We start from the raw sequence: 57671 nt of genomic DNA on the forward strand, positions 1-57671 counted from the left end.
AGCGGCCGTCGGCCTCGACGCCGTGGCCGACGACCTGCACCCGGCAGTGCTCACAGATGGGCGCCATGCGGTGGATGGCGCATTCGAAGCTGTCGAAGACGTGCACCGCACCCTGGGCGTGCACTTCAAAGCTCATGACGTAGTCGTTTCCGCACACTTCACATCGGGCCATGGGGCACAGATTGCGCGGCGCGGGCGCGGTGGGCAACAGGTGGCCGGGCGCGTCGCCGCCGCGCCACTCGATCAGCCGTGTACCCCCGGCGCCGGGGTCACCGCCTTGAGGAGCTCCGCGAAGCGCCGCTCGTCGATGACGGGGGTGCCGAACGCGCGGGCCTTGGCGGCCTTGCTCGTCGGGGAGTCCGGGTCGTTGGTGACGAGCAGGCTGGTGACACGGCTGACGCTGGACGCGACATGCAGCCCGGCGTCGGTCGCGCGGTCCTCCAGCAGTTCGCGGTCGATCCCGGTGTCACCGGAGAACGCCACCCGCATCCCCTGCACGAGCGGGCCCTCGGGCGCCATCCGGCCCGGGTTGGGGTACGGGCAGGACGGCCGCTTGCGCGCCGGGCGCCAGCTGCTGGGGCGGTAGGAGCCGTACGAACCGGCGGCCGGCGCGGGGCGGGCCGCCGGCACGCTGCCCTCGGTCCATTCGGTGAGCGGCCGGCAGGCGTGCAGCGGCAGCGGCAGCCCGGCCGCGGCCGCCAGGTGCAGGCTGGGGCGGAACGCCTCGGCGAGCACCCGGGCGTCGTCCAGGGCGTGGTGGGCGCGCTGCTGGACGACGCCGTAGTGCGCGGCGAGCGACTCCAGCTTGTGGTTGGCCAGCGGCAGCCGGAGCTCCTTGGCCAGCACGATCGTGCACAGCCGCTGCTCGACCGGGGCGGTGGACTTCGCCCGCGCGTACTCACGGGCCAGCATCGACCAGTCGAAGACCGCGTTGTGCGCGACGAGCACCCGGCCGGCCAGCCGCTCGGCGAGCTCGGCGGCGATCTCCGGGAAGAGCGGGGCGTCGGCGAGCATCGCGCTGGTCAGTCCGTGGATCCACACCGGGCCCGGATCGCGCAGCGGGTTGACCGGTGAGTACCAGTGGTCCTGGACCTCGCCCCGGGAGTCCAGCCGGTAGACGGCGGCGGACACTATCCGGTCGTCGCGGCCGAGACCGGTGGTCTCGACGTCGACCACGGCATATCCGTCCGGGTAGGCGGCGGGCCACGGGGACGGGGAGGCGGTCGGCTCGGTGCGGTTGTCCAGCATGGTCATTGAGAATAAGGGGCGCCGCTGACACTCAGACACACAGCAGGGAGCCGACCAGGGCGCGCGTGGTGGTGGTGAAGAGGCGTTCGGGGTCGGGCGGGGCGGCCAGCGCGCGGGCCAGCGCCGGGTCGTGGCCGGCCGCGGCGGTGTCCCACAAGTCCTGTTCGGCGGGGCTCTGGGCGGGGGAACGTTCGCGGTTGCGTTCGACCAGGACGAAGCCGATGACGTGGAACTCGATGGCGCGCAGCGCCTCGGCGGCCCGTGCCCCGCGCAGCCCCGCGTCGTGCAGCTCATGGACCAGGGCCTGCTGGGCGGGGAGGAACATCAGCTCGGTGAGGCCGCGTTCGTGCACCATCGCGATCAGATGCGGCCGGTCGCGCAGCATCCGGCGCTGGGCCCGGGCGATGGACAGCACCCGGTCGAGCGGGCCGCGGCCGGTGGGCGCGATGGCGCCCATCTCCCGCACGGTACGGGCCACCAGCTCGTCGAGCAGCGATTCGCGGTTGCCCACGTGCCAGTAGATCGACGTGACCGCGGTGCCCAGTTCGGCCGCGAGCTTGCGCATGGTCAGCGCCTCGGGGCCGAGCTGCCGGACAAGTGCGGCAGCGGCGTCGAGTACGTCGTCGCGGGTCAGGGCGGTGCGCGGCATGGTGCTCCCATTGTGGACCGTGCACGCCTATTTACCCTTCGAGCGCGTCGGTGTAACTGTGTTACAGAGCTCGTCCCGAATCTCTCATGACGCACCCGTGTGACTGACATGAACGAAGGGCGGCACGACATGGCGCGAGTACGGTACGGCCCGCGGAGCGAAGCCGAGATGCAGGCGGCGAAGGCGGCCGGCGGGAAGCTACCCGACATCTGGTCGACCGGGGTGGTGGCGGTCTGGGAGACCGACCCCGACGTGGTGGCGCAGGTCCTGCCGCCGCCGCTCAAGCCGGGGGAACGGCCCCTGGTGCGGGTGAACATCAGCCGCGTCGACCTGTTCGGGCACCCGCTGGGCGCCGGCTCGGTCGCGGTCTCGGCACGCTACGACGGCGTCGAGGGCTGGTATCCGCTGGTGATGCCGATGACGACCGAACGGGCGCTGATCGGCGGCCGGGAGGTCTTCGGCGAACCGAAGAAGCTCGGCGAGGTCACCGTGGAGCGGGTCGGCGACGTCGTGATGGCGAAACTCGCCCGGCACGGCATCGCGTTCGTCGAGGTCGCCGGCGCGGTCAGCGGCCCGCTGCCGCTGCCGGGAGTCACCGAGAAGACCGACTTCTACTTCAAGTTCCTCCCCGCCGTGGACGGCGACGGCTTCGACGGCGAGCCGGTGCTGGTGCGCTGCACCCGGCACGAACGGGTGCGCAAGCTCGAAGCGATGACCGGCAGCGTGGTGCTGCGCGAGTCGTCGTACGACCCGGTCGCCGACCTCACGGTGCGCCGGCTCGTCGAGATCACCATCGGTGAGAAGACCAGCGACCAGTCGGGCCAGGTCGTCGAACGGGTCAGCGCACAGGCGCTGCTGCCCTACATCCACCAGCGCTACGACGACGTCCAGCAACTCCTCGACGCACCCCACCGGGAGGCCTGATGGACCTGCTGGCCGGACAGACGGCCGTGGTGACCGGCGCCGCGAGCGGCATCGGCTACGCCATGGCGGAACGGTTCGCCGCGGACGGGCTGAAGGTGGTCCTCGCCGACGTCGAGGAGGGCGCGCTCGACAAGGCCGTCGGGCGGCTGCGGGAGAACGGCGCCGAGGCCGTCGGGCAGCTCACCGATGTGAGCGACCGTGCCTCCGTCGAAGCCCTCGCCGAGGCCGCGTACCAGGCCTTCGGCGCCGTCCATGTGCTGTGCAACAACGCCGGGGTCGGCTCCGGGGCCGAGGGCCGGATGTGGGAGCACGACCCCAAGGACTGGCAGTGGGCGTTCTCGGTCAACGTGTGGGGCGTCTTCCACGGCATCCAGGCGTTCCTGCCCCGGATGCTCGCGGCCGGTGAACCGGGGCACGTCGTCAACACGTCCTCGGGTGACGGCGGGATCGCCCCGCTGCCGACCGCCTCCGTGTACGCCGTCACCAAGGCCGCGGTGGTGACGATGACGGAGTCGCTCTACGCCCATCTCAAGGCCGAACGCGCGGCCATCGGCGCCTCCGTGCTCTTCCCCGGCCCCCACATGCTCCGCACCGGCCTGTGGGAGTCGCACCGCAACCGGCCCGAGCGGTACGCCAAGTCGGCCCCGCGCCGCACCCCGTACCGCAGCCTCGACCAGTGGGAGGCCGCGATGAAGGAGGCCGGGCACGAGGTGGCGTTCACCCCCGTGGAGGAGGTCGCCGGCTTCGTGGCCGACGGCATCAGAGCCGGCCGCTTCTGGCTGCTCCCCGACAGCGACCGCACCGACGCCCAGATCAGGGCGCGCTCGCAGTCGATGCTCGACCGGGCCGACCCGGGCTATCTGGAGAACTTCATTCTCGACTGAACGAGGGGACAGGAGACACCATGACGGATCCGTACCTGATCATCTCCTCGGACTGCCACGCAGGCCTGCCGACGGAGCAGTACCGGCCGTATCTCGACAGCAGGTTCCACGCGGACTTCGACGAGTTCCTCGGGCAGCGCCAGGCGCGCCGCGAGGCGATGACGCGGCTCGGGGTGCGCAACGAGGCGTTCGCGGAGAAGTGGTTCAGCGACAACGAGGAGGGGCTGCGCGGCGGCTGGGACAGCGCGCAGCGCGACAAGGAGCTCGACGGTGACGGGGTGGCGGCCGAGGTCGTCTTCCCGGACGCCGACGCCGTCGACAGCCAGACCGCCGCGCCCTTCGGGGTGGGCCTCGGGCTCTCCGGCGACCAGGACCCCGCCCTGGGGATGGCGGGCGCGCAGGCGCACAACCGCTGGCTCGCGGAATTCTGCGCCGAACGCAGCCCGGAACGCCGCTGCGGGGTGGCGCTGCTGCCCATCACCGGCGACGTGGACGCGGTGGTGGCCGAGGTCCGCAGGGCGAAGGCGTCCGGCCTCGGCGCCCTGATGATCCCCGCCCGGTGGGTCGACAAGGCGGCGTACCACGACGCCCGTTACGACCCGGTGTGGGCGGTGGCGCAGGAGCTGGAGATGCCGGTCGTCACCCACTCCGGATCGGCCCCGCACCACGAGTACGGGGACCATCTGGGCATCTACGTCAGCGAAGTGACGTTCTGGCCGTCGAGGCCGCTGTGGTTCCTGCTGTGGGCCGGGGTCTTCGAGCGCTTCCCCGGGCTGAAGTTCGGCATCGCCGAGTCCGGCTGCTGGTGGCTGCCGAACCAGCTGTGGTTCATGGACCGGCTCTACCTCGGCGCGCACGGCGGCAAGAAGCTCTCGCCGTTCGCCGAGCTGAAGCGGCCGCCGAGCGAGTACCTGGACCGCCAGGTCTTCATCTGCGCCACCAACACCAAGCGCCGCGAGCTGGCCCAGCGCTACGAGATCGGGGTCGGCAACATCCTGTGGGGCAGTGACTTCCCGCACCCGGAGGGCACCTGGCCCGCGACCCGGGAGTGGCTGAAGAACACCTTCCACGACATTCCGGTGACCGAGACCCGGCAGATGCTCGGGCTGGCCGCCGCCGAGGCCTTCGGCTTCGACACCGCGGCACTGGCCCCGATCGCCCGCCGGATCGGCCCCACCCCGGCCGAACTGGGCCAGCCGGACGACCAGTCGGCCGTCGAGGCGTCCTGGGCGCGCGCCCGCGACACCGGACGGCACTGGCTGACCGGGCACGACTTCCCGTACGTGGGGATGGAGGCGGGCACATGACGGCACCCACCGGACCCGGACCCGGGCCCGACGACCGCTACACGGTGATCTCGGCGGACTGCCACGCCGGCGCCGACCTGCTCGACTACCGGCCGTACCTGGCGGCCCGGCACCACGAGGAGTTCGACGCGTGGGCGGCCACGTACGTCAATCCGTACGAGGACCTGATCGCCCCCGAAGCGCCGCGCAACTGGGACTCCGGGCGCCGGCTCGCGGAGCTGGAGGCGGACGGCATCGTCGCCGAGGTCGTCTTCCCCAACACCGTGCCGCCGTTCTTCCCCAGCGGTTCGCTGCTGGCCCCCGCGCCCTCGAAGGAGGAGTTCGAGCTGCGCTGGGCCGGGCTGCGGGCCCACAACCGGTGGCTCGCCGACTTCTGCGCGCAGGCCCCCGGCCGGCGCGCGGGCGTCGCCCAGATCCTCCTCAACGATGTGGACGCGGCGGTCCGCGAGGTGCGGTGGGCCAAGGAGCACGGGCTGACCGGCGGCATCCTGCTGCCGGGCGCACCACCGGGCTCCGGCGTCCCCGAGCTGTACTCGGCGGTGTACGACCCGCTCTGGGCGGTCTGCGACGAGCTGGACGTACCGGTGAACCACCACGGCGGCTCGGCCTCCCCGCCGCTCGGCGACGAACCGGCGGCCCGCGCGGTGTTCATGGTCGAGACGACGTGGTTCTCGCACCGGGCGCTGTGGCACCTGATCTTCGGCGGGGCGTTCCAGCGGCACCCCGGGCTGCGGCTGGTGCTCACCGAGCAGGGTTCGGGGTGGATACCCGCCGTGCTCGACATGCTGGAGTACTACCACGGGCGGCTGGTCAGCGCCGCGACCCGGGCGGCCACCGCCGAGGCCAAGTTCGGCACCGGGCTGGCGGCCGCCATGGGCAAGGGCCCGCAGGCCGTCTGGCGGGACAACTGCTTCGTCGGGGCGAGCTTCATGCGCCCCCACGAGGTGCCGCTGCGCGACCGGATCGGCCTGGAGAAGATCATGTGGGGCAGCGACTACCCCCATGACGAGGGCACGTATCCCTACACCAGGGAGGGGCTGCGGATCGCGTTCGCCGGGCTCCCGGCCGAGGAGGTCGCCGCGATGGTGGGCGGCAACGCGGCCCGCGTCTACGGCTTCGACCTCGGGCTGCTGGACGCGGTCGCCGCGAAGTCCGGCCCCACGGTGGCGGAGATCGCCGAGCCGCTGAAGGAGCCGCCCGCCGACGCGACCAGCCCGGCGTTCGCACCGGGAGGTTCGGTCCGCGTCTGGTGACTCCGACGGTGCCGGTGGCGGTGGATCGGGTGTTACCTCCGGCGGCGGGGAATACGGGGGAGAACCCCGCCGCCGGAAGACCGGGTGGACCGCGGTGTGCCGCGGTCTAGCGCGATGACACCGTCCTGAACAGGGCGGACAGTGCCGAGCCGGGCCGCGCCGTGGAGGTGGGCCCGGGTGGAACCTGGGTCGGTGACGGACGTGCGGCGTCCTTGGCGCCGCCGCCCGCCGTCACCAGCACGAACACTGAGAGGGCAAGCACGGCCAGGCTTACCGCGGTGGGCAGGCTCGGCCTGTGCATGAGGGTTCCCCCGGTGGATCGGCTACAGGCTCCACAGTGCCCGGGGCGGGGGTGCCCGGCCATCGTGGACCACCACGAGATCAACCACGACAACACCACGGCATATCCTGGGACCGCGGCGGCGGAAGGGGTGCGGTGGCCACGGTGGGGGAGCAGTTCGGGCTGCGCGAACGGGACGGCCAGCTGGCCGTCGCGGCACGCCTCGCGGAACGGGCCGAGGCGGGCGCGGGCGCCCTGCTGGTGGTGCGCGGCGGCACCGGCAGCGGCCGGACCGCCCTCCTGGACGCCGCGGCCGAACTCGCCCGGCGGCAGGGCCTGGACGTCCGCCGTACCCGCTGCGCCGAGCACGACCAGGACGCCGGCAGCGTGCCGGCCGTCGTGCGGCGGCTGCTGGACGGCGCCCCCGAGGCCACATCCATCGACGACCTGTCACCCGGCGGCATACCGCTCGCGCTGGCCGTCGACGACATCCACCTGGCGGATCCGGCCTCCCGCGGCTGGTTCGGCCGGCTGGTGCCCCGGCTCGACCGGCTGCCGGTCCTGCTGATCCTGACCGAGCGTCACCAGTACGACATGACGCCGGCCCCGCGCGGCATCGCCTGGGGCCTGGCCCCCTCCCTCGTCCACACCGTGCGGCTGCCGCCGCTGAGCGGGCCGTCCGTCGACGCGATCGCCCGCGAACGGCTCGGCGGCGACCCGCCGCCCAGCCTCGCCGCGGCGACCGCGGGCAACCCGCTGCTGCTGCACGCCCTGCTGCAGGACCTGGCCGAGCTGCACCCCGGCGGCCCGCCGGAGCGCACCCCGTCGAGCGTCGCCGAACTGCACCCCGGTGCCTACGCCGACGCCGTCGCCTGGCTGCTGGCCGCGGCGGGCCCGCAGACCGCCGACGCCGGCTGCGCGCTCGCTCTGGTGCAGGACGAGCACGACCCGCTCGGCCTGCTGGCCGAATGGCAGCGCGGCGAGCGCCGGCGCACCGGGCGGAAGGGCTTCACGGTGCCGGGTCACGTCGGCGCCGGGCCGGCGCGCGGCGAGCCGGAGACCGCCGATCCCGCGCGGCTGGCCGGCTGGGCCGCCGCACTGCGGCACCACGGCTTCCTGGCCGCGGGACACGGCGAGGCCGGCGGGCCGGCCCGGTTCGCCCACCCGCTGCTGCGCGACGCGGTGCTGCACACCCTGCCCCGCGAGCGCCGGGACGCGGCGCACCGCACCGCGGCCCGGCTGCTGCACGAGCGCGGCGACCGGGCCGGCGCCGTCGCCGGGCATCTGCTGCCGGTCCCGCCGGTCGGCGAGGCGTGGGCGGCCGATGTGCTGCTCGCCGCCGCGCAGGAGAGCCGCTCGGAACCCGAGGGCGTGCCGCAGGCCGTCGCCCATCTGCGCCGGGCGCTGGACGAGCCCCTCACCACCGAGCGGCGCGGCAGCGTGCTCACCGAACTGGGCTGTCTGGAGGTCCGGATCGACCGGGCGGCCGGGGTCCGGCGGCTCGCCGAGGCGCTGCGCGTGCAGCAGGACGGGCACGGCCGGGTGCGGGTGGCCAGCGCGCTGGGCACGGCGCTCGCCGCGCACGGCGAGGTGCCGGCCGCCATCGCCGTGCTGCGCGAACTCGCCGACGGCTTCGCCGGCCGCCCGGACCTGCTGAGCGCGGTGCAGGCGGCGACCGCGCTCATCGCCTCGCACGACGGGGAGAGCTGGCGGCAGATGATCTCCGAACTGCTGCGGCTGCGGCACCTCGGCGACCCGGACCCGATGGCCGAGATGATGCTCACCGAGTACGAGTCGGCCGCCGGGCTGCTCTCGGCGGAACAGGCCTGGGAGCAGGTGCGTCCACTGCTCACGCACGGCTCGGTGGACCCGCTGCTGGAGCCGTACGTCCTGGGGTCGGTCGCCACCGTCGCGCAGTGGGCCGACCTGCTGGACGAGGCGGAACGGTACGCCGACCGGATCCCGCTCGGCGAGCCGGTGCTGCATCCCGGCCACGAGTGCCTGGTGAGCGTGCGGGCCGAGGCCGCCGTCATGCGGGGGGACTTCGCCCGGCTCGTCGACGACCAGGACCCCGCCGCCAACGTCCACGTCGGCGCCCAGACCATGATCGCGCTCACCGAACTCGACCGGCTCGACGAGGCGGCCGGGCTCGCCGCGAGGCTCGCCGGCCCCGGCCCCGACCACTCCTGGCAGTGGTGCGAGTTCCTGTACGCGCGCGGGCTGCTGCGGGCGGCGCGGGGCGACGACGCGGGCGCGCTGGAGGACCTCACCGACTGCGGCCGGCGGCAGGTCGCCCGCGGTGTGGTGAGCCCGGTCGTCACCGCCTGGCGCTCGGCGGCCGCCGACAGCCTGGTGCGGACCGGCCGGGCCGGTGAGGCGGTGCCGCTCGCCACCGAGGAGCTGCGGCTGGCCAGGATCTGGGGCACGGCCCGCACCGAGGGGCGCGCCCTGCGCGCGCTCGGCTCGGTCACCGGCGGCCGGCGCGGCATCGAACTGCTCGAGGAGGCCGTCACCCGGCTGCGCGAGGAGCCGGCCGCCGAGCCGGAACTGATCGCCGCGCAGCTCGGCCTGGGCCGCTCCCTGACCGCCGCCGGGCGCTCAGGGCAGGCCCGCGACGTGCTGCGGGAGGCCGCCGCGCGCGCCGAGCGGCTCGGCGCCGTACGGCTGGCCCGGCTCGCGCGGCAGGCGCTGCGGGACGGCGGCGCCCGCCCGCGCCGGATCCCGCACACCGGAACGGGCGCCCTGACGGGCAGCGAGCGGCGGATAGCGGAACTGGCCGCCGCGGGCCACGGCAACGGGGAGATTGCGGAGCTGCTGCATCTGGCCCGCCGGACCGTCGAGACCCATCTGACCAGCACCTATCGCAAGCTCGGCATCCGGCAGCGGGCCGATCTGGCGGCGGCGCTGGCGGCGGCTCCCGGGATCCCGGCCGGCCGGTGACCGGCCGCGGGCCCGCACCCGCCGGCCTGCCCTGGCCCGCCCTGACCCGCGGAGTGCGGCCCCCGGACCGCTGGCGTACCGTGAAGTCACCCCATTGAGCTGAGCAGCAAGGACACCCCTATGCGCGCCACCGCCATCCACGCCCCGTTCGACATCAGGGTGGAGGACGTGCCCGACGCCGCGATCCGGCAGCCCGGCGACGCCGTCGTCCGGGTGGTCCGCGCCTGCATCTGCGGCAGCGACCTCTGGGCGTACCGCGGCGAGGCGGCCCGGGAGCCCGGGCAGCGCATCGGCCACGAATTCCTCGGCGTGGTCGAGGAGACCGGCTCCGAGGTGTCGGGACTGACGGCGGGCGACCTGGTCGTCGCCCCCTTCATGTGGTCCGACGGCGTGTGCGAGTACTGCGCCGACGGCCTGACGACCTCCTGTGTGCACGGTGGCTTCTGGGGCTCGGTCGGCTCCGACGGCGGCCAGGGCGAGGCCGTCCGGGTGCCCTTCGCCGACGCCACCCTGGTCAAGCTGCCCGCCGAGGCGCTCTCCGACGACCGTCTGCTGTCCGCGCTGCTCGCGCTGTCCGACGTCATGGGCACCGGCCACCACGCCGCCATCGGCGCCGGTGTCGGCCCCGGCACGACGGTGGCCGTCGTCGGTGACGGTGCGGTCGGCCTGTGCGGTGTGCTCGCCGCCAAGCGGCTGGGCGCCGAGCGGATCATCGCGCTCGGCCGGCACACGGCGCGCACCGACATCGCCCGCACCTTCGGTGCCACCGACGTCGTCGCCGAGCGCGGCGAGGCCGCCGTCGCGGCGGTCCGCGAGCTGACCCGCGGCCAGGGCGCGCACGCCGTCATCGAGGCGGTCGGCACCGAGCAGTCCATGCGGACGGCCGTGGGCATCACCCGCGACGGCGGCGCCATCGGTTACGTCGGCGTCCCGCACGGCAGCGGCACCGGTCTGGACCTCGGCGAGATGTTCAACCGCAACATCGCCCTGCGCGGCGGTGTCGCCCCGGTCCGCAGCTACATCCCGGAGCTGCTCCCCGACATCCTGTCCGGCGCCATCGACCCGTCCCCGGTCTTCGACCACGCGGTCGGCCTGGAGGGCGTCCCCGGCGGCTACAAGGCGATGGACGAGCGCACCGCCCTGAAGGTCATCGTCAAGCTCTGACGACGAACGCCGGGCGGGCCCATCGATCGGGCCCGCCCGGCGTCATCGGCAGCCGTTACCTGGTGACGGCTACTTGGTGACGGCGTCCAGGGCGTCGACGATGCCGTACCCGTAGAAGCTGTTCAGCCGCTTCGGGCCGGTGCAGGTCGCGTCCTGCACCCCGTTGCCGTCCGGGTCGTACAGGCCCGTCGGGCAGCCGGGGTTGTCGGCCTCGGCCTTGAGGAGCCACTGGATCTGCTCGGGCGTGGCGTGCGGGTGCCTGCTCTTGATGAGCGCCGCGACGGCCGCCACGTGCGGGCTGGCCATCGAGGTGCCCTGCAGGTATCCGTAGGTGTTGCCGGGCAGGGTGGACAGGATCCGGCCGTTCTTGTCCGGGCTGCCGGGGATCTGGTACTTGTCCCCGCCGGGGGCGGCGACGTCGATGACGCCCCGGCCGTAGCTGGAGTAGTACGACTTGAGGTTCTGCACGCCGGTCGCGGAGACCGTGACGACACCGGGCAGCTGGGTCGGGATGTCGAAGCACTGGTGCGGGTCGACGGTGCGGACGACCGGGGTGCCGTCGTCCGGGCTGGACGCGTCGGAGAGCGCGTTCGAGTCCAGGTCGTCGTTGGAGTTTCCGGCGGAGGCGACGTTCAGCACGCCCTTGCGCTCGGAGTACTTCGACGCACGGTTGACGGCGTCGACGATCGCCTGCTGGTCGGGGTCGGCGAGGCAGTTGTAGAGCCACGGGTCGATGTAATAGCTGTTGTTCGTCACGGAGATGCCGTGGTCGGCGGCGAAGACGAACGCGCAGACCACGCTCTCCGGGTAGAACAGGCTGGTGACGGGGTCGCTGACCTTGATGGCCGCGACCTTGACGTTGGGCGCGACACCGGCCACGCCGATGCCGTTGCGCGCCGCGGCGATCTCGCCCGCCACATGCGTGCCGTGGTAGTCACTGGCCGGGTCGTACGGGCGCCAGGCGCCCGGGGTGGTGTCGGCCACTCCGCCCACGCAGTTCGCGGACTGCGAGGCGGAGAAGTTCGCGGCGAGATCCGGGTGGGTGTCATCGATGCCGGTGTCGATGACACCGACCGTGACCTTCCGGCTGCCCGGGTTGATCTTCGCGGCCTGGTCGGCCTTGATGGCCACGAGATCCCACTGGTTCGCCTCCAGCGGCTCCTGCGCGGTGCCGGCCTTCGCGTTGGCCGCGGTGGCCGCGGCGACCTGCGCGGCCGTGAGCCGCTCCGGCGCGCCCAGTTCGGTGGTCGAGGCGGGGGCGATGGCGGCGGTGCGGGTGGCGCCCGCGGTCTGCACTCCATGGGCCTTGCGTATCGCGGCGGCGAAGCCCGGGTTCGCCGAGTGGACGACGATGACGCCGATCTTCTCGTACGAGATGACCACCTGGCCGCCGGCCCGGGATATCGCGCGTTCGACGCTCTTGACGGTGCCGTGGTCCACCCTGGTGTTGACCACGTAGGACAGCAGCGGGCCGTCGGCCGCCACCGTACTGTCCGCCGCCGACGCCGAAGCGGCGCCCGGCAGTACGGCGACGGCTGCCGCCAGCGCCATCCCGACGGTCGCCGCGAGCACGCGGCGCCGTCCGGACCGTCTGTGAAGAGGAACCATGGGATCTCCAATCGTCCAACGACCCGCCCTGACGGCACGGTTGCCGTTGGACGGGTACATGACGATGGAAGCTATCGTCGTACCGGTGGCGCCATCAATGGATTGCGGTGGAAATCCCGGATTCCTACCGGATTCCCGTTCGAAGCGGTGGCGCGTCAGCCACCGCCGTGGCCGGACCGCAGCGCCTCGATGCTCAACAGCGGTATGACCACCCGCGGTCCGTACCACCGCCCGGGCGCCGCGCGGCCGGCCGGCCGTGGTGCCGCGGCCACCGGGACGGTCAACCGGACGGCCCCGTAGGGCAGTCGGTGCGGACCCGGGGGCGGGGAACTCGGCGGGGTGTTCACGGGCGATGTCCTCGGTGCTGCGTCACGGCCGCGTCCGGGCCGCTTCGTGGCGGTGCTGGGCGCTCTGTACAACGAAGCGCCCCGGTCCCGGTGTCGGCCCTGATCCGGATGGCGGCAGTTTTCACCGAGGGCCTGTTGAACACCCGCCGTCACCCCTCTAACATGCGGTCTCCGATCATCGACGTGACGCAGATCACTCATGGAGGCACCGTGGACCCCGCACCACCGTCCGCCACCCCGGGCCCGCCGACCCCCGCTTCGTACTCCGAGGTCGAGGCGAGCCCGGAATTCGGCGAACTACGGCACTCCTACCGGGTGTTCGCGTTCCCGGTCACCGTCGCCTTCCTCACCTGGTACCTGCTGTACGTACTCCTGTCGAGTTACGCGGGCGGGTTCATGGCGACCAAGGTCGTCGGGAACATCAACGTGGCCTTCGTCTTCGGCCTCGCGCAGTTCCTCACCACGTTCCTCATCGCGTGGATATACGCCAGGTACGCGAGTGCCCGGCTCGACCCGGGGGCCGAGGCCCTCAAGGCGCGGCTGGAGAACGGCACCACGTCGGTCGGTGCCGACCCGGCGGCCGAGGTTCCCGGGGCGCGGCTGGAGAACGACGCTACGTTGGAGGACCGCTCATGACCACCGGCACGATCAACCTGGCGGCCGAGGCGGCGGCGTCCGAGCACCGCACCCTGATCATCACGCTCTTCTCCGTGTTCGTCGTCATCACCCTCGGCATCACCGTCTGGGCCGGCCGCCAGACGAAGGACGCCACCGACTTCTACGCGGGCGGCCGCGGCTTCACCGGGTTCCAGAACGGTCTGGCGATCTCCGGCGACTACATGTCCGCCGCGTCGTTCCTCGGTATCGCCGGCGCCATCGCCCTCGTCGGCTACGACGGCTTCCTCTACTCGATCGGCTTCCTGGTCGCCTGGCTGGTCGCCCTGCTGCTGGTCGCGGAACCGCTGCGCAACGCCGGCCGCTTCACCATGGCCGACGTGCTCGCCTACCGGCTGCGCCAGCGCCCGGTGCGCACCGCCGCCGGCACCTCGACCATCGTCGTGTCGATCTTCTATCTGCTGGCCCAGATGGTCGGCGCGGGCGCCCTGGTCTCGCTGCTGCTCGGTGTCACCGGCGAGGGCCCGAAGCGGCTGATCGTGGCGCTGGTCGGCATCGTCATGGTGCTGTACGTGACGATCGGCGGCATGAAGGGCACGACCTGGGTGCAGATCATCAAGGCCGTGATGCTGATCCTCGGCACCCTGCTGATCACGATCCTGGTGCTCAACAAGTTCCACTGGAACCCGTCCACGCTGCTGGGCGCCGCGGCCGAGAAGAGCGGCCAGGGGCACAAGTTCCTGGAGCCGGGCCTCAAGTACGGCGTCGACAGCACCAGCAAGATCAACTTCATCTCGCTGGGCCTGGCCCTCGTCCTGGGCACCGCCGGACTGCCGCACATCCTGGTGCGCTTCTACACCGTGCCCTCCGCGAAGGTCGCCCGTAAGTCCGTGAACTGGGCGATCGGCATCATCGGCGGGTTCTATCTGATGACCATCGCGCTCGGGTTCGGCGCGGCGGCGCTGGTCGGCGCCGCCAAGATCAAGGCGAGCGACAAGTCCGGCAACACCGCGGCGCCGCTGCTCGCCGAGTACGTCGGCGGCGGCCCCGGCACCACCGGCGGCGCGATCCTGCTCGCGGTGATCTCCGCGGTGGCCTTCGCCACCATCCTCGCCGTCGTCGCCGGCCTCACCCTCGCCTCGTCGGCCTCGTTCGCGCACGACCTGTGGGCCAACGTGATCCGCAAGGGCAAGGTGAGCGAGAAGAACGAGGTGATCACCGCCAAGATCGCCGCGGTCGCGATCGGCGCGGTCTCCATCGGGCTCGGCATGTACGCCACCAAACTCAACGCGGCGGCCCTGGTGGCGCTCGCCTTCGCGGTGGCCGCCTCCGCCAACCTCCCGACCATCCTCTACAGCCTGTACTGGAAGCGGTTCACCACCTCGGGGGCGACCTGGTCGATCTACGGCGGCCTGGTCTCCTCGGTCGTCCTGGTGATCTTCTCGCCGGTCGTCTCCGGCGCCGCCGACTCCCTCTTCACCGGCATGGACTTCCACTGGTTCCCGCTGGGCAACCCGGGCATCGTCTCCATCCCGCTGGGCTTCCTGCTCGGCTGGCTGGGCACGGTCCTGTCCAAGGAGGAGCCGGACCTCGAGAAGTACAAGGAACTGGAGGTCCGCTCCATGACCGGCGCCGGAGCCCACTGACCGGCCGTCCACCACCGGTGACCACGGGTTCAACAAACTGTTGCATTGTGGGGCCCATCGCGTACGCTGCGGCGATACGCGGTGGGTCACCGTGGTCCTAAGCTGGAGTGGCGGGCGCACCTGGTGCCCGCGAGGGAGGCGGAACGCGTGCTGATCGACACCTACGGACGCGTGGCCACCGATCTGCGGGTCTCGCTGACCGACCGGTGCAATCTGCGCTGCACGTACTGCATGCCCGAGGAGGGCCTGCAGTGGCTGGCCAAGCCCGAGCTGCTCACCGACGACGAGATCGTCCGGATGGTACGGATCGGCGTCACCGACCTCGGCGTCAAGGACGTCCGCTTCACCGGCGGCGAGCCGCTGCTGCGCCCCGGCCTGGTCGGCATCATCGAACGCGTCGCGGCCCTCGAACCGCGCCCCCGGATCTCGCTGACCACCAACGGCATCGGCCTCGGACGCACCGCCGCCGCGCTCCGCGACGCCGGCCTGAACCGCGTCAACGTCTCCCTCGACACCCTGCGCCCCGACGTCTTCCAGGCCATGACCCGCCGCAAGCGCCACCATGACGTCATCGGCGGGCTCGAAGCGGCCCGCGCCGCCGGCCTGGCCCCGGTCAAGGTCAACGCGGTCCTCATGCGCGGGGTCAACGACGACGAGGCCCCTGACCTGCTCCAGTGGGCCGTCGAGAACGACTACGAGCTGCGCTTCATCGAGCAGATGCCGCTGGACGCGCAGCACGGCTGGCAGCGCAGCGACATGGTGACCGCCGAAGAGATCCTGGAGAGCCTCAGGACCCGCTTCACGCTCACCCCCGAGCCCAACGGGGCCCGCGGCTCCGCCCCCGCCGAACGCTGGCTGGTGGACGGCGGCCCGGCCCGGGTCGGCGTCATCGCCTCCGTGACCCGCCCCTTCTGCCGCGCCTGCGACCGTACCCGGCTCACCGCCGACGGCCAGGTCCGCGACTGCCTCTTCGCCCGCACCGAGTCCGACCTGCGCGCCCCGCTGCGCTCCGGTGCCGACGACGCGGAGATCGCCGCGCTGTGGAAGACCGCGATGTGGGGCAAGAAGGCCGGCTCCGGGCTCGACGACCCGTCGTTCCTGCAGCCCGACCGCCCGATGTCGGCGATCGGCGGCTAGGACCCGTCCGGCCCCGCGGTACGGCCCCGGCCCGGCCCCGGGCCAGGCGGGCCGGACCGCGGTTCCGTCCGCTATCAGGACGCCGCAGGACCCCCCGGTTCGGCCGGATCCGCCGGCGTGACAGGGTCCGCGGGGTTCGCCGGGTCCTGCCAGTCCGCGAACGGCACGACGTCCTTCAGGAACCCCCGCAGATCCAGGAACTGCGACAGGTGCTCCCGGTGCTCGTCACAGGCGAGCCAGGTCTTCCGGCGGTCCGGGGTGTGCAGTTTGGGGTTGTTCCATGCCAGCACCCACGCGGCGGTGGTGCGGCAGCCCTTGGCCGAGCAGATCGGCGTCACGTCGTTCATGGCTGCCAGTAAACATGGCGACGCCGGGCAGCCACGGGGGGAGCCGCCCGGCGTCGGTCCGTCGCTCCGACGGGGGATGCGGAGCGCGTACGAAGTATGTCACGCGTGCACCCCGGTCGAGGAGTGGATCCTCATGATTGATCTGAGCTTTTCTTGAGGTTTCCGGCCAGGTGCGGCTCAGTTTCGACTGCTGGAAGGGCCCTCCGGATATTCCGTTCCGGGCTCCACATGACCCTCCAGGACGACCGGCTCCAGCATCGGCCGGGTCGGCGGCGGGACGAAGGACGACGGCAGCGACGGCGCGTTCTCCCGTCCCGCGTTGGCGATGACCACCGCGACATAGGGCAGCAGCGCGCCCAGCACCAGCGCGACCCAGGCCAGCGGCCGCTGGACGTTCCACAAGGTCACGGTCGCGATGACCGAGGCGGTACGGACCAGCATCGAGATGACGTAGCGGCGCTGCCTGCCCTGTACATCCTGAGTGAGACCGGTCCGGGCTCCGGTGATCCGGAACACCTCGCCGTCACTGTGCTTCCGCGTCACATTCCACCGCCTGCTCGGCCCACCGGGCCGTACCGAATTCTGTTGCGGGGACCCGCCCCAGACCTCTCTCACGGTACGCCGCGGGTCCGCCGCATTCGAGACCGGGGCCGCCCCGCGAGTGGCGTGCGGACCCCGTCGTACGGCGTATGGACGCCCCCGACATGCGGCGTAGCCCACCCCGGATCAGACTGACGTCACGAGTGCATCGTCACTCGAACGCGAGGAGGCGTGTGACATGAGTTGGTTGTGGGCGATCATCGTCGGCCTGGTTCTGGGTCTGATCGCGAAAGCGATCCTGCCCGGCAAGCAGTCCATCCCGCTGTGGCTGACCGCGATCTTCGGCATGCTCGGCAGCATCCTGGGCAACGCGGTGGCGACCTGGATCGGCGTCAACGACACCAGCGGCATCGACTGGACCCGGCACCTGCTGCAGTTGCTCGGCGCCATCGCCGTGGTGGCCGTCGGCGACGGACTGTGGGCGGCGATCAGAGGCAAGAAGGAAGCCGCCTGACGACTCGGACCTGACGACTCGGACCTGGCGACTCAGACCGGGCGCTGTCGCAGCCGCGCCGGCGGAACCCGGTCGGTCAGCCACACGCCGTTGGCGCTGACCCGGAACACATGGCCCTCGGCGGCCAGCCCGGCAGCGTCCACCTCCAGCACCACCGGACGGCCGTGCCGTGCACCCACGCGCACGGCCGTCTCCACGTCCGCCGACAGATGGACGTCCTGACGGGACATCGGCAGCAGCCCGTCCCGGAGGATCAGCGGCAGCGTCGTCGTCGCGGTGCCGTGGAACAGCACGTCGGGCGGCGGCGCGGCCGCCAGTCCGAGGTCCACCGTGACCGAGTGCCCCTGGCTGGCCCGGATGCGCCCGCCGTCCGGCGAGTACTCGTTGCGCTTCTTGTTGTTCGTCGCGACGACATGGTCCAGCTCGGCGCGCGAGAAGCGGCGGCCCGCCCGGTCGCAGGCGGCGATCAGTTCGTCCACCGCCACCCAGCCGCCCTCGTCGAGGGTCACCCCGACCGCTCCCGGATCGTGCCGCAGCACCAGGGCCAGGAACTTCGAGACCTTGACCGTCCGCTTCTCGTCCACCGTCGTCATCCTCCTGGCAGGGCCGGTCAGACGCCCTGGCTGACCGAACTCATGTTGAAGTCCGGGATCCGCATGGCCGGTGCCGCGGCCCGCGTGAAGTAGTCGCTCCACTCGCGCGGCAGCGTCCGCTCGGTGCGGCCGGTCTCGGCGACCCGGCCGAGCAGGTCCACCGGCGACTCGTTGAACCGGAAGTTGTTCACCGCGCCCGTCACCTCGCCGTTCTCGACGAGATAGACCCCGTCCCGGGTGAGGCCGGTGAGCAGCAGCGTCGCCGGATCGACCTCGCGGATGTACCACAGGCAGGTGAGCAGCAGCCCGCGATCGGTGGCCGCGACCATCTCCTCCAGCGACTTCGTGCCGCCGCCGTCCAGGATCAGGTTGTCGCCGGCCGGGGTCACCGGCAGGCCGGTGAGGCCCGCGCTGTGCCGGGTGGTGGGCAGCCGGTTGAGCACCCCGTCCCGGATCCAGTCCACCGGACCGACCGGCAGGCCGTTGTCGAACACCGAGGTGTCGTCGCCCGAGGCGTGCGCGATGACGAACGGTGCCGACTCCAGACCGGGTGCCTGCGGGTCGCTGCGCAGCGTCAGCGGCAGGTCGGAGAGCTTCTCCCCGACCCGGGTGCCGCCGCCGGGCTTGCTGAACACGGTGCGGCCCTCGGCCGCGTCCCGGGCGCCGGACGACCACAGCTGGTAGATCGCCAGGTCCGCGACGGCGGTCGGCGGCAGCAGCGTCTCGTAGCGGCCGACGGGCAGCTCGATCCGGCGTTCCGCCCAGGCGAGCCGCTGTGCGAGCTCCGCGTCGAGCGCCGCCACGTCGATGTCCTTGAAGTCCCGGGTCGAGGCCCCGGCCCAGGCGGACCGGGAGCGGTCCGGCGACTTGGCGTTGAGCTCCATGGTGCCGGTCGGCTGGTCGTGCCGCAGCCGCAGCCCGGTGGAACTGCCGAGGTAGCTGGAGGTCACCGAGTGGAAGGCGAAGCCGTACAGCTGCCGTCCGCCGGCCCGCGCGGTGGCGAAGGACTCGCCCAGCGCCGGTGCGAACGACCCGAAGACCTCGGAGGAGGTCTCGGCGGGCGGCTCGGTGAAGGCGGCGGAGTGCGCGGTCCCCTCGACGAGCGGCTGCGCGTCCTCGGCCGGTCCCGCGGCGCGGGCCGCCTCCTCCGCGGCCCGGACCAGCGGCTCCAGGTCGTCGGCGGTCACCGCGGAGCGGGACACCACACCGGAGGCGGCGCCCTGCGAGCCGTTCACCGTCGCGATGACGGTGAGGGTGCGGCCCCGGGTGACGCCGTTGGTGGTCAGCGCGTTGCCCGCCCAGCGCAGGTTGGCGCTGGACTCCTCGTCCGCGATGACGACGCAGCCGTCGGCGCGGGACAGTGCCAGGGCGCGCTCGACGATCTCGTGCGGAGCGGTGCTGCGGGGGCTCATCGGCCGGCCTCCTGGGTCGTGTTCAGGATGTTGACACCGCGGAACAGCGCGGACGGGCAGCCGTGGCTGACCGCCGCGACCTGGCCGGGCTGGGCCTTGCCGCAGTTGAAGGCGCCGCCGAGCACATACGTCTGCGGGCCGCCGACGGCTTCCATCGAGCCCCAGAAGTCGGTGGTCGTGGCCTGGTAGGCGACGTCCTTGAGCTGGCCCGCGAGCCGGCCGTTCTCGATCCGGAAGAACCGCTGGCCGGTGAACTGGAAGTTGTAGCGCTGCATGTCGATGGACCAGGAGCGGTCGCCGACGATGTAGATCCCGCGCTCGACGCCGCCGATCAGCTCCCGCGTCGACGGTCCGTCCGGCGCCGGCTGGAGCGACACGTTCGCCATCCGCTGCACCGGCACATGGCCGGGGGAGTCGGCGTACGCGCAGCCGTTGGACCGTTCGAAGCCGGTGAGCTTCGCGATCCGGCGGTCCAGCTGGTAGCCGACCAGGGTGCCGTCCTTGACCAGGTCCCAGGTCTGCCCGGCGACGCCCTCGTCGTCGTAGCCGATCGTCGCGAGGCCGTGCTCCGCGGTGCGGTCCCCGGTGACGTTCAGCAGCGCGGAGCCGTACTTCAGCGTGCCCAGCTGGTCGAAGGTCGCGAAGGAGGTGCCCGCGTAGGCCGCCTCGTAGCCCAGCGCCCGGTCCAGCTCGGTGGCGTGGCCGATCGACTCGTGGATCGTCAGCCACAGGTTGGACGGGTCGACGACGACGTCGTACGAACCGGCCTCCACGGTCGGCGCGAGCATCTTCTCGGCCAGCAGCTCCGGGATCTCCGCGAGTTCGGCGTCCCAGTCCCAGCCGGTGCCCGTCAGGTACTCCCAGCCGCGGCCGACCGGCGGGGCCAGGGTGCGCATGGAGTCGAAGTCACCGCTGCCGGGGTCCACCGCGACCGCGGTGAGCTGCGGGTGCAGCCGCACCCGCTGCTGCGTGGTGCTGGTACCCGAGGTGTCCGCGTAGAACTTGTTCTCCTGAACGGTCATCAGGGACGCGTCCGCGTGCGCGACGCCCTTCGCGGCGAGCAGCCGGCTGCTCCACTCGGCGAGCAGCGCCGTCTTCTCCGCGTCCGGGACGTCGAAGGGGTTGGTCCCGTACTCGGAGACCCACACCTTCTCCGCGTGCACCGGCTCGTCCGCCAGCTCGACCCGTTCGTCGGATCCGGCGGCGGCGATCACCTTCGCCGACAGCTTCGCCATGGCGACCGCCTGGCCGGCGACCCGCGCCGCCGCGTCCATCGTCAGATCGACGCCGGACGCGAAGCCCCAGGCGCCGCCGTGCACGACCCGGACCGCGTATCCGGTGTCCGTGGTGTCCGACGTGCCGGACGGCCTGGCGTCCCGCAGCCGGTACGCGGCGCTGCGGATCCGTTCGAAGCGGAAGTCCGCGTGCTCGGCTCCGAGCGCCCTGGCGCGGGCGAGTGCCGCGTCGGCCAGCGCCCGCAGCGGCAGCGCCAGGAATGACTGATCGACCTCGTGAGGCACAGCGGCCTTCTCCTTCGCCCGGTTCGACAGGTCTGATGCGACAGGTCTGCGCAGTGAATCATGCCGCTCGGACAGCCCGGACGGCCACGCCTTTCCCGACAGCCGGTACGGGACGTGACGGCAGTTCGGAGCGCGGTCACCTGTGTGCCGGGTCCCGGCGTGGCCGACAGACGCGTTCGATGCCCGGCTCCCCCCGGTCCCGGTAGGCTGATCGCCACCGGCGGCCCGGGGGTGGGTGGCGAGGCCGGCATCACGTGGTACGTAAGGGGAGATTGCCTTCACCGTGGATGTTTTCGGGGTTCATCAGCAGCTCATCGCCGACTACGACGCTTTCACCAGTTCCTTGGTAGGGGTGAGGAGCCCCGAGATCCAGCGGCATCTGGAGGGCGAACGGGAACGTAAGACGCGGTGGCCCGACCCCCGGATCTCTCTGAACCCGAGTTTCCGCGGTGGCGGCACGGTCGCCCAGCTCGCCGACGACGGAGTCCTGGACCGCGAGTGCGCCCGCTACTTCCGTCGGAAGGAGCACGCGACCGACCCGGGCACCCGCTCTCTCACGCTCTACCGTCACCAGCGGGAGGCGCTCGACGCGGCCGCTTCGCACGGCTCGTACGTCCTGACAACCGGCACCGGTTCGGGCAAGAGCCTCGCCTACATCCTGCCGATCGTCGATGCCGTACTGAAGAACCCCAACCCGGACGGCATCTCGGCGATCGTCGTCTACCCGATGAACGCCCTGGCCAACAGCCAGGTCCATGAATTGGAACGCTACCTGGAATGGGGCATTCCGGAGGAGGAGCGGCGGGTCACCTTCGCCCGCTACACCGGCCAGGAGAAGTCCGACCAGAAGAGCGCGGTACTGCGCGCCAAGCCGGACATCCTGTTGACCAACTACGTCATGCTCGAATACCTCCTGACCCGCCCCGAGGAACGCCACGAGCTCATCGGAGCGGCCCGCGGCCTGCGCTTCCTGGCTCTCGACGAGCTGCACACCTATCGCGGACGGCAGGGCGCGGACGTCGCGCTGCTGGTGCGCCGGCTGCGCGATGCCTGTGAGTCCCCCGGGCTGCAGTGCATCGGGACCTCGGCGACGATGGCCACCGCCCGCACCTTTGAGGAAGCGCGGACCGCGATTTCCAAGATCGCCACCCAGCTCTTCGGCGCCCCTGTTCCGCCGGAGATGGTGATCGGCGAGACCCTGGAGCGGTCCACCGTCCCCGGCCCGGACCTGCCGTCGCGAGCCCGCCGCGAAGCCCTGGCCGATGCCGTCCGCCAGGCCGGCGAGCGGCCTCCACGACTGCCTAGCGGCTATCGCGCGCTGTCCGAGGACCCCCTCGCCGTATGGATCGAGGACTCCTTCGGCCTCCAGCGCGAGCAGGGCACCGACCGACTGGTACGCCGCGTCCCGATCACCGTCCCGGAGGCGGCCGGGGCTCTGGCCGCAGACAGCGGCGTGCCGGCGGAGGACTGTGGCCCGGCCATCGAGGCGATGCTCAGAGCGGGTGCGGCCGTGACACACCCCGACCATGGCCGCCCGCTCTTCGCCTTTCGGCTGCATCAGTTCCTTTCCAAGGGCGACACCGTCTATACGAGCTTCGAGCCCCCCGGAGAGCGCTACCTCACCAGTCAGTACCAGGTGAGCGTTCCCGAGGCGCGGGAGAAGCCGCTGATCCCCCTCGCGTTCTGCCGCGACTGCGGACATGAGTACCTGGTCGTCACCCGTGAACGGGACGCGGACGGCGACCGGTTGACCGCCCGCCGGGATCCGGATGCCCCGGCCGAGGACGGCGACGGTTATCTGTACGCCGGCCAGGAGCGCCCCTGGCCGTCCGACCCCGAGGAGATCTACGGCAGGCTGCCCGACAGCTGGGTCGAGACCGGCGACCGCGACCGGCGGGCCGTCGTCAAAGCCCGCGCACAGGACCTGCCCCGCGAGATCCGGGTCGCCCCCGACGGCCGGATCCAGGACCCGGCTTCCGGCCAGGGGCTGCGAGCCTGGTGGATCGCCGCCCCCTTCCGTTTCTGTCTGCGCTGCCGGGTCTCGTACGAGCAGTTGCGCGTCAGCGACTTCGTGAAACTGGCGACCTTCTCCGCCGAGGGCCGGAGCTCCGCCGTTTCCCTGATCAGCGCCAGTATCGTGCGCTCCCTGCGCGGCGACACGGAGCTCGACGACCGGGCCCGCAAACTCCTCACATTTGTCGACAACCGTCAGGACGCCAGCCTCCAGGCCGGCCACTTCAACGACTTCGCGCAGGTCACACAGGTACGAGGCGCGCTCTACCGGGCCCTTGCCGCGGCCGGCCCAGGGGGGCTGCGCCATGATGCCCTCCCCGAGGCGGTGGCCGGTGCGCTCGGCCTGCCCCTGGACGCATTCGCCCGCAACCCCGAAGCCCGGCACCTCCAGCGGGACCTGGCCCAGTCCGCTCTGCGGTCCGTTCTCGCCTACCGCGTCTATGCCGACCTGGAACGCGGCTGGCGCATCACCATGCCCAACCTCTCCCAGACCGGGCTGCTGCGCTTCGGCTACACCGCCCTCCATGAGATCGCCGAGGACCCGCAGTGCTGGCAGGGCGCACACTGGGCGCTCGCCGCCGATACCTCCGCCCACCGGGAGGAGCTGGCCCGTACCCTCCTGGACGAACTCCGCCGCTCACTGGCTGTCGACGAGTCGCTGCTCACCGTGGACGGCTTCGATCAACTGGTCCGGATCTCCGACGCGCACCTGCTCGGTGTGTGGGCCATCCCGTCCCGCGAACCCCGGGTCTCCTCCCGGGTGGTCTTCGCGGGTCCCAGCCCCAAGGGCGTACGGCCTTCCGACGAGACGGTCCACCTGAGCGGACTCGGCGCGTACGGACGTTACCTGCGCCGTCCCGGCCAGTTCGCGGCCCTGCCCGCCCTCGCCGGAAAACGCATGTCCGTTGCGGACGCCGACGCGGTGATCCGCAGTCTGCTGAAGGTGCTGGAAACGGAAGGGCTCGTCCGCGTCGCTCGCGAGGAGCGGGACGGCTCGCTCGGCTACCAGGTGAGCACGGCGGCCCTGTGCTGGCTGCCCGGTGACGGAGTGCACCCCGAGCCCGACCCGCTGCGCAAGGTCAACGACCCGGGCTCCGAGCCCCGCGTCAACACGTACTTCCGAGACCTGTACCGGGTCACGGCGTCCGGGCTCAGCGGACTGGTCGCCCGCGAGCACACCGCCCAGGTCCCGGCCGATCTGCGGGAGAAACGCGAGAAGGCCTTCCGCGACGGCGAACTGCAGCTCATGTACTGCTCGCCGACCATGGAACTCGGCGTCGACATCGCCACCCTCAACGCCGTCGGCATGCGCAATGTCCCGCCGACCCCAGCCAACTACGCCCAGCGCTCCGGCCGGGCTGGCCGCTCCGGCCAGCCCGCGCTGGTGACCACCTACTGCTCCACCGGCAGCGCCCACGATCAGTACTACTTCCGCCGCCCCCAACTGATGGTCTCCGGCAGCGTCACCCCGCCCCGTCTCGACCTCGGTAACGAGGAGCTGCTGAGTTCCCACGTGCGCGCCATCTGGCTCGCCGAGACCGGAGTCGCCCTCGGCCCGCGGCTCACCGGGCTCATCGACGCCGAGACCCCCGCCCCCGCCCCCGGTGAGCAGGTGCCGCTCGCTCTGACCCGCAGGATGCGAGCGGACCTCGACGACGAGGCCGCCCGCCGCCGTGCCATCGTCCGTGCCACCGAGGTGCTCGCGCCGCTCGTCCCCGAGCTGGCGGAGCGCACCAGATGGTGGCACGACAGTTGGATCGAGGACACCGTACGGGGCGCCCTCGGCCGTCTCGACAGCGACTGCGAACGCTGGCGCCGCCTCTACCGCGCAGCCCTCGCCGAAGCGGACCAGCAGCACCGCATCGTGAATGACCTGTCGGTGGATCCGAAGAAGCGCCGCCGGGCCGGCTTCCGCCGTGCCGAGGCCGAGCACCAGCAACAGTTGCTGCGCAACGAGGAGAGCGGTGAGGGCGCCTTCAGCGATTTCTACACCTACCGCTACTTCGCCTCCGAAGGTTTCCTTCCCGGTTACTCCTTCCCCCGCCTCCCGCTCGCCGCCTACATCCCCGGCCAGCGGGCCGAAGGCAGGCTGGGCCAGAAGAACGGCACCTATATCCAGCGCCCCCGGTTCATCGCCATCGGTGAATTCGGGCCTGGCGCCCTCATCTACCACGAGGGTCACCGCTACGCCGTGGACCGGGTCCAGGTTCCGTACGGATCCACCCCCGGCCAGGTCGCCACCACCGACATCAAGGTGTGCGGAAGCTGCGGCTACTGGCACGACCGTCGGCACGGCGCCGACCTCTGCGACAGCTGCGGTACGCCGCTCACCCGCATCCTCAGCCGGCTGATGCACCTGAGCACCGTCTACGCCTCCCCCCGCCGCCGCATCTCCTCGGACGAGGAGGAGCGCTTGAAGTCCGGCTTCGAACTGCGCACCTTCTACCGCTTCAACGGCGGCACCGGCCACCGCCCCGGTGAACTCGGCGCGACCGCAGCGGACACCACCGGTCCCACCGCCCGCATCATCTACGGCGATACCGCGGCCGTACGGGTGGTCAACCTCGGCTACCGCAAGCGCAAGCACAGCGCGGACACCGGCTTCTGGCTCAATCCCGTCGAAGGCAAGTGGCTCGGCGCGGGCCGCGCCGAGGCCCTGGCCGAAACCACCTCCGAGGATGAGGCGCTCAGCCCCATTTCCAGCGCGGAGCGCCCCCTGCAGGTCATCCCGTACGTCGAGGACCACAAGAACATCGCCGTTTTCCGGCTCGCCGAGCCCGTTGACGAGATCACCGCCGTCACCGTCCGCTACGCCCTGGAGAGGGGCATCGAGGCTCACTACCAGCTGGAGGACTCCGAGCTGAGCAGCGAGGACCTGCCTGACGACGAAGGCCGGGCCCGGATGCTCTTCGTCGAAGGTGCGGAGGGCGGCGCGGGCGTGCTGCGGCTGCTGCACGACGACGAGCACGCACTCGCCACTGTCGCGCGTACTGCCCTGGAGATCATCCACTGGGACCCCGATACCAACGAGGACAGGGACCGCGCCGAGGGCGCTCACGAACGATGCGAGCTGGGCTGCTACGACTGCCTGCTTTCCTACACCAATCAGCGCTACCACACCCGTATCGACCGGCACGCCGCAGTCGAGGTCCTGCGGCGTCTCGCCGCGTCCCGCACCACTTCCGACCACCCGGTCGCCGCCGATCCGCAGCGTGCCGCCGCCGAACTCACCGTGCGGGCCGGACATCCGGCGGGCGGGGCTTTCGTGCGGTGGCTGCGCGAGACCGGGCACCGGCTCCCCGACGCCGCTTCGGCCGAAGCGGCGGACACCGGCGTGGTGCCCGACTTCATCTACTATCTGCCCGGCGCGGAGGCGGCGGTCTTCCTGGATATCTCGGGCGCCCACGGCCTGCAGCATGATGAGCGAGCCGGATTCCGTCTGATGAATTCGGGCTGGCTCGTGATCAGAATCGCAAGCGACAGCGAAAAGGACTGGGAAGAAACCGTGCGCAGCCATCCTGACGTCTTCGGCACCGGGCACGGTGCCCGATGACCCGGCCTCCCGCCCCCCGCACCGTCGGAACACTGGTGTCCGCCCGCGGCCGTGACTGGGTCGTACTGCCCGGTACCTCCGAGGAGCTGGTCATCGCCCGTCCACTGGACGGCGATGTCGAGTTCACCGCCGGGCTCTTTCCGGACGAGATCGGTGACCCTGGCTTCGGCTGGCCCGTCCGGGGCAAGGACGAGGTCGGCGACTTCACCTCCGCCGGGCTGTTGCGCACCGCCCTGCGGATCGCGGCGGATTCCTCCGCCGGGCCTTTCCGCAGCCTCGCCGGGATCGCCGTCCAGCCCCGGCAGTACCAGCTGGTGCCGCTGATGATGGCGCTGCGGATGGACACCGTACGGCTGCTGATCGCCGACGACGTAGGCATCGGCAAGACGGTTGAGGCCGCCTTGATCGCCAAGGAACTCCTCGAGCAGGGCTCTGCCGACCGGATGACGGTGCTGTGTTCGCCGGCTCTTGCGGAGCAGTGGCAACGCGAGCTCCGCGAGAAGTTCGGCTTGGAGGCGGAACTTGTCCTGCCCTCCACGGCCGACCGGCTGCAGAAGAGTGTCGGGACCGACGGCCGCACCATCTTCGACCACTACCGGTGCACCGTCGTCTCCACCGACTTCATCAAGCAACAGGACCGCCGCGAGGCGTTCCTGCGCACCTGTCCGGATCTGCTCATCGTCGACGAGGCACACACCTGCGTCGGGGCCGGCACCGGGCACCAACTGCGGTACGAGCTGCTGTCCCAACTCGCAGCCGACAGCCGACGCCATCTGATCCTGGTCACCGCCACCCCGCACAGCGGCGACCCGGTCGCCTTCGCGAAACTCACCGGGCTGCTCTCCCCGGAACTCAAAGGGCTCGACCCGGGCCTGCCCGCCCACCGCGACAGCCTCGCCCGCCATATGGTGCAGCGCCGCCGAGGGGACATCCGTACCTTCTTCGGCCAGGACACCCCCTTCCCGCGCGACCGCAAGCTCGCCGACAACCCCTACCGGCTCGACGAGGAATACGCCCGCTTCGTCGCGGACATCCTCGCCTACTCCCGCGAGCAGGTGCGCCGTTCCGGCGGCGCGCTGCGGCAGCGGATGAGCTGGTGGTCGGTGCTGGCCCTGCTGCGCTGCGTGCTCTCCTCCCCGGACGCGGCGCAGGCCACCCTCACCGTCCGGGCCAGGATCACCGCTGCCAAGTCCCAGGAGGAGGCCGACCGCCTGGGCCGCGAGTCCGTCCTCGAACTCACCGACGGCGAGCCCGAGGAGGGCGTCGACACCGTCCCCGGCGCCCACCTCGACGAAGCGCAAACCCCCGGCGCCGCCCGCGATATCCGCCGGCTGAACGACTTCGCCAAGCGGGCCGGAGCCCTCTCCGGTCCCGCGCACGACGCCAAACTGCGCGCCCTCACCGACCAGGTGAAGGCGCTGCTTGTCGACGGATACGACCCGATCGTCTTCTGCCGCTACATCCCCACCGCCGAGTACGTGGCCGATCACCTCACCACGGAACTCGGCCGCTCCGCCCATGTCGCCGCCGTCACCGGCACCCTGCACCCCGAGGCCCGGCAGACCGAGATCGACAAGCTGACCGCCAAGCGCGGACGCCATGTCCTGGTCGCCACCGACTGCCTTTCCGAAGGTGTCAACCTCCAGGAGCACTTCGGCGGAGTCGTCCACTACGACCTGTCCTGGAATCCCACCCGCCACGAACAGCGCGAAGGCCGCGTCGACCGTTTCGGCCAGTCGCGGGACACGGTACGGGCGGTGACGCTCTACGACACCGATACCGGCATCGACGGTCTGGTGCTGGAAGTTCTCATCCGCAAGCACCAGGACATCGCCGACCAGACCGGAGTCGTCGTCCCCCTCCCGAAAGCAGGCGAGGACGTCCTGCAGGCCCTCTCCCGCAGTCTGCTGCTGCGCGGCAAGGACATCGCAGGCTCCGAACAGCTTTCCCTCGACCTCGACCTCGGTGGCGACGCCGCGATCGGCGCTGCCCGCGACAAGCTCCACAAGGAGTGGGACAGCGCCGCGGAACGCGAATCAAAGGTCCTTACCAAGTTCGCCCAGGCCGGCATGCGCCCCGAGGACGTGGAGCGTGAGCTCGCCGAACTCCGCCAGGCCCTGGGCGAGCCCGGCGACGTCGCCGCCTTCGCCCGCGGGGCCCTCGCCGCTCTCGGCTCGCCCGTCCGTCCGGACACCCGCACCGGCGGTTTCACCGCCCCGGCTGCCCCGCTGCCCAAGGGACTTCAGCACGCCCTGGGAGTTTTCGAGGACGAGGAGCAGGTTACCGCCCCCGGCGCCGGCCAGCGGACCGCCCGTACCGCGAAGGCCAAGGGTCGCCGGTCCGCGACCGATCCCCGGCAGCTCGTCTTCCGCGCCGACCTGCCCGTCGCCCCCGGAGAACACACCCTGGCCCGCACCGACCCCGGCGTACGAGCCATCGCCCGCCACATCCTGGACGCGGCCCTCGATCCCAAGGTGTCCGACCGCGACCGCCCCGCCCACCGCCTCGGCGTGATCAGAACCACGGCGGCAACCGCACGTACGGTCCTGCTCCTCGCCCGCTATCGGATGCAGCTCAGCATCCCCGGCCGGGCCGGCCGCGCCGGCCGCGAACTCGTCGCCGAGGACGCCCGCCTGCTGGCCTGGCGCGCCGACCCCGCGGACGGAACCTCCAGTTGGCTCACCGACGACGAGATCACCCGGCTGCTGGCGGCCACCGTGGAGAAGAACGCGAACGCGAGCCTGCGCACCCAGCACATCGACCTCGCTCTCGGCGAACTTCCTGATATCACCGATCACCTCCGGGCACACGGCCGCGAACTCGCCGACCGCCTCGCAGCCGCCCACCAGCGCGTCCGCCAGCACGCCGGTGAGCGCGGCCGGGCCGCAGGCGCCGCCGCCGCCCGCCGCATCACCGTCACCCCCGCAGGCCCGCCCGGCCAACCGGACCTGCCGGACCTGCCCGATGTACTCGGCCTGTACGTCTACCTCCCCGCCCCCGGAGTCGCTCGGTGACCACCCTCGCACCTGACCGCCTCCCGGCCAGCGCCGCAGTCCGCATCGAAGGCGGCCTGCTCTCGGCCGCCCTCATCAGCGCCATCCGCGAGGGCGACCGCGAGTTGCTCGCCATCGCCCCCGCCGCCTACGGGCTCCCGCGCGGCGAACGCCTCACCGACGCCGCCAGCCGCAAGTGGAACTACCTCAAGGTCGTCTACGCGGGCTTCCGCCAGCAGCTCGCGGACCACCCGCAGAACACCTCCGCCGACAGGCTCACCCGCGACCAATGGCTGTACATCCTGCTCGACCAACTCGGCTACGGACAGCGCCTGCCCGCCGCGCCGCGCGGCGGCATCAAGATCCCCGAGCGTGAGCCGTACCGCGTCAGCCACGAATGGCAGCCGCACCTCCCCGTCCACCTCCTCGCCTGGGACACCCCCCTGGACCGTCGGACGGGCAAAAGCCGTGCGCCGCAATCGATGCTTCAGGACCTGCTCAACGTCTCCGATACCCGGCTGTGGGGCCTGCTCTCCAACGGCCGCGTCATCAGGGTCCTGCGCGACTCCACCGCCATCACCGGCTCCTCCTACGTCGAGTTTGACCTCGAAGGCATCTTCGAGAGGGACCTGTTCCCCGACTTCCTGCTGCTCTTCACCATGCTCCACGCCTCCCGCTTCGAGCTCGCCCCGAAGCCGGACAAGCGCCGCCGCGCAGCCTCCACGGTCGGCGAGGACGGTGATGTCGGGGGTGTCGGCGGTGTCCGTGAGGAGGACGAGGACGGTGACGGCGAAGCCGCCCCACCCGACCTCGGCCCTGCCGACTGCCCTCTGGAATGGTGGCGCCAACACGCCATCGAAACCGGCACCCGCGCCCGCGACCGACTCCGGGACCAGGTCAAAAGGGCTCTCACGATCCTGGGCACCGGCTTTCTTGCAGCAAACCCTGAACTGCGTGACGCACTGGCCCGCAGCCAACCGGCCCTGAAGGACTTCCATCACGAGCTGCTGCGCCTCGCCTACCAGCTGATCTTCCTCATCGTCGCCGAGGACCGGGGCGTCCTCCTCGACCCCTCCGACGCCGCCAAGAACGCACGGGAGCACTACACCAAGTACTTCTCCACCGCCCGGCTGCGTCGCATCGCCTCCCTGCGCAAGGGCGACCGGAACACGGACCTGTGGACCGCCCTCGTCCGCGTCCTCGACGCCCTTGGCAAGGACGGCGGCCTTCGCGCCCTCGCCCTCCCCGAACTCGGCGGCCTCTACTTCCGCGCCGACAACGACACCCCCGGCGCCGCTGCCCTCCTCCCCGGCGGCCCGGAACCGCTGCGCGTCGCGGCGCTCCCCAACGAGCACCTCCTGGACGCTGTCCGACTGCTCTCCATCGTCCTGGACGACAAGGGCCGCCCGACCCGCATCGACTACCGGCACCTCGGCGCCGACGAACTCGGCAGCGTCTACGAGTCCCTGCTGGAACTCGTGCCGCGGCGCAGTGAGAGCGCCGACTCCTTCTGGCTCCAGGAACTGGTCGCCGGCAACCAGCGCAAGACCACCGGGTCGTACTACACCCCGGGCGTCCTCATCGAGAAGCTCCTCGACAACGCCCTCGATCCGGTCATAGACCGTTACGCCGCCTCCAGGATCCCCGGCGACCTGCTCAAGATCCGCCTGGTTGATCCCGCCTGTGGCTCCGGCCATGTGATCGTCGCCGCCGCCCGGCGGATCGCCCTGCGGTACGCCGTCCTGCACACCGGCGACGACGAGCCGGCGCCCGACGCTGTACGGGACGCCATGGCCAAGGTCGTACGAGCCTGCGTCCACGGCGTCGACATCAACCCGCTGGCCGCCGAGATCGCCAAGGTCTCCCTCTGGCTGGAATCCCTGCGACCGGGCGAGCCGCTGGCGTACCTCGACGACCGCATCAAGGTCGGCAACGCACTGCTCGGGACGACCCCGGTGCTGCTGGAGCAGGGGCTTCCCGACGGCGCCTTCACGAAACTTGCCGGGGATGATCCCGAAGTCCGCCGGCGGTCCAAGGCCGACAACAAGAAGGAACGCCCGGATCCGAAGCAGGGCTCCCAGCACGTCCTCACCGAACCCCTCGTCCTGACGAGCACGGCGGGGCTGCGGACGAAGGCCGAGGAGCTGGCACTCCTCCCCGGCCGCACCCTCGCCCAGGTCCGCGAACACGCCCGACAGCACCGCGACTTCGAGCGCGACCCGAAGATGCGGAAGCTCAAGCGCATCGCCGACGCCTGGTGCGCCGCGTTCCTCTGGCGCAAGCACGGCGAGGCGCCCCCGCCCATCACCAGCGGCACCCTGCACGACCTGGAGGAGGGCCAGGACCTGGAAGGCGGGGGAGAGGACGAGCTGCGGGCGATCGTCGAGCGCAACCGCTTCTTCCACTGGCACCTGGAATTCCCCCACGTCTTCCGTGTCGAGGACCGCGACGCACCCGACACCAACTCCGTCACGGGCTGGCAAGGCGGATTCGACGCGGTGCTGGGCAACCCGCCCTGGGAGCGCGTCAAGATCCAGGAAAAGGAATGGTTCACCACCGAGGGCCACGAGGCCATCGCCGACGCCGACAACGCGAGCGTGCGCAAGCACGAGATCGCTGCGCTGCTGACGAGCCAGGATGACCACGGCAATCCGGTCGAGGCCGACCGCGAGATGTTCCGCCGCTTTCAGACAGCGCTACGGGAGGCCGCCGGCTTGACGCTGATGCTGCGCAGCTCGGGAATCTTCCCGCTGACGGGGTTCGGGGACGTTAATACGTACTCGGTCTTCGCCGAGAAGGCGCGGCACTTGCTGGCGCCTAAGGGCATGGCGGGGCTGGTGCTGCCAACGGGCATTGCGACGGACATGACGACGTCCGTGTTCTTCTCGGACCTGGTGGAAAAGCGGCAGTTGGTGACGGTGCTGGATATGGAGAACGAGGAGAAGCTTTTCGCAGATGTCACGAATCGGTATGCCTTCTGCCTATTCACATTCTGTGGTCCGGCTCTGCGGTACGAACGGGTTCGGCTGGCCTTCCGCGCACGCCGTCCTGAGCAACTGGACGCACGAGAGTTCACTATGGATGCGGACGGATTCCGGCGGGTCAACCCAAATACAGGCACGTCTCCGGTCTGTCAAGGGCCGGAGCACCTGCGTGTACTGGAGGGGATTCACAGCAGAGTGGATCTGCTATGGCGCAAGGAACCGGGGAAGGCAGAGGCAAACCCGTGGGAGTTGCGGTTTTCGCGCATGTTCGAGGCGGCTACCGACACAGCTGAACGGCTGATCGACAGCGGTTGGACGTTGGATGGCTCGGTGTTCGTCAAGGGTGATGAGCGATACCTCCCGCTCTACGAGGGTAAGCTCGCTAACCACTTCGACAGTCGCTTCGCCACCTATGAGAATGCTACTCAAGCGCAGATTAACAAAGGCACGCTGCCCCGCTTGACTGTTGAGTCCCACACTGATCCCGCAATACTCCCATTGCCGCGTTACTGGCTCTATGAGCCGCTGGTCCAGGCCAAGCTCGCGGCGGAGCCGGGAAAGCCGGAGACGGAGTGGCCGTACGACTGGGTGATGGGCTGGCGCGATGTCTGCCGAGGTGCCGACATGCGTACGGTCATCCCATCGGTCCTACCTCGTACCGCGGTAGGACACAAGTTCCCGCTTATGCATCCCCACGGAAAAGTTGATGCGTTGCTGGCAAACTTGACCAGCCGTGTTCTGGACTTTGCTGCCCGACAGAAGTATGCGGGGTTGTCGCTTGTCTACTTCGTATTCGAGCAGCTTCCCGTCCTCGCCCCCGATGCCTACGACACACCCGTCGCCTGGCTCGGCGGCAAGCCATCCGCCCCGTGGATCCGCGCCCGGGTCCTGGAGCTGACCTACACGTCCTACGAGATGGCGCCCTGGGCGCAGCACCTCGGCGACGACGGACCGCCGTTCGTCTGGGACGAGGACCGCCGTTTCGTCATGCGCGCCGAACTGGACGCTGCGTTTCTCCATCTCTACGGCATCGACCGCGAGGAACTTTCGGTCATCCTGGACAGCTTCCGGGCCTTCCGCAACAAGACCCCGGATCTCTTCCACGCCACCAGCACCGAGATCATCCGCGTCTACGAGGCGATGGCCAAGGGCGTCTACACCACGGACCTCGCCCCGCCCCCCGCCCATGGCCCCCGTCACGCCCCCGGAACCAGCCCGCTGACCCGCCCGCCGCGTCCCGAGCCCGAACCTCCGACCACCGTGACGGCGGCCGAGGAGCCCGGGGCCGAACTGCCGACGGCTCAGGACGGTCTGTTCGGCGTCAGCGAAATAGGGCGCGACGAGCAACTCGGCATCTGGGGCTGACGCACAAGGGGCCGCCTCCCCGGAACAGGGGAAGCGGCCACCCTTGCGCCAGTCTCAGAGCTCTCCGGCGATCACGCCCTCGCGGAACGCTATCCCCCCACCCCGGGCTTTCACCTGTGCTGCCACCCCACCGGCTTTGTCGTTCACATACTCGCCTCCGCCCGCAACCTCCGGGCCGTACGTGAGTTGACGGCCAAGACGCTGTCCGGTCACGGTTCGGCGCCGACACCGTGGATGCCGCGCAACTGGTGGTCTCCGAACTGGTCGGCAACTGCGTCCGCGCCTATGGGGAGCACGCCCCGGTCGTCGTCGAGGTCTACGTCCCGTCCTTCGGGGTGGCCGTCAACGTGCATGACCCCGACCCGCGCATGCTGCCGCGCCGCAGCGGGGTGGCCCTGGACGACCCCGAGGCCGAATCGGGCCGCGGGCTGCCGCTGCTGGACCTGCTCGCGCCCGCCTGGCACATCCAGCGCTCGCCGATCGGCAAACAGATCCGCTGCCGGCTGGCTCGTCCAGCCGGGTAGACCGATCCGGACTGCCGGCGGCCATGTTTGCGGCAGACCGGGCAACTAGGGCCTGGCAGCGCTTGGGAGAGGCCGTGATAGGAGCAGCCGGCCCATGGAGCGGCACCCTGCCCCCGCGCGGTGAGCCGTTGATCCCTTGGTCGGCGTTGTCCCAGCAGGTGGTGCGGCTCGCTGCCATGCCCCACCACCCCTCGTGGCAGAAGGCGGTCCGGCGGGACAGCTCGCCGTACTCGCGCCCCGGGCGCCAATCGCTGACTAGAGGTTGATCCGCTTGAGGTAGACGCGTTTTCTGTGCGGGATCGTCTGGTACCAGAGCATCAGGCGCTCGTCTTCGTAGGTTCGCAGCCGCATGGGGTTGGGATCGTCCTCAAGACTGCCGTCCTTGGGATCGAGCCCCATCGAGGCAAGGTCGACCAGGCCGACCGCGATCCCTTCCACTTCCTCGCGCCAGGCATCCGGAAGGTCTCCGAGTACCCATTCAGCGCTCGGGTCGTACTCGAAGGCCCATCCGGCGTCGTCCTCGACGCCTTCGCCGCGCTTGGTCACAGACCGATCTCCTGCTGGGCCTCGGCGAGGATGCGGTTGATCGTGTCCATGGCGGACCGGAATTGTTCCTCGGTGCTGTGAGGATCGCCGGAGATCCGTTCGGCCCCGTGCAGGGCAGCGGCCCGTGAGGGCCAGCGCTCAATGGCTACGAAGGTCGCCCACTTGGTGAGGAAGAAGCGCAGTGGACTGGTCGACTGGGTCTGCACCGCCCGGTCGAAGGCTTCGGCACACTCCCGGTCGAGCACGGCAAGGTCGGACAAGGCGATTCGTCTGACCGCCTCCCGCAGGGCCTCCCTCGTCATGGCAGGCTGCGGAATCAGCGGCCCGTCGTGTTCTGCGTGCTGAGCGGTCATGTCCTGATCCACTCCCGAATCGTGATTCGCGCCATGTCACAGCGCCTCCTGGTCGCCTGCGGCCAGTCTGCCAGAGCAGTACGCCAAGAGGGGTTCGGCCCGGCCTGTGCCGACCGGCGACAGGGACCCCGGGCCGGGGCGCCTGGGCGGATCCCCCTGAGGGGGCCGCACCCGGCCCCTGGACCGGTTGTCGTGCCCCGGGGATAGCCTCAGGATGAACGCGCCCGGCCGACGCCATCGCTCGTCTGCCCCACCCCGGAAGGAACCCGTGCGGACACCGTTCGAGATCAGCGCCGCCGCCGTACACAGCGCGGCCGTCATTCTCTCCGAGAACCTGCAGGACGGCCTTGTCTGGCGGGAGTTGTGGCCGCTGGTTCTGCGACGGGACCCGACGTTGGAAGAGGATTGGCAGCAGGCGGCGCCCGAGGCGACCAGTGGCTGGGACACCAATCTCAGCCACAACGGGACCAATCTCGTCAAGGCCGGCTGGTTGCGAAGGACCGGCCGCAAGTGGCGGCTCACCGGGCTCGGTGAGCAGGCCCTCACGGAACATCCGGCGCCGGAGGACTTCTTCAGCGAAGCCATCAACCGGTACCTCGCATGGCGCACGAACCGGCCCGGCTTCGACGCAGCCGCCGCGCTGCTGTCGGAGCTGCCCGACGGACGCTGGGTTCGCATCTCCGAACTGGCCGCGGAGTACGAGGTCGACGCCGACGCGCTGGCCGCCTGCTTCCAGGGCACCCGGCCCAGCGGTTGGCACCTGGCACTGGGGTACGACGGTGACGTATGGCCCGAACTGGGTTTACTCCCTACCGAGCTCGATGAATGGCGCAGGCTGCTGGAGCGCGACGAGCTGTACGACGAGGCCCGCTCCAGCGCCGATGTGGTGCGAGCCAAGCCCGGGGCGCGGCTGGCGGCGGAGGAACTCACCGCGCTGGTGCTGGGGGAGTCACCCGACGGGGGTACGGTTCCCGAGCCGCCCCGCCGGGTGTGGATCGTGCGGGGTACCGACGAGGCGGGCGCGAACCTCATCAGAACCCTGTGGCGGGACGAAGGCGTGGTGACGCTGCCTGCGGAGCGGCTGCCGGTGCTCGGCGAAGGCGCCGGGCGCGAGCGGGTTCGGACCGTCATCGACCAGGCGTACTCCAGCGCCACGCCGGCTCGGCGCGAGCGGCTGACCGGCGAGCTCCACACCTTCCTGTCCCGGATGAGCGAACGGGACATCGTGGTCTGCACCGATGGGGCCAGGACGTATCTCGGAGTCGTCCGGGGCCCGGTCCGCTTTGCCACCTCCGACGGCGGCCGGGCCGTCGTCCAGCGCACGGTCGACTGGCGCAACCTTGACGCACCACTGGACTTTTTCAAGGATCTGCCGTCCGGGATGTCGGGACGACTCGCCGACGCGGACGCCCGGCTGGTGGAGGCCAGCGAGTACGCGGGGGACCTGGAGGCGCTGATCGGGGTGGAGCCGGAACAGGCCCCCTCCGCCCCGGCCCTTGCCCCGGTGCTGCCGGACGCCACCACCGATCTGGCCGCGGAACTCACCATCCGGGAGGAGGACATGGAGTGGCTCCAGGAGTGCGTGGAACTGCTCCGGGACAAGCGACAGCTGATCCTGCACGGTCCGCCCGGCACGGGAAAGACCTATACCGCCCTCGCACTGGCCCGGCATCTGACCGGCGGCAACCCCACCAACACCCGGCTGGTGCAGTTCCACCCCGCGTATTCCTACGAGGACTTCTTCGAAGGCTTCAGGCCGCGCACCGCGGCGGCCGCCCGTAAAGACACGAAGCACGACGAGCGGGATGCATCCGGGTCCGCCCAGGCATCCACCGGCATCGTCTTCGACCTCGTCAAGGGGCCGCTGCGCAGGCTTGCGGACTCCGCCGACGAACGGCCCGCCGAGATCTTCGTCCTCGTCATCGACGAGATCAACCGCGGCAACCTCGCCAAGGTCTTCGGCGAGCTGTACTTCCTTCTCGAATACCGCAAGGAGTTCGTGCACCTGCTCTACGGATCGGACGAGGGCCGCGGGTTCCGGCTCCCGCCGAACCTCTACCTCATCGGCACGATGAACACCGTGGACCGCAGTGTGGCGCTCATGGACGCCGCCATGCGCCGCCGCTTCTCCTTCGTGGAACTGCACCCCGACACCGCACCCGCCTCCTCCATACTCCGCTCCTGGCTCGCCGCCAACGCGCTGCCCGAGGACACCGCGATGCTGCTCGATGAACTCAATCGCAGAATCGGCGAAGGGGCGGACCAGGAACGTGAGTTCCGGGTCGGTCCCTCGTACTTCATGCGCCCCGTGGTACACAGCGGACCGCGAGCCCTGGACCGCCTCTGGCGCACCGAGATCCTGCCGCTGCTCACCGAATACCACTGGGGCGATGGCACCGACGTCCACCTGCGGTACGGCCTCGAAGCGATCCGTGAGCACCTCGGCCTCCCTCTCGCGCCATGAGCAGCGAGCCCCGGGTCCGCCTGAAGGAGAGCGGCGGCTGGACACCGTGGACCCTGACCCGGGAGCAGGCCGGGACTCTCAGCGAATCCGAGCTGGTCGAGATCGGGACAGGACCCGGCGACACATGGAAGCTGCGGGCGCGCGGTGCCAAGGGTGTGGTCGGCGCGGTGCGGCTCGGCCGCGGACCGGCCGCCGTTCAGCTCTCCATCGCGCCCAAGATCCCCATAGACCGCATTCTGTACCTGCTGGGATACGCGGCGGATCACATTCGCTGGTCCGAGGAACCCGTCGACGGGGCGGCCCGTCCCGATCTGCTGCCGGCGGTCGGGTACGCGTTCGCCAGGTCGGCCGGCCGCGCTCTGCGCCCCGGCGCGCTGCTCGGCTACCGGGAGACCGAGGACACCCTGCCGGTACTGCGCGGCCGGCTGCGGTCCTCGGCCCAGTTGCGCCGCCGGCCCGGCCTCGCCCTGCCGCTGGAAGTGGTCTACGACGACCACACCACCGACATCCCCGAGAACCAGCTGCTGCTGGGTGCGGTACGCCGTCTGTTGCGCACCCCTGGGCTCGATCCAGGCTGCCGCACGGCCCTTCATGGACTTGCCGGCCGCCTGGACGGAGTCGTCGCTCCGGTACCGGGCGCCCCGCTGCCCCGGTGGGCCCCCACCCGGCTCAACCGGCGTTACCAGCAGGCCCTCGGCCTGGCAGCCCTCATCCTGAACGGCGACTCCTACGAGCTGGACAACGGCCGGCTCGTCAGGGTCGACGGCATGTTGATGACCATGTGGCGGGTCTACGAGACGTTCCTCGGCCAGGCCCTCGGTGAAGCTCTGCGGCAGCGCGCCGGCGGCCGGGCGGAGACCAGGGACACCTCGTACTCCCTGGACGTGGACCGGCGGCACCCGCTCAAACCGGACCTCGTCCACTACCTCTCCGGTCCCGCCGTCGTCGCCGACGCCAAGTACAAGCCCGAACGGGAGCGTGGTGACCTGTACCAGATGCTCGCCTACTGCATCCGGTTCGGACTCAAGGACGGACATCTCGTCTATGTGAGCGGCGTAGAGGACATCGTGCATGTACCGGTGGGAGAGGGCATCGTCCGGCTGCACCGGCACGTACTGGACCTCACGCTCCCGCACCAGGATCTCCAGGCCCGGATCGGCGTTCTGGCCGACACGATACTCAGCGCGCGCTCCAGGGCGCTGCTGTAGAAGGGCGACCCGAACTGCGGCGTGATGCTCCATCAGAAGTCAATAACGGCAGGCCTCTTGTCGTTGGTCCAGACCAATCCTATGCTCGTTCTGCTGTCCCCCCACGCCCCTGTCCGCGCAGTCACGAGATACAGCACGACAAGGAGCCCCCACATGTCAGCCCCCCACCAGCCGGCACTCCGTGTACCCCCGCCGCGGCTGCCCGCGTTCCGCCACGCCGCGGCCGTCGGCGCCGCGGGCGCCGCGGCACTGGCGCTCGTCGCCCTCACCCCGGTGTCCGCGAGCGCGCACGGCGCCCTCAGCGGTCCCGTCAGCCGGATATCCGCCTGCTACGCCGAAGGCCCGGAACACCCGCAGTCGCAGGTCTGCAAGGACCTGGTCGCCATGAGCGGCACCCAGCCGCTCTACGACTGGAACGAGGTGAACATCGCCAACGCCGACGGCCACAGCCGGGACATCATTCCCGACGGCAAGCTGTGCTCGGCCAACCGCGACAAGTACAAGGCCCTCGACATGGCCCGTACCGACTGGCCCGCCACCAGCGTCGCCGCCGGCTCGTTCAACGTCGGCTTCCGGGTCACCGCACCCCACCGCGGCGTCATGACCCTCTACATCACCAAGGCCGGCTACGACCCGACGAAGCCGCTCAAGTGGTCCGACCTGGACGCCACTCCGATCGCCACCTACCCGACCAGCTCCTCCGCGACGAGCGGCTACTACAACTTCACCGCGCAGCTGCCCAGCCGCTCCGGCCGCCACCTGATCTACCAGGTCTGGCAGCGCACCGACAGCCCCGAGGCGTTCTACGGCTGCTCCGATGTCGTCTTCGGACAGGGCGCCGCCGCCAAGGCCCCGGCCGCGCCCAGCGACCAGCAGATCGCCGCCGGAGCGAGCCGGTCGACGGTCAGCCACCACGGCCACGGCGGGGACACCACTCTCGTCACCCAGAACACGGCAGCGAGCGGCCAGGCCGCCGGCACCCTGAAGACGGCACTCGGCGGCAGCGCCGTTCTCGCCGCGGGAGCCGTCGGAATGATCCTCCGCGGCCGCCGCCGGACCGCAGCCCGCACACAGGCGTAACCCCGCCGACTGTAGGGACCCGACAGGGACGGCTGGACGCCCCTGTCGGGGCCGGTTCCCTGTATCGCTGCCCGGACCGATAGTTTCGTGGTGATAGCCACAACTATGGGAAAGGGTGATCCGTTGAGCCGCTCGGTTCTCGTCACCGGAGGAAACCGGGGCATCGGCCTCGCCATCGCCCAGGCTTTCGCCGACGCGGGTGACAAGGTCGCCATCACCTACCGCTCGGGCGAGCCGCCGGAGGGCTTGCTCGCGGTGCGGTGCGACATCACGGACGCCGAACAGGTCGAGCAGGCCTACAAGGAGATCGAGGAGAAGCACGGCGCGGTCGAGGTGCTGATCGCCAACGCCGGCGTCACCCGCGACCAGCTGCTGCTCCGGATGACCGACGAGGACTTCACCTCGGTCCTGGACACCAACCTCACGGGCACCTTCCGTGTGGTCAAGGCCGCCGCCCGGAAGATGCTGCGGGCCCGCAAGGGACGCATCGTGCTCATCTCCTCGGTGGTCGGCCTGCTCGGCTCCGCCGGCCAGTCGAACTACGCCGCCTCCAAGGCCGGCCTGGTCGGCTTCGCGCGCTCGCTGGCCCGTGAGCTCGGCTCGCGCAACATCACCGTGAACGTCGTGGCTCCCGGCTTCGTGGACACCGACATGACCCGCGCGCTCACCGACGAGCAGCGCGCGAAGATCGTCGGCCAGATCCCGCTGGCCCGCTACGCACAGACCGCGGAGATCGCCTCCTCGGTCCGCTTTCTCGCCTCCGAAGAGGCCGCATACATCACTGGTGCCGTCATTCCCGTAGACGGCGGATTGGGCATGGGTCACTGATCACCATGAGTGGAATTCTCGAAGGCAAGCGCATCCTGATCACCGGAGTGCTGATGGAGTCCTCCATCGCGTTCCACACCGCCAAGCTGGCGCAGGAGCAGGGCGCTGAGATCATCCTCACCGCCTTCCCGCGGCCCACCCTGACCGAGCGCATCGCCAGGAAGCTGCCGAAGCCCACCAAGGTCATCGAGCTGGACGTGACCAACGCCGAGCACCTCGGCTCGCTCGCGGACACCGTACGCGCCGAGCTGGGCAGCCTGGACGGCGTCGTGCACTCCATCGGCTTCGCTCCGCAGGACGCGCTCGGCGGCAACTTCCTCAACGCCCCGTGGGAGTCCGTCGCCACCGCGATGCACGTCTCCGCGTTCTCGCTGAAGTCGCTCACCATGGCGTGCCTGCCGCTGATGAGCAACGGCGGCGGCTCGGTCGTCGGCCTCACCTTCGACGCGCAGTACGCCTGGCCGCAGTACGACTGGATGGGCCCGGCCAAGGCCGCGCTGGAGGCGACGTCCCGCTACCTCGCCCGTGACCTGGGCAAGCAGAACGTCCGCTGCAACCTGATCTCGGCCGGACCGATCGGCTCGATGGCCGCCAAGTCCATCCCGGGCTTCGGCGAGCTCGCGGACGTCTGGAACCACCGCTCCCCGCTGGAGTGGGACATGTCCGACCCGGAGCCGACCGGCCGCGGTGTCGTCGCCCTGCTCTCGGACTGGTTCCCGAAGACGACCGGCGAGATCATCCACGTCGACGGCGGCCTGCACGCGGTCGGTGCCTGACCCGTACCGCTCCTGACACACGGCAGACGCCCGGTCCCCGACGCTTCCTCAGCGTCCGGGGCCGGGCGTTCGCCGTGCTCCGCGGGGATCAGGGAGTGCCGAGCCCCCGGCAGTGGAAGGCGTGTCCGGCGGCCTCGGCCGACGCCGTCTCCGCGTCGCCCGCGCGGATCGCCTCGACCAGCCGGGCGTGGTCCAGGTGCTGCTCCGGGCGCAGCACCTCGCCGACGTCCGCGCGCAGGAAGTCGCGCAGCACCTCGCCGAAGTCCGCGTAGAGCTCGACCAGCACCTCGTTGTGCGAGGCGCCGACGACCGCCAGGTGCAGCGTCGCGTCCGCGTCGACGAACGCGGCGGCGTCCCCCGACTCCCAGGCCCGCTCGCGGCGCTCCAGCAGGGTGTCGAGATGCCGCAGGTCGCGGTCGGTGCGGCGGGCGGCGGCCAGCCCGGCGGCGGACGCCTCCAAGGCGCTGCGCAGCTCGGCGACATGCCGCGGATCGGCGTCGGCGAACCGGCGCTGCATGACGCCCGCCAGCTCGCTGGTGGCCACGACATAGGTGCCGGAGCCCTGCCGGATGTCGAGCAGCCCGTTGTGGGCCAGCGCCCTGACCGCCTCGCGGACGGTGTTGCGGGCGACGCCGAGCTGTTCGACCAGCTCGGGTTCCGTCGGGATGCGGGAGCCGACCGGCCACTCACCGGACGTGATCTGGGTGCGCAGCCGGGTGATCACCTGGTCGGCGAGCGTGGACTGCCGGGGGAGTGGTCCGAGATTCATCCCATCATTCTATGATGGCTGCATGCGCGATGACGAACCCCTCACCCTCGACCGCGACAAAGCCGTGTCCCGACCGGGATCCGCACCCGGGTCCGCGCCGGTCTCCGAAGCCGCTCCCGGGCCGGAGACGTCGGCGCTGCCCGTCTGGACGCGCCGCCTCGTCCTCGCCGGGCTGGTGCTCGCCGCGCTCAACCTCCGTCCCGCCGTCACCAGCCTCGGGCCGCTCATGAAGGAGGTCAGGGCCGGCCTCGGCATGAGCGGCGCCGTGGCCGGGTTCCTCACCTCCGTGCCCGCCCTGTGCTTCGCGCTCTTCGGCATCGCCGCCCCGCGACTGGCCCGCCGCTTCGGCGCGGGCGCCGTGGTGTGCGCGGGCATGGCGGCCATCGCCACCGGACTGCTGCTGCGCCCGTTCGCGAGCGGCACCGTGCTCTTCCTCGCCGCCAGCGCCGTCGCACTGGCCGGCATAGCGGTCAGCAACATCCTGATGCCGGTGATCGTCAAGCGGTACTTCCCCGACCGGGTCGGGGCGATGACCGGGCTCTACTCGATGGCGCTCTCCCTCGGCACCGCGGCCGCCGCCGCGGCGACCGTGCCCCTGACCTCCGCCATGGGCCACGGCTGGCGGCTCGGTCTGGGCGTCTGGGCGGCGCTCGCCGTCGTCGCGATCGTGCCGTGGCTCGGCCTGGTCCGGGACCGCAGCGCCGCCGCGCGGCCCGCCGCCGCGGGCAGCGGCCCCGCCACCACCACCGACGGGAACACCGGACGGATCATCCGCAGCCGTACGGCCTGGGCGCTGGCCTGCTTCTTCGGCCTGCAGGCCACCGCCGCCTACGTCACGATGGGCTGGATGCCGCAGATCTTCCGCGACGCCGGGCTCTCCGCCGGCACCGCAGGGGCGCTGCTGGCCGTGACGATGGTGATGGGCGTCCCGCTCTCCTTCGCGCTGCCCTCGCTCGCCGGCCGGATGCGGCACCAGGGTCCGCTCGTCGTCGTCCTCGCGCTCTTCGGCCTCGCCGGGTACACCGGCCTGTGGCTCGCCCCGGCCGGCGCCCCCTGGGTGTGGGCGCTGCTGCTCGGCATCGCCAACTGCGCCTTCCCGCTGGCCCTGACGATGGTCGGGATGCGCTCGCGCACCGGCGCGGGAGTGGTCCGGCTGTCCGCCTTCGCGCAGAGCACCGGCTATCTGATCTCGATCCCGGGACCGATCCTGGTCGGCGCCCTCTACCAGCACAGCGGCGGCTGGGACCTGCCCATCGCGCTGATGGCCGCGCTCATGGTGCCGCAGATCGTCGTCGGCGTGCTGGCCGGACGCAACCGGTACATCGAGGACGAACTGTGACCGCGCCGCGGGCGACCCCGCCGCGGTCCTTTCCGGCGCCGGTGCGAGACTGGGGCCATGCCCGTACTTGAGCCCAACCCCCCGCACAGCCAGAAGCGACTGATGATCATCATCGGTCTGATGCTGGCTGTTCCGGCCTTCGTCGCGATCATCGCGACCGTCGCGGCCAAGTTCGGCTGAACCGCCGCCCCTGAGGCCGATGGTGGGGACAACCCCACCATCCCTAGGGGGGCCAGGTCAGGGTCAAGTGGGTGGCCCGCCCGATGGGATCGTCGAGTGCCCTTCCGTAGTTTCGAAGGGTCAGAACATTCCAGCACTTCACGGAGGCGGTCACCGTGTCCACCCAGTCCATCCAGGCACCCACCCGCCCCTCGCGGCACACGGTCGGCCAGGGGGCCGGCGGGGTCCAGACGCGCCTCCCGTGGTGGGCCGTCGCACTGCCCGCGCTCGCCTTCGCCGCGCTGCTCATGCTGATCGCCGGACCCGGCCGGAGCGACACCTCGGCGGCCGAGCCCGCCGGTCAGCTCATCTCCCGCATCGCGGACGCGCTCCCCGGTATCGCCCAGCACCTCCTGTGATGCCGGGGCCCGTGACGATCGGCGCCCACGGGCCGGTGCCCGCCGTAACGGCTACCCCGCGCCTGATCGCGGATTTTCTGGAAAGCTGAGGGGCATGAGCGTCGACTCGCCCCGCACGATCGTCCTACTCCGTCACGCCAAGGCCGACTGGCCCTCGGTCGCCGACCACGAGCGGCCGCTGGCCGAACGCGGTCGCACGGACGCCTCCGTAGCGGGCCGCCGGCTCGCCGACGCGGGGATCGCCCCCGACCTGGTCCTGTGCTCCACCGCCGCCCGCACCCGTGAGACCTGGAAGCTCGCCGCGCACGAGATGCCGCAGCGCCCCAGGACCGTCTACGAGGAGCGGCTGTACGAAGCGAGCCTGGGCGAGCTGCTGGCCCTGCTCAACGAGACCCCCGACGACATCGGCACCCTGCTGGTCATCGGCCACAACCCCGGCATGCACGCCCTCGCCGACGCCCTCGCGGGCACCGCCGAGGCGGACGCCCTGGCCCGGATGAACCGCGGCGGCTTCCCGACCGCGGCCTTCGGCGTCGTCACGTTCTCCGGTTCCTGGAAGTCCGTCGAGCACGGCGTCGGCCGGCTGGCCGACTACTGGGTGCCGCACGAGGCCTGAGCCCGTCCGGACGGACCGCGCGGACCGTGCGGCGAGGCCTGATGCGGATCCCGACCCCGGCCTAGCGGGATTCCGTCGGGGCGCCGTCCAGCGCGTCGGCCGCCTCGACCTCTTCCCGCGTGATGCCCAGCAGGTACAGGACGGTGTCCAGGAACGGCACGTTGACCGCGGTGTCGGCGGCCTGCCGGACGACCGGCTTGGCGTTGAACGCGACACCCAGTCCCGCCGCGTTCAGCATGTCGAGGTCGTTCGCCCCGTCACCGATCGCCACGGTCTGGCTCAACGGCACCCCGGCCTGTTCCGCGAAGCTCCGCAGCAGCCGCGCCTTGCCGGCCCGGTCCACGATCGGCCCGGTCACCCGGCCGGTGAACTTCCCGTCCACCACCTCCAGGGTGTTCGCGGCCGCGAAGTCCAGCCCCAGCCGCTCCTTGAGGTCGTCGGTGACCTGGGTGAAACCGCCCGAGACGATCCCCACCTGGTAGCCGAGCCGCTTGAGCGTGCGGATCAGGGTACGGGCGCCCTTGGTGAGCCGGACCTCGGCGCGGACCTTGTCCACCACCGACTCGTCCAGCCCCGCCAGCAGCGCCACCCGGGCGTGCAGCGACTGCTCGAAGTCCAGCTCGCCGCGCATCGCCGCGGCGGTGACCTCGGCGACCTCCGCCTCGCACCCGGCGTGCGCGGCGAAGAGCTCGATCACCTCGTCCTGGATGACGGTGGAGTCCACATCCATCACCACCAGCCGCTGGGCCCGCCGCTGCAGCCCGGCCGGGACCACCGCCACATCCACCCCCCGCGCGGCCGCCTCCATCGCCAGCGCCGAGCGCAGCGCCAGCGGATCGGCGCCCGAGACGGCGAACTCGACCGCCGTCACCGGGTACTTCGCGAGCCGGAAGATCCGGTCGATGTTGCCGCCGGTGGCGGTGATGCAAGCCGCTATGGCGGCTGTCGACTCGGCCGTCAGCGGGTGGCCCAGGACCGTCACATGGGAACGTCCCTCACCGCGCGGCCGGTTGTCACCGATACCGGAGATGATCTCGGCCTGCATCTTGATCGACTCGGACCAGCTGTGCACGGTCGAGCGCAGCTCGCCCTCGGCGCCGGGCGCGGTCGGCGCGGTCACCAGCGCGCACAGCACCATCCGGCCCCGCGTGACGACCTGTTCGATGTCCACGACGTCCACGCCGAACGCGGCGAGGGTGTCGAAGAGTCCGGCGGTGATGCCTGGGCGGTCCTTGCCGAAGATCTTGACGAGGAGGGTGGGCGCGTCCGCGGAGGGAACGGCGGCGACAGGGATGGGCTGCGTGGCGTCGTTCATGGTGACACCACCGTATCCGGCGGCCTCAAGGACGCGACGAGCCGTCCCGCGTGGCGGACACCCATCCGGACCCGCGCGGCGGGAATCCGACCCGAATGCCCGCCGACACCCCCGCCTGCCGCCTGCGCGGCGCCCTACTGCCTGCGGGGCGCTCCCGGCGGAGGCGGCGGTTCGCCCGGCGGGTCGGGCCATTTGTCGGTGCGGCCGCCGCCACCGGAACGGCGCGGCAGCGGCGGGGGCAGCGGGGCGCCGGCCATCGTCTGGGCCGCGTGCGGCGAGTCGTTGCCGGCGCCTCCGGCGGGCTCCGCCGGCTGCTTGTACGGGTTCGGCCCGTCCTCCTCGGGACGGTACGCCGGGCTCGGAACGTAAGGCCCCGGCTCGTAGGCGACGGCCGGGTAGGTCCGCGCGGAATCGCCGGCCGTGCCGCCCGGCGCCGGGCCCAGCGCCAGCGGCGCCGCCTGCCGCCCCGCGGCGCCGGTCGCCAGCGCCAGCAGCGCGCCCACGCCGCCCGCCCCCGCACCCCAGGCGGCGCCCAGCAGCAGCGCCAGCGGGACGCTGCCGTGCAGTTCTATCCCGGCCCCGACGGCGTCGAAGCCGAAGACCGACAGGTCGGCGTTCACCGAGACCCCGGTCAGCCACACCAGCAGCGGGAACGCGACGGCCGACGCGACTCCCAGCCGCAGCGCGCAGCGCCCCGCGTATCCGGCGCGCGATCCGGGCCCCAGCGGGGTGCGGGTCGCGGTGAGCGCCCCGGCGGTCAGCATCATCAGCGCCACCGCGACCGGCAGCAGCCAGACCCGGTCGTCCAGCTCGGCGAGCCGGCCCAGCGTGATGGGTTCCCTGACCCCGCTGTTCAGCAAGCGGTCGAAGGGATCGGGCAGCACCTTCGCGAGCTCCCCGGTCGCGACGCCCTTCCACTGGACGAACAGGCCCAGCGGCAGCGCCAGCCAGACCCCGTCGGGAGCGCCGAGGAGCGCGGCCCCCATGATCCGGCCCGGCTCCTCGCCGGTGACCGCCGCGTACCCGGCGGCGGCGAGCCCCGCCACCACGGCGAGCACCAGCAGCCCGCACAGTGCGGAGACGGCGGGCCGCACCACCCGGTGCACGCCCTGCCAGCCCGGCGGCAGCGGCGTACGGCGCGAGGCGAGCAGCGCGATCAGCAGCACCACCAGCACCCACACCAGACCGCGCAACAGGGTCGGTACGGTGTCGACATGGAAGCCGACCGACGTCTTGGCCTTGATCAGCCCCTGCAGACCGTCGGAGAGTCCGCCGCCCCCGATGTCCCCGATACCGGGCAGCTTGTCCAGGATGCCGCCGGTCTGCGGAGCGCCGAGCGAGGCGCCGTCGATGGCGATGGTGTCCTGGCCGGCCCAGGCCAATCCGCCGAGTACGGCGGTGAAGAACACCGCGACCGCCAGCACCCGGGCGGCCAGTTCACCGGCGGAGACGACCGTCCCGGCCTTGCGTAACGACCGCAGGAAGACCCACACCAGCAGCAGCGCGCCCACCAGGCTCACGCCCAGCGGCATGACGCCGATGGCGCCCTGGGTGCCGGCGCTGTCCATCCCGAACACGGCGACGTCGCCCGACGGCCGGACCCGGCCGCCCGCCGCCATCGCCACCACCGCGGCCGTCATCGGTCCGAGCGAACCGGCGGCGTCCGCCCCGAGCAGATGCAGACCGAGCGCGGCGGTGCCCGTCATGGCCAGAAACGCCCAACTCACGGACGCGATGGCGGAGAGCAGTACGCTCACCCAGGGCGTGGTCCTAGCGGTCATCCCGGCCCCCCGAGGTCGTGTCCTTGGGCGGTTACTACTCTCCGGTGGCATTTGGGCGCAGTCAACGCTGCCGGCGGGCGTACTTATCGGAGGGCGGGTTCCGGTTCGACTGCCGGGCCTGAAATAGTTCCTCCCGATGTTCGCAATCCCTAGACTCCCCGCATGGGGAAATACCGGGGGACAACTTTTGGGGCTTGGGGTGCCTGAACTCGTACTCGAATTGAACGGTCAAACCTGGACGCTCGACCCATCCAGGTCGTACAGCCTCGGGCGGGATCCGCAGGGAGACATGGTGTTCGACGACGCCAGAGTCTCCTGGCGGCATGCCACCATCCGCTGGGGCGAGCGCAGTTGGATCGTCGAGGATCTCGGCAGCACCAACGGCACCTATGTCCAGGGCCAGCGGATCCACCAGATGGAGGTCGGACCTGGCTCCGCCGTGAACCTCGGCAACGCGACCGACGGCCCCCGTCTCAACTTCAGCGGCGGCCAGCAGGTCAGCGCCGATCTCTACAGTGCGGAGACGTCGCTGGCGCAGCCGCACCAGGCACCTGCCGCACGGCAGGCCCCGCCGGTCCAGCAGCCGCACCGGCCGCCCGTCCAGCCGCAGCAGCCGCAGCAGGGTGGCTGGAACCAGCCTCCGGCACAGGTTCCGCAGCAGCAGGGCTGGCCGCAGCAGCCGCAGCAACCGCAGGCCGGGCAGCAGCACCGCAGCCCGACCACGATGCACCACTTCTCCATCAACCAGGTCACCAAGATCGGCCGTGCGCTGGAGAACGACCTGGTCGTCTCCGACCTCCAGGTCTCCCGGTTCCACGCCGAGTTCAAGGCGCACCCGGACGGCCGCTTCGAGATCGTCGACCTGGGCAGCCACAACGGCACCTACGTCAACGGCCAGCCGATCCAGCGCCATCTGCTGGGCCCCAACGACATCGTCGGCGTCGGCCACTCGACCTTCCGGCTGGCCGGAGACCGGCTCGAGGAGTTCGTCGACACCGGTGAGGTCTCCTTCTCCGCCCGGCGGCTGACCGTCACGGTCCCGCAGGGCAACACCACGAAGACGATCCTCAAGGACGTCTCCTTCGGTGTCCCGGAGAAGTCGCTGATCGGGGTGATCGGCCCGTCCGGTTCCGGCAAGTCCACGCTGCTGCGTGCGCTGACCGGCTACCGTCCGGCCGACCAGGGCGAGGTGCTGTACGACAACCGAAACCTGTACAAGCAGTTCGCCGAGCTGCGCCAGCGCATCGGTCTGGTCCCGCAGGACGACATCCTGCACAAGGAGCTGACCGTCCGCAAAGCACTGCGGTACGCGGCCAAGCTCCGCTTCCCCGGTGACACCGCGACCGACGAGCGCAACCACCGGATCCAGGAGGTCCTGCAGGAGCTCAAGCTCGACATCCACGCGGACAAGCGCATCACCTCCCTCTCGGGGGGCCAGCGCAAGCGGGTCTCCGTCGCGCTGGAGCTGCTCACCAAGCCGTCGCTGATCTTCCTGGACGAGCCGACCTCCGGCCTCGACCCGGGTATGGACCGCGACGTCATGAAGCTGCTGCGCGGTCTGGCCGACGACGGCCGCACCGTCCTGGTGGTCACCCACTCGGTGGCCGAGCTGGCGCTGTGCGACAAGCTGCTGGTGATGGCGCCGGGCGGCTCGGTCGCCTACTTCGGCCCGCCGGAGGAAGCGCTCAACTTCTTCGGTTACGAGACCTGGGCCGACGTCTTCTCGGCGTTCGAGAACTACCGCGACTACGACTGGTCGGGCCGCTGGCACGGCTCGCAGCACTACCAGATGTACGCGGCCGACCTGGACGCCGCCCCGCAGGCCGTGGCGGTCGTCCCGCAGATGGCCACCCGCCCGCCGAAGCCGCAGAGCTGGGGTTCCCAGCTGTTGACGCTGGTGCGCCGCTATCTGTCGGTGATCGCGTCCGACCGCGGCTTCATCGGGCTGATGTTCATCCTGCCCGCGGTGCTGGGTGTGGTCAGCGTCGTCATCCCTGCCGACAGCGGTCTGGGTCCGGGTCCGCTCAAGGCCCACCTGGTCAACAAGGACGCGGGCACGATCCTGCTGATCCTCGCGGTGGGCGCCTGCTTCTCGGGCGCCGCCAACTCGGTACGAGAACTGATCAAGGAACGGGTGATCTACGAACGGGAACGGGCCACCGGCCTGTCCCGCTCCGCGTACCTGATGTCCAAGGTCATCGTGCTGGGTCTGATCACGGCCCTGCAGGGCGTCATCATCTGCGGCATCGGCTTCGCCCCGCGGGCCATGCCCACCGAGGGCGTGATCTTCAAGAGCTCACCGGCGATCGAGATGACGCTGGCCGTCATCGCGCTCGGCTTCACCTCGATGATGTTCGGCCTGATCATCTCGGCCCTGGTGAAGACCGCCGAGAAGACCATGCCGCTGCTGGTGATGTTCGCGATCGTCCAGGTCGTCTTCACCGGGGTGCTCTTCCAGCTCTACGACTCGATCGGCGTGGAGCAGTTCGCCTGGCTGATGCCGGCCCGCTGGGCCGTCTCGGCGCTGGGCACCACCGCCCAGCTGAACGTCCTCATGCCGTGGGACGCGGCCAACCCGGACCAGCTCTGGGAGCACACCGCGGCCCAGTGGATCGTCGACATGGGCGTGCTGGTCGTACTCGGGGTCATCTGCGGTGTCGTGGTCGCGCGGCTGCTGCGCCGCCACGAGCCGGAGGTCATGCGCAAGTAGCGCGCAGGACCGACAACGCCGAAGGGCGGCCGTACCCCTGGGGGTGCGGCCGCCCTTCGGCGTGGTGGACCGGTGCTCAGTAGGCCGAGTCGACGTTGTCGATGGAGCCGTAGTTCGCGGCCGCGTAGTTGCACGCGGCGGTGATGTTGGCGACCGGGTCGTAGATGTCCATGGAGGTACCGGCGACGTGGTACTGCTGGAACGTCGGGTCGATGACCTGCAGCAGACCCTTGGAGGGTATGCCGGCCATGGCGTTGGAGTCCGTGAGGTTGATGGCCTGCGGGTTGCCCGAGGACTCACGGATGATGTTGCGGTAGATGCCGTCGTAGCTGCCCGGGATGTTGTGGGCGGCCATGACCGACAGCGACTCCTTGATCCAGCCGTCGAGGTCGTTCGAGTACGAGACGGCGGCCGGAGCCTTGGTCTCGGCCTTCGGCTTGGCGGCGAGGGCCTTGCGCTCGTGGGAGCGGTTCGCGGCCTGCTCCGCCTTCTTGCGCTTGGCGGCCTCGTCAGCGGCCTTCTTCTTGGCGGCGTCGTCGGCCGCCTTCTTCTTCGCGGCCGCGGCGGCCGTGTCGGCCGCCTTCTTCTTGGCCGCGGCCTCGGCTGCGGCGTGCTGCGAAGCGGCGCCGGCCTGGTCGGTAATGCTCTGCGGGCCGGCGGTGCTGACCACAGCGATGTTGGAGGGCTCGCCGGCGGCGAGGGCCGTTCCGTCGGATCCCTGGACACCAGCGGTGATGGCCAGAACCGTCAGAGCGGCGGTTGCGGTGCCTGCTACGGCGAACGAATGCACCTTGTTCAGGCGGCCGAGCTTCGGGAGCGTCGGGAGCTGCATGGGGGAGTTACCTCTTCCAATTGCGGACTCCGGCATTGATAGCTGGGTAAAAACCGCAGGGCAAAGAGGTCGATTACTAACGAAAGTCGTAGTTGCGGGTTGAACGGCAGGGCGTGTTTACGGGCCCCTTACGCGCCGTGGGCACCCTCCCGGTCCACTATCCGGCTTCGTAAGTGACGTACGTCCTATCGGGCAGGTCACACGGCACCACCCCCGCCATCGACGGATCGTCATGACGGGGGTGCGTACGGTGACGGCTTTTCAGGTGTCCTGGCAGCGCGCCCGGAATCGGCGCCGGAAGCGCCCCCGGAACGCCTACGGGAGCAGCAGGTTCACGTCGCCGAACTCGTGCCACAGATAGCCGCCGCGCACGGCTTCCGCGTAGACCCGCTCCAGCAGCGGAGCGCCCGCCACCGCCTCCAGCATCAGCAGGTGGGAGGCCGCCGGCTCATGCAGCCCGGTCAGCAGCCCGTCCACGGCGTGTACCCCGCGCTCCGGGGTCAACACCAGATCCGTCCAGCCCCGCGCGGCGCGGACGGTGCCCCGGCCGTCCGCCGCCGACTCCAGCGCCCGTACGGCCGTCGTACCGACCGCCACGACCCGGCCGCCCCCGCTGCGGGCGGCGTTCACCTGCCAGGCGGTGCTCGGCGACACCTCGAACCACTCCGGGTACGGCGGCTCATGGGTCTCGGCCGAGGAGACCCCGGTGTGCAGGACGATCGGCGCTATCTGCACACCCCTGCTGACCAGGGAGGTCACCATCCCGGTGGTGAACGGACGGCCGGCGCTCGGCATCTCCGCCGAGCCGCGGCCGTCGGGCGACGGCACCGAGAACACCGTCTGGTACTCCGCGAGCGGCTGGTCCCGCTCGGTGTAGCCGTACCGGATCGGCCGCCCGTGCCCGTGCAGATAGGCGGCGGTGTCCGCCATCGACGGCCGCGCCAGCCACAGCCGGTCCCCGCGCGGCGACAGCGGCTCCTCCAGCACCAGGCGCTCCCCGTCCGGCAGCTCCACGACCGCCCCGGCCGGTCCGCCGGCCCGCGGCACCGTCGTGCCGCGCCCGTCGGGCCTGCGCACCTCCACGGCCCACCGGTGGTCGTCCTGGCGGGTCGAGAAGTGCACGGTCACCGGTTCCCGGCCGAGCCGCCCGCCGACCGCCGCGGGCAGCGTCCGCGAGGTGTTCACCACCAGGACGTCACCCGCCCGCAGCAGCCCGGGAAGCTCCCGGAAGGAGTGGTGCGCCACCTCGCCCGCCGCCGCCCGACCGACCAGCAGCCGTACGCCGTCCCGCCGCCCGGCCGGCACCCGCGCCGACAGCTCGGGCGGCACCCGCAGCCCCCGCAGCCCCTCCACCGTGGTCACCGTGCTTCCAGCAGCGCCGGAGCGGAGTAGCGCCCGCTGGGCGCCTCCTCGTCCAGCAGCCGCAGGAAGGCCGGGGCGACGTCCGCCGGCAGCAGCCGGTCCGACGGGTCGTCGTCCGGGACGGCCGCCGTGTACAGCTCGGTCCGCAGGTCGCCCGGATCCACCCACCACACCCGCAGCCCCGGCTCCTCCACGGCCAGCACCGCGGACAACTGCTCCAGCGCCGCCTTGCTCGCCCCGTAGCCGCCCCACGTCCCGTACGCCTCCACGGCCGCGTCGGAACTGATGTTCAGCACCGCGCCGCCCGCCGCCCGCAGCAGGGGCAGCGCCTCCCGTACGAGCCCCAGCGGCGCCACCACGTTCGTCTCCAGCGCGGCGCGCAGCCCGTCCACCGGAAGCTCCGCCAGGGCCACCAGCGGCTCGGCACCCAGCGCGCTCGCGTTGTTCACCAGCAGATCGACGCCGCCGAACGCGCGGGCCGCCGCGACGAGCGCGCTCCGGTGGGCGGCGTCGGTGACATCGCCCGGCACGGCCGCCACCCGTCCTGGGCCCTCCCGTTCCAGCTCCGCCGCCGCCGTCTTCAGTGCTCCCTCGGACCGTCCGTCGAGCACCAGGTCCCAGCCACGCCGGGCGAGCGCCCCGGCCAGGGCACGACCCAGTCCCCGCGAAGCCCCCGTGATGATCGCCACCGCCATCGTCGTCCCACCCTCCGAGCCGCCACCGGACCCGTTGCCCAGCGGCTCCCTTCACCGTAGGAACGCCGACGTGTCCCGCGCCTCGGCCGTCCGCCGCAGGTCGGGGGGCACTTTGCCCTAGGTCCCCGGCCCGATCCGCCGGAGCCGCGGCGCCGGTAGGTTGACGACATGTCCAAGCGGTCGCCCAGAGGCGGAATCGAAGCGGTCAGCGACGCGGTCCTCGCGATGAGCCGGCACCTGGAGGTGCGCGAGGTGCTGCAGACGATCGTCGCGTCCGCCCGCGAGCTGCTCGACGCCGAGTACGCCGCGCTCGGGGTGCCCGACGATCACGGCGGGTTCGCCCAGTTCGTCGTCGACGGGGTGAGCGACGAGCAGTGGAAGGCGATCGGCCCGCTGCCCCGGCAGCACGGCATCCTCGCCGCGATGCTCCACGAGGCGACCCCGCAGCGGCTCGCGGACGTCACGCAGTCCGACTCCTTCGGGGGCTGGCCGCGCGCCCACCCGGACATGACGGACTTCATCGGGATGCCGGTCGTCGACGGCGAGGAGATCCTCGGCGCGATCTTCCTGGCCAACAAGCTGGGCCCCAGAACCGGGCCCGCCACCGACTGCGCCTTCACCCAGGAGGACGAGACGCTGCTGCGGACCCTGGCCGCGCACGCCGCCATCGCCCTCACCAACGCCCGCCTCCACGAGCGCAGCCGCGAACTCACCCTGGCGGGCGAGCGGGCGCGCATCGCCCACGAGCTGCACGACGCGGTCTCCCAGAAGCTCTTCTCGCTGCGCCTCACCGCACAGGCCGCGGCCGCCCTGGTCGACCGCGACCCGGCGCGCGCCAAGGAGGAGCTGAAGCAGGTGGCGGCGCTCGCCGCCGAGGCCGCCGACGAGCTGCGCGCCGTCGTCGTCGAGCTGCGGCCCGCCGGACTGGACGAGGACGGCCTCGTCGCGACCCTGCGGACCGGGGCCGAGGTGCTCGACCGGGCCCACGCGGCCCATGTCACCTTCACGTCCCACCAGGTCAAGGCGCTGCCCGCGGCCCAGGAGGAGGCGCTGCTGCGGGTCGCCCAGGAGGCGCTGCACAACGCGCTGCGGCACGCTGACGCCGGGACCGTGACCGTCTGCCTCTTCGGCCGGGGCAAGGGAGCGGTCCTGCGGGTCCGCGACGACGGCAGCGGCTTCGAACCGTCCGCGGTGCGCCGTGCCGGACGTCATCTCGGCCTGGTCTCGATGCGCGACCGGGCGAGCGGCGTGGGTGGACACCTGACAGTGGAATCGGCGCCCGGCAAGGGCACCGTCATCGAGATGGAGGTGCCCGGTGGCTGAGCCAGCGGGGCAGGCACGCATTCGCGTATTGCTCGTCGACGACCACCAGGTGGTGCGCCGCGGACTGCGGACCTTCCTGGAGATCCAGGGCGACATCGACGTCGTAGGGGAGGCGGGGGACGGCGACGAGGGGGTGGCCCGCGCCGAGGAACTGCGTCCCGACGTGATCCTGATGGACATCAAGATGCCCGGCGCCGACGGCATCTCCGCCCTGCGCAAGCTGCGCGAGCTCGGCAACCCCGCCCGGGTGCTGATCGTCACCAGCTTCACCGAGCAGCGCACCATCGTCCCCGCCCTGCGGGCCGGCGCGGCCGGCTACGTGTACAAGGACGTGGACCCCGAGGCGCTGGCCGGTGCGATCCGCTCCGTGCACGCCGGCCATGTGCTGCTCCAGCCCGAGGTGGCCGACGCCCTGCTCTCCCAGGAGTTCCCCACCGGCGGCCAGGGGCGCGGCAACGCCCTCACCGAACGGGAGCGCGAGGTGCTGACGCTGATCGCCGACGGGCGCTCCAACCGGGAGATCGCCCGTGCGCTGGTGCTCTCGGAGAAGACCGTGAAGACCCATGTCTCGAACATCCTGATGAAGCTCGATGTCTCGGACCGCACCCAGGCCGCGCTGTGGGCGGTCAGACACGGCATCGGGGCACCTCCGGCGGGCTGACCGGCCATACCGGACCGGTCTGTTCCGGTATCGGATTCATTCCGACGGGTGGATGTGGGGCCGGTGGCGCATCCTGACCGCCGGTGGCCCGTTCTGTAGGGAGTACCGCGGCGGCTGGTCGCGGTGCACCCTGCAAGGAGGAAGTTCGAAGTGAAGATCCTGAAGACCGCCGCGGCCGTCACCTTCGTCGCGGGCGGGCTCGCCATGGCCGGAGCCGGTGTCGCCTCCGCCCACAGCGGTGCCGAGGCCCACGGCGTGGCCGAGGGCTCGCCCGGCGTCCTCTCCGGCAACCTGCTCCAGGTTCCCGTGCACGTCCCGGTCAACGTCTGCGGCAACACCGTGAACGTGATCGGTCTCCTGAACCCGGTGTTCGGGAACGAGTGCGTCAACCAGTAGTCCCCCCGCGGACCCGCCGCGACGACCGGCCCCGGAGGCACCGCCTCCGGGGCCGATGCGTTCGATCGAACCCCCGTGCGTTCGATCCGGTGATCCCTTCGGACGTATCCGGTCCGCGCCCCGTGTCATCCGGCCGGGCCGGGCGTTCATCACCGTGCGGCCCCGCGGCTGGGCCGTACCGCAACAGGAGGATCGTTTCCCATGAACACTGCCAAAAAGGCCGCCCTGGTCATCGCCGTCACCGGAATCGCCGCGGGTGTCTCCGCCGGTTCCGCGTTCGCGAGCGCCGATGCCTGTGGCTCCGCCACCGACTCCCCGGGCGTGCTGTCCGGCAACCTGCTCCAGGTGCCGGTGCACGTCCCGGTCAACGTGACGGGCAACACCGTCAACGTGATCGGCCTGCTCAACCCGGCGTTCGGCAACGCGTCGTCGAACATCGGCTGACCAGCCCCGCACGACCGTGAAGGCCCCGCGTTCCACCGGTGACTCCGGCGGACCGCGGGGCCTTCCACGTCATCCCGGTGCGGCTCAGGCCCGGCGCTCCGACTCCTCCACGTACGCGTTGTACGCCGCCACCTGCGCCCGCCGCGCGGTCCGCTCCACCGGCCGCAGCAGCTCCGCCCGCGCGGCGATCTCCGACGCGCTCACCGCGCCCCCGTGCCCGTCGGAGGCGATGGCGACCAGGGCGCCGACCCGCTGCGCCAGCGCCAGCACCCGTACCGCCCGCGGCGGATAGCCGGGCGCCAGCAGATCACGGCCGCGCTCAGCACGCGCCCGGTACGCGTCCAGGGCGGCCTGCGCGGCCGGCCCCGCCCCCGCCACGTCCAGCCGGGTCAGCGCCTCGGTGGTGTCCCGCAGCGCCTCGGCCAGCTCCCGCTCGGCCTCGCCGAGCGACGGCACATCGGCCGGCGGGCCCTGCCGCACCTCCAGGCACTTCCACTCCACCTCCACATGCACATCGCCGCGCGGCCCGGCCTCGCTCACTTCGGGTACGAGGCCGAGCGCCGGGCCGCCGACCGCGATCACGGCCTCGCCCGCGGCCAGCGCCCGCGCGTTGAAATCCGCCGGGCCGCTGAGGCCCAGCGGATGTCCCGGCGCGGGCAGCGCGACCCGCAGCCCGGTCGTCCCGAGCGCGCGCAGCCGGCCGAGGCCGAGCGTCAGCCCGACCGGGCCGGTCTCGCCCGGCAGTCCGGTCATCCGGTGGACCGCGTCCTCGCCCAGGACCTCCTGGGCGACATCATCCGGTGCGGCAAGTCCGGCAAGTAGGGCATTTCCCCACGCCGCCAGCCGTCCTGATCGAGGTTCATCAAGCATCCCCCCAGCCTAAGGAGTGGAGCGCCCGACGCGTGGCGTAGGTTTTCCCTCGGGGCTCTGCCCGTGACAACCGAGACTGCAATGGGAGACAACGCGCTCATGAGCGATGTGCTGGAGCTGGTGGACGTATCGGTGGTCCGCGACGGGCGGGCTCTGGTGGACCAGGTCTCGTGGTCGGTCGCCGAGGGCGAACGCTGGGTGATCCTCGGACCGAACGGCGCGGGAAAGACCACCCTGCTCAATGTCGCCTCCAGCTATCTCTTCCCGACCACCGGCACCGTCCAGGTGCTCGGCGAGAAGCTCGGCAGCGTCGACGTCTTCGAACTGCGCCCCCGCATCGGCATGGCCGGCGCGGCCATGGCGGA

47 protein-coding genes (2 of these 47 only partly in view) are annotated in these 57671 nt (G+C 71.3%); 29 read left to right on the top strand and 18 right to left on the bottom strand.

Going from position 1 to position 57671, the window contains the following annotated elements:
* The 3 genes from LNW73_RS25680 to LNW73_RS25690 form a co-directional block, all read right to left on the bottom strand.
* Positions 1-172: the 5' portion of a hypothetical protein gene (locus LNW73_RS25680; protein ID WP_250975264.1), read on the bottom strand. It extends 80 nt beyond the left edge of the window; the window shows 172 of its 252 coding nt (coding positions 1-172); the start codon lies at positions 170-172; the stop codon falls past the left edge of the window.
* Positions 173-243: 71 nt separating this feature from the next.
* Complete coding sequence (locus tag LNW73_RS25685) at positions 244-1248, bottom strand: DEDDh family exonuclease (RefSeq protein ID WP_250975263.1); 1005 nt, start codon at positions 1246-1248, stop codon at positions 244-246.
* A gap of 31 nt (positions 1249-1279) precedes the next feature.
* Positions 1280-1897: a TetR/AcrR family transcriptional regulator gene (locus tag LNW73_RS25690; protein WP_250975262.1), complete on the bottom strand. Its 618-nt coding sequence runs from the start codon at positions 1895-1897 to the stop codon at positions 1280-1282.
* Between the two features lie 129 nt (positions 1898-2026).
* Here LNW73_RS25690 and LNW73_RS25695 point away from each other — a divergent pair, with 129 nt between their 5' ends.
* From LNW73_RS25695 to LNW73_RS25720, 6 genes are all read left to right on the top strand, one after another.
* The gene (locus LNW73_RS25695) at positions 2027-2821 is read left to right on the top strand and encodes an acetoacetate decarboxylase family protein (RefSeq protein WP_250980103.1); all 795 of its coding nucleotides are present in this window, start codon (positions 2027-2029) and stop codon (positions 2819-2821) included.
* Positions 2821-3705, top strand: a complete 885-nt coding sequence (locus tag LNW73_RS25700; protein WP_250991525.1) for an SDR family NAD(P)-dependent oxidoreductase — start codon at positions 2821-2823, stop codon at positions 3703-3705. Before LNW73_RS25695 ends, LNW73_RS25700 begins: the two co-directional genes overlap by 1 nt.
* Before the next feature lie 20 nt (positions 3706-3725).
* Positions 3726-5012, top strand: a complete 1287-nt coding sequence (locus LNW73_RS25705) for an amidohydrolase family protein (RefSeq protein WP_250975260.1) — start codon at positions 3726-3728, stop codon at positions 5010-5012.
* Positions 5009-6265 carry an amidohydrolase family protein gene (locus LNW73_RS25710; RefSeq protein ID WP_250975259.1) on the top strand — a complete coding sequence of 419 codons (1257 nt, stop codon included), beginning with the start codon at positions 5009-5011 and terminating at the stop codon, positions 6263-6265. The genes LNW73_RS25705 and LNW73_RS25710 overlap by 4 nt, the downstream gene beginning before the upstream one ends.
* Positions 6266-6701: 436 nt before the next feature.
* Positions 6702-9485: a LuxR C-terminal-related transcriptional regulator gene (locus LNW73_RS25715; protein ID WP_250991526.1), complete on the top strand. Its 2784-nt coding sequence runs from the start codon at positions 6702-6704 to the stop codon at positions 9483-9485.
* 120 nt (positions 9486-9605) lie between these two features.
* Positions 9606-10649 (top strand): zinc-dependent alcohol dehydrogenase family protein, encoded by a 1044-nt coding sequence (locus tag LNW73_RS25720; RefSeq protein ID WP_138354984.1) that lies wholly within the window; start codon positions 9606-9608, stop codon positions 10647-10649.
* 69 nt (positions 10650-10718) lie between these two features.
* Here LNW73_RS25720 and LNW73_RS25725 read toward each other — a convergent pair whose 3' ends face one another.
* Positions 10719-12257, bottom strand: a complete 1539-nt coding sequence (locus tag LNW73_RS25725; RefSeq protein ID WP_250991527.1) for a S8 family peptidase — start codon at positions 12255-12257, stop codon at positions 10719-10721.
* A gap of 509 nt (positions 12258-12766) precedes the next feature.
* Between LNW73_RS25725 and LNW73_RS25730 the strand changes: the two genes are divergently transcribed.
* From LNW73_RS25730 to moaA, 3 genes are all read left to right on the top strand, one after another.
* Complete coding sequence (locus LNW73_RS25730) at positions 12767-13240, top strand: DUF485 domain-containing protein (protein WP_285391602.1); 474 nt, start codon at positions 12767-12769, stop codon at positions 13238-13240.
* Positions 13237-14865: a solute symporter family protein gene (locus LNW73_RS25735; protein WP_250991528.1), complete on the top strand. Its 1629-nt coding sequence runs from the start codon at positions 13237-13239 to the stop codon at positions 14863-14865. The genes LNW73_RS25730 and LNW73_RS25735 overlap by 4 nt, the downstream gene beginning before the upstream one ends.
* 147 nt (positions 14866-15012) lie before the next feature.
* On the top strand, positions 15013-16002 hold the full coding sequence (gene moaA / locus LNW73_RS25740) for a GTP 3',8-cyclase MoaA (RefSeq protein WP_250991529.1): 990 nt from the start codon (positions 15013-15015) through the stop codon (positions 16000-16002).
* 74 nt (positions 16003-16076) lie between these two features.
* On the opposite strand, the gene LNW73_RS25745 is transcribed toward moaA, so the two are convergent.
* Positions 16077-16349, bottom strand: coding sequence for a hypothetical protein (locus tag LNW73_RS25745; RefSeq protein WP_250975252.1), 273 nt, complete (start codon positions 16347-16349; stop codon positions 16077-16079).
* 177 nt (positions 16350-16526) lie between these two features.
* Positions 16527-16892, bottom strand: coding sequence for a DUF3099 domain-containing protein (locus LNW73_RS25750; RefSeq protein WP_250975251.1), 366 nt, complete (start codon positions 16890-16892; stop codon positions 16527-16529).
* A gap of 235 nt (positions 16893-17127) precedes the next feature.
* Between LNW73_RS25750 and LNW73_RS25755 the strand changes: the two genes are divergently transcribed.
* Positions 17128-17403, top strand: coding sequence for a GlsB/YeaQ/YmgE family stress response membrane protein (locus tag LNW73_RS25755; protein ID WP_138354976.1), 276 nt, complete (start codon positions 17128-17130; stop codon positions 17401-17403).
* A 32-nt stretch (positions 17404-17435) separates the two neighbouring features.
* Here LNW73_RS25755 and LNW73_RS25760 read toward each other — a convergent pair whose 3' ends face one another.
* The 3 genes from LNW73_RS25760 to LNW73_RS25770 are packed head-to-tail and all read right to left on the bottom strand — an operon-like array spanning position 17436 to position 20928.
* Positions 17436-17987 carry an RNA 2'-phosphotransferase gene (locus LNW73_RS25760; protein ID WP_250991530.1) on the bottom strand — a complete coding sequence of 184 codons (552 nt, stop codon included), beginning with the start codon at positions 17985-17987 and terminating at the stop codon, positions 17436-17438.
* Positions 17988-18013: 26 nt separating this feature from the next.
* Positions 18014-19408: a metallopeptidase TldD-related protein gene (locus tag LNW73_RS25765; RefSeq protein ID WP_250991531.1), complete on the bottom strand. Its 1395-nt coding sequence runs from the start codon at positions 19406-19408 to the stop codon at positions 18014-18016.
* Positions 19405-20928: a TldD/PmbA family protein gene (locus LNW73_RS25770; RefSeq protein WP_250991532.1), complete on the bottom strand. Its 1524-nt coding sequence runs from the start codon at positions 20926-20928 to the stop codon at positions 19405-19407. Before LNW73_RS25770 ends, LNW73_RS25765 begins: the two co-directional genes overlap by 4 nt.
* A 283-nt stretch (positions 20929-21211) precedes the next feature.
* Here LNW73_RS25770 and LNW73_RS25775 point away from each other — a divergent pair, with 283 nt between their 5' ends.
* From LNW73_RS25775 to LNW73_RS25790, 4 genes are all read left to right on the top strand, one after another.
* Positions 21212-26494, top strand: coding sequence for a DEAD/DEAH box helicase (locus LNW73_RS25775; protein WP_250991533.1), 5283 nt, complete (start codon positions 21212-21214; stop codon positions 26492-26494).
* A complete protein-coding gene (locus LNW73_RS25780) occupies positions 26491-29508 on the top strand; it encodes a helicase-related protein (RefSeq protein WP_250991534.1) in 3018 nt (1005 codons plus the stop codon). The genes LNW73_RS25775 and LNW73_RS25780 overlap by 4 nt, the downstream gene beginning before the upstream one ends.
* A gap of 104 nt (positions 29509-29612) precedes the next feature.
* Positions 29613-33836, top strand: a complete 4224-nt coding sequence (locus LNW73_RS25785) for an Eco57I restriction-modification methylase domain-containing protein (protein ID WP_250991535.1) — start codon at positions 29613-29615, stop codon at positions 33834-33836.
* A gap of 230 nt (positions 33837-34066) precedes the next feature.
* A complete protein-coding gene (locus tag LNW73_RS25790; RefSeq protein ID WP_250991536.1) occupies positions 34067-34360 on the top strand; it encodes an ATP-binding protein in 294 nt (97 codons plus the stop codon).
* A gap of 255 nt (positions 34361-34615) precedes the next feature.
* On the opposite strand, the gene LNW73_RS25795 is transcribed toward LNW73_RS25790, so the two are convergent.
* Positions 34616-34906: a hypothetical protein gene (locus tag LNW73_RS25795; RefSeq protein WP_250991537.1), complete on the bottom strand. Its 291-nt coding sequence runs from the start codon at positions 34904-34906 to the stop codon at positions 34616-34618.
* On the bottom strand, positions 34903-35271 hold the full coding sequence (locus LNW73_RS25800; protein WP_250991538.1) for a hypothetical protein: 369 nt from the start codon (positions 35269-35271) through the stop codon (positions 34903-34905). The genes LNW73_RS25795 and LNW73_RS25800 overlap by 4 nt, the downstream gene beginning before the upstream one ends.
* Positions 35272-35527: 256 nt before the next feature.
* On the opposite strand from LNW73_RS25800, the gene LNW73_RS36480 reads away from it, so the two are divergent.
* The 5 genes from LNW73_RS36480 (at position 35528) to fabI (ending at position 41615) form a co-directional block, all read left to right on the top strand.
* The gene (locus tag LNW73_RS36480; RefSeq protein ID WP_250991539.1) at positions 35528-37723 is read left to right on the top strand and encodes an McrB family protein; all 2196 of its coding nucleotides are present in this window, start codon (positions 35528-35530) and stop codon (positions 37721-37723) included.
* On the top strand, positions 37720-38931 hold the full coding sequence (locus tag LNW73_RS25810; protein ID WP_250991540.1) for an McrC family protein: 1212 nt from the start codon (positions 37720-37722) through the stop codon (positions 38929-38931). Before LNW73_RS36480 ends, LNW73_RS25810 begins: the two co-directional genes overlap by 4 nt.
* Positions 38932-39084: 153 nt before the next feature.
* Positions 39085-40011 carry a lytic polysaccharide monooxygenase auxiliary activity family 9 protein gene (locus LNW73_RS25815; RefSeq protein WP_250991541.1) on the top strand — a complete coding sequence of 309 codons (927 nt, stop codon included), beginning with the start codon at positions 39085-39087 and terminating at the stop codon, positions 40009-40011.
* A gap of 123 nt (positions 40012-40134) precedes the next feature.
* The gene (fabG, locus tag LNW73_RS25820; RefSeq protein ID WP_250991542.1) at positions 40135-40839 is read left to right on the top strand and encodes a 3-oxoacyl-[acyl-carrier-protein] reductase; all 705 of its coding nucleotides are present in this window, start codon (positions 40135-40137) and stop codon (positions 40837-40839) included.
* Positions 40840-40844: 5 nt separating this feature from the next.
* The gene (gene fabI, locus LNW73_RS25825) at positions 40845-41615 is read left to right on the top strand and encodes an enoyl-ACP reductase FabI (protein ID WP_250991543.1); all 771 of its coding nucleotides are present in this window, start codon (positions 40845-40847) and stop codon (positions 41613-41615) included.
* Between the two features lie 88 nt (positions 41616-41703).
* On the opposite strand, the gene LNW73_RS25830 is transcribed toward fabI, so the two are convergent.
* Complete coding sequence (locus tag LNW73_RS25830; RefSeq protein ID WP_250991544.1) at positions 41704-42384, bottom strand: FadR/GntR family transcriptional regulator; 681 nt, start codon at positions 42382-42384, stop codon at positions 41704-41706.
* Positions 42385-42406: 22 nt separating this feature from the next.
* Between LNW73_RS25830 and LNW73_RS25835 the strand changes: the two genes are divergently transcribed.
* The 4 genes from LNW73_RS25835 (at position 42407) to LNW73_RS25850 (ending at position 44917) form a co-directional block, all read left to right on the top strand.
* The gene (locus LNW73_RS25835) at positions 42407-43723 is read left to right on the top strand and encodes a CynX/NimT family MFS transporter (protein ID WP_250991545.1); all 1317 of its coding nucleotides are present in this window, start codon (positions 42407-42409) and stop codon (positions 43721-43723) included.
* A 57-nt stretch (positions 43724-43780) separates the two neighbouring features.
* Positions 43781-43903 (top strand): SGM_5486 family transporter-associated protein, encoded by a 123-nt coding sequence (locus tag LNW73_RS25840; RefSeq protein WP_250975239.1) that lies wholly within the window; start codon positions 43781-43783, stop codon positions 43901-43903.
* A gap of 170 nt (positions 43904-44073) precedes the next feature.
* Positions 44074-44301 carry a hypothetical protein gene (locus LNW73_RS25845; protein WP_250993039.1) on the top strand — a complete coding sequence of 76 codons (228 nt, stop codon included), beginning with the start codon at positions 44074-44076 and terminating at the stop codon, positions 44299-44301.
* Positions 44302-44395: 94 nt separating this feature from the next.
* On the top strand, positions 44396-44917 hold the full coding sequence (locus tag LNW73_RS25850) for a SixA phosphatase family protein (protein ID WP_138354968.1): 522 nt from the start codon (positions 44396-44398) through the stop codon (positions 44915-44917).
* 61 nt (positions 44918-44978) lie between these two features.
* On the opposite strand, the gene serB is transcribed toward LNW73_RS25850, so the two are convergent.
* Positions 44979-46232, bottom strand: coding sequence for a phosphoserine phosphatase SerB (gene serB, locus LNW73_RS25855; protein WP_250975238.1), 1254 nt, complete (start codon positions 46230-46232; stop codon positions 44979-44981).
* A 134-nt stretch (positions 46233-46366) separates the two neighbouring features.
* Complete coding sequence (locus tag LNW73_RS25860; RefSeq protein ID WP_250991546.1) at positions 46367-48013, bottom strand: streptophobe family protein; 1647 nt, start codon at positions 48011-48013, stop codon at positions 46367-46369.
* 199 nt (positions 48014-48212) lie between these two features.
* Here LNW73_RS25860 and LNW73_RS25865 point away from each other — a divergent pair, with 199 nt between their 5' ends.
* Positions 48213-50723: an FHA domain-containing protein gene (locus tag LNW73_RS25865; protein WP_250991547.1), complete on the top strand. Its 2511-nt coding sequence runs from the start codon at positions 48213-48215 to the stop codon at positions 50721-50723.
* Between the two features lie 76 nt (positions 50724-50799).
* Here the strand turns inward: LNW73_RS25865 and LNW73_RS25870 are convergent, their stop codons facing one another.
* The 3 genes from LNW73_RS25870 to LNW73_RS25880 form a co-directional block, all read right to left on the bottom strand.
* The gene (locus tag LNW73_RS25870; protein WP_250991548.1) at positions 50800-51555 is read right to left on the bottom strand and encodes a transglycosylase SLT domain-containing protein; all 756 of its coding nucleotides are present in this window, start codon (positions 51553-51555) and stop codon (positions 50800-50802) included.
* A 315-nt stretch (positions 51556-51870) separates the two neighbouring features.
* The gene (locus tag LNW73_RS25875; protein ID WP_250991549.1) at positions 51871-52917 is read right to left on the bottom strand and encodes an S-adenosylmethionine:tRNA ribosyltransferase-isomerase; all 1047 of its coding nucleotides are present in this window, start codon (positions 52915-52917) and stop codon (positions 51871-51873) included.
* Positions 52914-53612, bottom strand: a complete 699-nt coding sequence (locus LNW73_RS25880; protein WP_250991550.1) for an SDR family NAD(P)-dependent oxidoreductase — start codon at positions 53610-53612, stop codon at positions 52914-52916. The genes LNW73_RS25875 and LNW73_RS25880 overlap by 4 nt, the downstream gene beginning before the upstream one ends.
* Positions 53613-53780: 168 nt before the next feature.
* On the opposite strand from LNW73_RS25880, the gene LNW73_RS25885 reads away from it, so the two are divergent.
* From LNW73_RS25885 to LNW73_RS25900, 4 genes are all read left to right on the top strand, one after another.
* Positions 53781-54935, top strand: coding sequence for a GAF domain-containing sensor histidine kinase (locus LNW73_RS25885; RefSeq protein ID WP_250991551.1), 1155 nt, complete (start codon positions 53781-53783; stop codon positions 54933-54935).
* Positions 54928-55596 carry a response regulator gene (locus tag LNW73_RS25890; RefSeq protein WP_250991552.1) on the top strand — a complete coding sequence of 223 codons (669 nt, stop codon included), beginning with the start codon at positions 54928-54930 and terminating at the stop codon, positions 55594-55596. The genes LNW73_RS25885 and LNW73_RS25890 overlap by 8 nt, the downstream gene beginning before the upstream one ends.
* A gap of 150 nt (positions 55597-55746) precedes the next feature.
* Entirely contained in the window at positions 55747-55992 is a 246-nt protein-coding gene (locus LNW73_RS25895; RefSeq protein WP_187144823.1) for a chaplin, read from the top strand.
* Positions 55993-56193: 201 nt separating this feature from the next.
* Positions 56194-56436 (top strand): chaplin, encoded by a 243-nt coding sequence (locus tag LNW73_RS25900; RefSeq protein WP_138354961.1) that lies wholly within the window; start codon positions 56194-56196, stop codon positions 56434-56436.
* Positions 56437-56520: 84 nt separating this feature from the next.
* On the opposite strand, the gene LNW73_RS25905 is transcribed toward LNW73_RS25900, so the two are convergent.
* The gene (locus LNW73_RS25905; RefSeq protein WP_138354960.1) at positions 56521-57306 is read right to left on the bottom strand and encodes a hypothetical protein; all 786 of its coding nucleotides are present in this window, start codon (positions 57304-57306) and stop codon (positions 56521-56523) included.
* 81 nt (positions 57307-57387) lie between these two features.
* On the opposite strand from LNW73_RS25905, the gene LNW73_RS25910 reads away from it, so the two are divergent.
* Positions 57388-57671, top strand: partial view of an ABC transporter ATP-binding protein gene (locus LNW73_RS25910; protein ID WP_164298432.1) — the 5' portion only. 526 nt of this gene lie beyond the right edge of the window; the window shows 284 of its 810 coding nt (coding positions 1-284); it begins with the start codon at positions 57388-57390; the stop codon falls past the right edge of the window.

Origin of the sequence: Streptomyces sp. RKAG337, from assembly GCF_023701715.1 — a bacterium.
Lineage (GTDB): Bacteria > Actinomycetota > Actinomycetes > Streptomycetales > Streptomycetaceae > Actinacidiphila.

What these genes read in the sequence shown, in the direction of transcription:
- LNW73_RS25710 (WP_250975259.1), top strand. Translation starts at nt 5,009, where the DNA reads ATGACGGCACCCACCGGACCCGGACCCGGGCCCGACGACCGCTACACG.
- LNW73_RS25695 (WP_250980103.1), top strand. Translation starts at nt 2,027, where the DNA reads ATGGCGCGAGTACGGTACGGCCCGCGGAGCGAAGCCGAGATGCAGGCG.
- LNW73_RS25690 (WP_250975262.1), bottom strand. Translation starts at nt 1,897, where the DNA reads ATGCCGCGCACCGCCCTGACCCGCGACGACGTACTCGACGCCGCTGCC.
- LNW73_RS25735 (WP_250991528.1), top strand. Translation starts at nt 13,237, where the DNA reads ATGACCACCGGCACGATCAACCTGGCGGCCGAGGCGGCGGCGTCCGAG.
- LNW73_RS25745 (WP_250975252.1), bottom strand. Translation starts at nt 16,349, where the DNA reads ATGAACGACGTGACGCCGATCTGCTCGGCCAAGGGCTGCCGCACCACC.
- LNW73_RS25850 (WP_138354968.1), top strand. Translation starts at nt 44,396, where the DNA reads ATGAGCGTCGACTCGCCCCGCACGATCGTCCTACTCCGTCACGCCAAG.
- LNW73_RS25905 (WP_138354960.1), bottom strand. Translation starts at nt 57,306, where the DNA reads ATGCTTGATGAACCTCGATCAGGACGGCTGGCGGCGTGGGGAAATGCC.
- LNW73_RS25870 (WP_250991548.1), bottom strand. Translation starts at nt 51,555, where the DNA reads ATGCAGCTCCCGACGCTCCCGAAGCTCGGCCGCCTGAACAAGGTGCAT.
- LNW73_RS25840 (WP_250975239.1), top strand. Translation starts at nt 43,781, where the DNA reads ATGCCCGTACTTGAGCCCAACCCCCCGCACAGCCAGAAGCGACTGATG.
- LNW73_RS25725 (WP_250991527.1), bottom strand. Translation starts at nt 12,257, where the DNA reads ATGGTTCCTCTTCACAGACGGTCCGGACGGCGCCGCGTGCTCGCGGCG.
- LNW73_RS25815 (WP_250991541.1), top strand. Translation starts at nt 39,085, where the DNA reads ATGTCAGCCCCCCACCAGCCGGCACTCCGTGTACCCCCGCCGCGGCTG.
- LNW73_RS25900 (WP_138354961.1), top strand. Translation starts at nt 56,194, where the DNA reads ATGAACACTGCCAAAAAGGCCGCCCTGGTCATCGCCGTCACCGGAATC.
- LNW73_RS25730 (WP_285391602.1), top strand. Translation starts at nt 12,767, where the DNA reads ATGCGGTCTCCGATCATCGACGTGACGCAGATCACTCATGGAGGCACC.
- LNW73_RS25880 (WP_250991550.1), bottom strand. Translation starts at nt 53,612, where the DNA reads ATGGCGGTGGCGATCATCACGGGGGCTTCGCGGGGACTGGGTCGTGCC.
- serB (WP_250975238.1), bottom strand. Translation starts at nt 46,232, where the DNA reads ATGAACGACGCCACGCAGCCCATCCCTGTCGCCGCCGTTCCCTCCGCG.
- LNW73_RS25700 (WP_250991525.1), top strand. Translation starts at nt 2,821, where the DNA reads ATGGACCTGCTGGCCGGACAGACGGCCGTGGTGACCGGCGCCGCGAGC.
- LNW73_RS25705 (WP_250975260.1), top strand. Translation starts at nt 3,726, where the DNA reads ATGACGGATCCGTACCTGATCATCTCCTCGGACTGCCACGCAGGCCTG.
- LNW73_RS25885 (WP_250991551.1), top strand. Translation starts at nt 53,781, where the DNA reads ATGTCCAAGCGGTCGCCCAGAGGCGGAATCGAAGCGGTCAGCGACGCG.
- LNW73_RS25780 (WP_250991534.1), top strand. Translation starts at nt 26,491, where the DNA reads ATGACCCGGCCTCCCGCCCCCCGCACCGTCGGAACACTGGTGTCCGCC.
- LNW73_RS25720 (WP_138354984.1), top strand. Translation starts at nt 9,606, where the DNA reads ATGCGCGCCACCGCCATCCACGCCCCGTTCGACATCAGGGTGGAGGAC.
- LNW73_RS25830 (WP_250991544.1), bottom strand. Translation starts at nt 42,384, where the DNA reads ATGAATCTCGGACCACTCCCCCGGCAGTCCACGCTCGCCGACCAGGTG.
- LNW73_RS25765 (WP_250991531.1), bottom strand. Translation starts at nt 19,408, where the DNA reads ATGAGCCCCCGCAGCACCGCTCCGCACGAGATCGTCGAGCGCGCCCTG.
- LNW73_RS25835 (WP_250991545.1), top strand. Translation starts at nt 42,407, where the DNA reads ATGCGCGATGACGAACCCCTCACCCTCGACCGCGACAAAGCCGTGTCC.
- LNW73_RS25685 (WP_250975263.1), bottom strand. Translation starts at nt 1,248, where the DNA reads ATGCTGGACAACCGCACCGAGCCGACCGCCTCCCCGTCCCCGTGGCCC.
- LNW73_RS25810 (WP_250991540.1), top strand. Translation starts at nt 37,720, where the DNA reads ATGAGCAGCGAGCCCCGGGTCCGCCTGAAGGAGAGCGGCGGCTGGACA.
- LNW73_RS25860 (WP_250991546.1), bottom strand. Translation starts at nt 48,013, where the DNA reads ATGACCGCTAGGACCACGCCCTGGGTGAGCGTACTGCTCTCCGCCATC.
- fabI (WP_250991543.1), top strand. Translation starts at nt 40,845, where the DNA reads ATGAGTGGAATTCTCGAAGGCAAGCGCATCCTGATCACCGGAGTGCTG.
- LNW73_RS25755 (WP_138354976.1), top strand. Translation starts at nt 17,128, where the DNA reads ATGAGTTGGTTGTGGGCGATCATCGTCGGCCTGGTTCTGGGTCTGATC.